This window comes from Ancylomarina sp. 16SWW S1-10-2 (assembly GCF_009669305.1).
Taxonomy (GTDB): domain Bacteria; phylum Bacteroidota; class Bacteroidia; order Bacteroidales; family Marinifilaceae; genus Ancylomarina.
Window position 1 is genome coordinate 1 of record NZ_SADB01000001.1, and the last position, 57,671, is coordinate 57,671.

Consider the following 57,671-nt stretch of genomic DNA (forward strand, 5'->3'; position numbering starts at 1 on the left):
TTGAGTTTGGCGATTTTTGTGGTAAAAAAAAGACTTTTATTCCACATAGACAATGGGTGAGACTAATTCTCCTCATTGTCTTGAAAAAATATATCTCCTTTTTTCATCTAAAATTCCATCAGTTGCATTTGTGACTTGAATCTAAGTTAAAAATATCTTTTGATTTCATATTTCCCTTTCAATAAGAATTTTAAACAGCGGTTTCTAAATAATGGCTAAGAACCTTACTAAATTTCATGAGTTTATCACGCCATAAAACTCAGCTTAGTTTAAGCCACATTTTCTCTCATTTTCTTCAGAATTTTAGGCACTTCTTTCCAATCGTCAATCCAAATGGTTTGTACGCCAAACGATGCTGAATCGTTCTCTTCGAACCTTTCATATATTCCCTTCAAGAGTTCAATTGTTTCATCAAAATTTAATCCATAATGATTTTTATTACTTAGATTTTCATAAGTTAAGGCTAAATTTAATTTTTCCTTTAGCGTGCTAATTTTAATTCTCTCTTTAAAGATATAATGATGCTTTCGTCTATTCCCCTTTTGCTTTAAGGCAATATCCAACAGTCTTCTAATATTAGGATCTGTCAATGAACTACCTATTAATAAACAGGTGTTTTCTCTAAATTTATTTATTTGAACAATATTATTCCAACTATAGATATCAGAGTATTGTTGATGATAATTATTTTCGCCAAAAATGATTTTATTTGCCAAATCTAGTTTCCTTTTCTCTGGGAGATAACCATGAACATGGTAAATAGGTAATTCACCATTCTTGGTCTCCATTCCCAATCCAAAAATGGGTTTAAACGGAATATTAACCTCTGCTTTTTCCAACTTGCATTCCAAAATATCGTCGAAATTATACGAAATTATAGAATCCAAATTGTGATGAATATCAGGCTTAACACAAAGTCTAACTATTTCGTCTAATAGCCTAGAGTTAACACTCTTATCTACATTTGAATACAAAACATCTCTAACCATAGATTCGAAGGAGGAATTATCTTTAGCAAAATAGTCCTGTAGATACCTTCCTGCAATTAATGGGTTAGGTCTAAAGATTTCGTTATAGAATTTTGATAAAACACTTGAAACCTTATGTTCCTTTTCGATACTATACACCATCAAATTTTGAAGCAATTCATTCCAAGTTGGCACACCAAATTCAAGTGAAATACCAGCACCCAAAACAAGAACCAATTTATCATTCTGATATGCCTTGTTTATATTATTTAAAGCCTGTTTTCTACTAATAGTAGACGATTTGGGTAACTTATCGGTTATTACTGAAGAATTCACTTTATTGAACAACTCTTCATAATCGATATCTGTTTTCTCTAACTCTTCGATATGTGTATCAAAATCTGCAAAATTCGCCATCTGTTTAAATCTGCTTAAAATTTATCCTTTGTCTTAAATGTTGCCTAAGGAAAAAATGTTCTATCCTTTCGTTTCTCGAAGTTAACAAAAAAAGAGAATTGTGATTTTTTTACATTAACTTTTCTAATGAAGAAAGTGACAAATAAAACATAGCTGGGAAAACTCATCAAGCTATGAGTACCAAAGTAAAATAGGATATTATTCAACATATACTCATCGCAGAGTCTTGCCGATCACCCAAAGTTCTATTCATTATAATGCGTTAATTTTTCTTGTTTATTAGATTCACAATCACTTTCGTCATTTGTCAAAGCTTTATATTTTAATACTTTACCAAGTATTTTCACCGATTCTTGTAGTTCTTTTAACTGTTCGGAATTATGTTCTAATCTTCTCTCATTCAAAGAGTAACCTTTAACCAAATAATCTTTCAATATTTTATTAGCCCAAATTCTAAATTGAGTTCCACGCTTAGATTTTATTCGGTATCCTACTGAAATAATAACATCAAGATTAAAATAATCTACCTGATAAGATTTTCCATCGGCGGCAGTTGTTGCATTTTTTGCAACAACTGAATTCTTGTCTAATTCATCTTCTTTAAAAATATTGGTTATATGTCTTGAAATGACAGATTTGTCGCGTTCAAATAGACCAACCATTTGATTTAAATTTAACCAAACAGTTTCTTTATCAAGTTGAACATTAATATCTGTCTTACCGTCTTCTAATTGATAAATTTCGATATTAGAATCATTCATTATTTCCAATTTATTTTAAACCCAAATTCCGCGTAATTAATGAGAATAGAAATGATATTATCCACATAACTCTTTCTTTAACATCTAGTAAAATGTAAAACATTTTATCTTTTCGCGTATTGAAGTTAATGAAAAAAAATAATTGAGCATAATTAAACAACACCCTTGAAACAATGAGTATTCTAATCTCTCTATGGAATTATCATCTACAAGCTCGTTTAAATTAATATTCTTGGCTAAGCAAATTTAAGGGAAAGCTTTTGTGATGCAGAAAAAGAACCACCTCGTCTTCGTTCCTCAGCCACTCCTCCTCTTATCCCGATAAGTATCCGGGAAAGGAGAAGAAACAAATGAAGTCTCTCGCTTTTAAAAGCTGTTTTAGAGTCCGCGAAAGCTCGGTGTAGAACAAAAAGAAAAGGGCAACCCCTACGGATTGCCCTTTAACTCTGATAGAATAGTGTTTATTGTTGTTTATTGTTTAATGCTTTTTTATAAAGATATAACGGTTTCAACATTCTCAATTCCTTTTTGAATTGCTTCAATATTTAAAGGAATCAATTTATGGTGACGTTCTGGTAATGATTTTTCAAGACCTTTTTTAACATTCTCAAGTTTTACGATAGGCTTCACTTTAAGGAAACCACCCATAATAATCATGTTAAAAGTCTTAGGATTACCCATTTCAGTAGCTAATGCTGCACCAGGAATTCTAAAAATGTTGATATCTTTTCTTTTTGGATGATGTGTAATACCGTTTGGATCATATAATAAAGTTCCACCTGGTTTAATATCTTCCTCAAACTTATCCATTGATTGTTGGTTAAGAATGATAGCAGTATCAAATTTCTTTAATACGGGTGAACTAATACGATCGTCGCTAAGAATTACAGTTACGTTAGCTGTACCTCCACGCATTTCAGGTCCGTATGATGGCATCCACGACACTTCCTGATTTTGCATAATACCTGAGTAAGCAAGAATTTTACCCATAGAAAGTACACCTTGACCACCAAATCCTGCAATTATAATTTCTTCAGTCATTTTTTTACAGTTTTAATCGATTAAGGGATAGCTCAATTGATTTTTCTAAATAATCTAGCATAAAGAAAATCTACATCTAACCCTAATGAAATTTACTCGTCTTTTAATGTACCAAGTGGGTAATAAGGGAACATATGTTCTTTCATCCACTCGTTAGCTTGTACAGGAGTTTGTTTCCATCCTGAACTACAAGTAGCAACAACCTCGATGAATGAAATTCCTTTATTCTCTCTGGTATTTTCAAAACCTTTACGAATTGCTTTCTTCAATTTACGTACTGCAGCTGGAGTTTCTGCTGACTGACGAGTTACATATCGAGTTCCTGGTAATAAAGACACAATTTCAGAAATCTTCATTGGGAAACCAGTCACTTCACAATCACGTCCGTAAGGAGATGTTGCAGTAACTTGTCCTTCAAGAGTTGTTGGAGCCATTTGTCCACCAGTCATACCGTAAATAGCATTGTTCACAAAGATAACAACGATATTTTCGCCACGATTACAAGCGTGCATAATTTCAGCAATACCTATAGATGCTAAATCACCATCACCTTGATAAGTAAATACATATTTCTCAGGCATCAAACGAATAGTTGCTGTAGCCAATGCAGGAGCACGACCGTGAGCAGCTTGTTGCCAATCGATATCTAAATAATTGTATGCTAATACCGAACATCCTACTGGAGAAACACCAATTGTTTCTTCCTGAATTCCCATATCATCAATAACTTCAGCAAGTACTTTGTGAATTACACCGTGAGTACAGCCTGGGCAGTAGTGCATTTCGTTATCCAAAAGAACAGAAGTCTTACTATAGACCAAGTTCTCTTCGCTAATTATGTTTTTAAGTTCTGTCTCTGTCATAGCTTACTCTCCTAAAAAAATTTGTTCTAATGCTTCAACTACTTCATCAGGGGTAGGAATGATTCCACCATAACGTCCAAAATGCTCAACTGGCACTTTACCGTTAACTGCCAAACGAACATCTTCGACCATTTGACCAGCACTCATTTCTACTGATAATATTCCTTTTACTTGACCAAGCATTGCTTGAATAGCTTTGGTTGGGTAAGGGAAAAGAGTTATTGGACGTAACAAACCAACTTTAATGCCTTTTGCACGTGCAATTTCGATAGCTTTTTGACAAATACGAGCACTTGATCCATAAGCTACAAATAAATAATCTGCATCGTCACATTCAATCTTTTCAAAACGAACTTCGTTTTCTTCCATTGCGCGATATTTCGCTTGCAATTTGTGATTAAAGATTTCTTGTTTAGCTGAATCTAATTCTAGAGATGTAGAAATTCTACGCTTAGCGCCTTTTTTCTTTCCAGTGGTTGCCCATGATCCAGAAATTTTCTCAATTTCTTCAGCAGTCCAACGTGGTTTGAATTCTGATAATTCAACTTTTTCCATCATTTGGCCAATAACACCATCAGAAAGAATCATTGCTGGATTTAAATACTTAAATGCAAGATCAAAACTTAGAGCTACAAAATCATTCATTTCCTGAACTGAAGCAGGAGCTAAAACGATTAGTTTGTAATCACCATGTCCGCCACCTTTTACAGCTTGAAAATAGTCAGATTGAGCAGGTTGAATAGTACCTAAACCTGGTCCTCCTCGTACAACATTAACAACTAAGGCTGGCAATTCAGCACCAGCTAAATAGGTAATACCTTCTTGTTTTAAACTTACTCCAGGACTTGATGAAGAAGTCATTACTTTTTTACCGCATGACGCACCACCGTACACCATATTAATTGCAGCAACTTCGCTTTCCGCTTGAACAACAACCATTCCAGTTGATTGCTCAGGTCGACGAACCATAAGGGTTTCCATAACTTCGGACTGAGGTGTAATTGGGTAACCAAAATACCCATCACATCCACAACGAATAGCTGCTTCTGCGATCACTTCATTTCCCTTCATTAATCGAATATCTCCCATTATAAAAATATTTTTAAGATTTTCAGATTTGATTAAATTGAAATTTAGCTTGCTTTCATTCTGTAAACAGTAATAACCGTATCAGGACAAACTAAGCCACAACTTGAGCAACCAATACATGCATCAGGATTGGCTAGACAAGCATAATGGTAACCTTTACCATTAACATCGCGTGCCAATTCGATAGCGTTTGTAGGGCAAGCGACTACACATAAGCCACAACCTTTACATTTTTCGGTATCAACTACAATAGCACCTTTGAATTTTGCCATAGCATTTATATATTTAAAAGATAAATTTTTAATTACCACATAAAGGTAACAATTCAAAAGCTAATTTCACAATTCTCCTTACAATTAACCCTAAATACATCAAGTTTACAATCAGTCTAAATAAATTATGCCATTTAAATAACAAATATGTTACTTAAATGGCATAAAATATCTATAAATCGTAACGACTCTTTCCCGCATCGAAATACGTATTCTGAGATAATCCGATTAAACTAATCCTTGTTGATGCTTATGAAACGCTTTTAAACGATACTCTAAATCACCGAATTGGCTTCTTGAAATTTGTGAAACACATGCTCTAAGCCCTTCTCTCAAACTACCTGTTTCGTTCAAACAAATAGCCGAAATACCATAATATAATAATTTTTTATTCAATTCGGGTCCCGTAAGACCTGGATACGAAATTGTAAAATAAAATCCGTCAGCTAATGGAAGATCAACATCGGTATCGTATACCAAATCGAAACCATTATCAATAAACATCTTCTTCATAATTTTAGCCCGTTCGCCATACTCTCTTACATTTTCAACAAAATTAAATTTGCCTTCGTTGGCAGCTTTTAGCATACCATGCAATCCATATTGTGCTGAATGAGAAACACCTGAAGAAAGTGTATAGATAATTCTAAACACAACGGTAAAACCAAACCCATCCGTTCCGAAACGCTTCTTCAAACCACTGTATCTTCTTTTATATAGCTTATCTGAAATACATAACAAACCTATTCTTTGTCCGGCATACGAGAATGCCTTAGAACTAGAAATCATTAATGCATAATTATCGGTATATCTTGCAACTGTAGGTTGGTATGGTCCAACGCCTGGCTGACTTAAATCTGTTCTAAAATCCATAGCAAAATAAGCAAGGTCTTCCAATACAATTGCATCGTACTTATTTGCCATTTCGCCAATCGTTTTTAACTCAAGATCATTCATACATATCCAAGCTGGGTTATTGGGATTTGAATAAACGATACCCGCAATATTTCCTTTCGACATGATTTTCTCAAGCTTATCGTGAAGTTTATCTCCTCGATAATCGTAAATGTCGAATGTTTCGTATTTCATCCCCAAAACATCCATCTGAGTTTTCTGTACGGGGAAACCTGGATCAACAAAAAGGATGGTATCTTTTCCTTTGGTAGCCGAACAAACAGCCATAAAAGCTGCATAAGCACCTTGCATAGAACCAACGGTTGGAATAACACCTTCTGCATCCAAATCTATATTCATAAAGTTCTTAATAAACTTAGAACCTTCTTCCTTCAAAACCTTCACGCCTTCGAGCATTGGGTAGGCTGCTGCAACACCACGATCAAGAGCTGCTTTCTCTGCTTCAATACCATATTTAGAAGCTGCTAAACCAGGCACACCCATTTCCATACGAATGAATTTATCTCCGCTCTCTTCTTCAATCATATTAACCACACGCACCACGTCGCGAATAGTTGCATCTTCCATTCTATCTATTTCACATATAGCTAATTTACTGTCTACTATTTGGGAATTTATGGGCGTTTTCATACTTGAACAATTAAGTCTTGTTGATAAAATCTAATTTACTGCAATTTTACTAATTTTCCTTTCAATTTAAAACAAATAAAGCATATATAATTATAATTAAACCTAAGTAATCGTTATAAAATTACCAAACTGATAGTTTCAATACACAAAAAGCTCACTTTTTATAAAAGTGAGCTTTCATCAACAAGAATATGGCTTGTTTTATTTCATTTCTGGTTGGATAATCTTTAACCAATTATCTACTCTTTCTTCTGTTAAATCATCTTCAAAATCTTCGTCAATTGGCAAACCAACGAATTTACCTTCTACAATGGCACGAGATTCATTAAACTGATAACCTTCATCACTTACACTTCCAATTACGGTAGCACCGGTTTTTTTAACAACGTCATATAACTCACCCATAGCATCTACAAAAAAATCAGCATAAGCAAGATGATCTCCTAGACCAAAAATGGCTACTTTTTTCCCTTTTAAATCTACACCAGTTAAATTTGGAAGAAATTGATCCCAATCATTTCCTGCGTTATCCGAAGACCAAGTATGTTTTCCAAGTGTTGAAATACCCAAAATAATATGATCATACTTATCAAAAGCATTTGAATCGGCGTCTTTAACTTTTACTAGATCTACATTTCCAATTTTGCTAGCAATAAGCTTTGCTACTTTTTCTACATTCCCTTTTGTAGGGCCATAAAATAATCCAATATTTGTCATACTGTCAGTATAAAAGAGTTGAAACTTCAAATGAAGCACAAAATTAAATTCTACTAATAAAATAAATAGTTAAGGCTTTCTGTAAAAATTAAGGATTTAAAAAATCTAATTTCCAAGCCTTTACAAAGTAATCATTATTTAGCAGTTTTCAAACTTGCAATGGCAAGCAATAAACCCAAAATTACGCCTAATGCAGCGGCACAAAGAACTTGATAATCTGGAGGTAATAAAAAAGTGAAAGTATGCGCTGGTATCCAGAAAAATGGGATTGTTTTTTTGTACACAAAATTCCACTGAACATCCCAATCTATTCTTTTAAAAATAGTTGCGAATTGAATAGGTTTCAACAATCCACCTATTGTTCCGCCATTATCTAGAATATGAATATCCGTAATTTTATGAAAAGTCATCATAACTGGAGCATAAATTAAATTCATGCATGCTGATATAGAAAAAGCAACCAATAGCTTCTCTGCACTAAAAGCCCCCTTCAGAATTTCAGAAGCTCCTTCGAGTCCTAAATAATTAAGAAACATTGGAGTTCCGGTGTAAAATATGACCATAGCTAACTTCAGAGTTAAACCTATCCCACCCCATACAATTGCTCTTGGTAAAATACCAAAACCCTTTTGATTGTATACGCCTGTTTTTAGTCTTAAACCAATAACCTCGCCCAAGGTTGCTAAACATGCAAACTTGATAAAACTGGTAATCATACCGTGAGCTTTATTATACCCCACATAGAAATTAAATATATCATCCGACAAGAAAAATGGCATAAAGCACGCCACAACACAAAGGATAAATATAAAATCTTGTTTTTTCATTTATATTAATTTAGAATCAAGTAATGAGATTTTAATCGCAGATAATTTACAGCTTAAAAACGTGTTGTTTTAATCAAACCAATGCAAAATTGCCTTGATTATGAACTGTAAAATAAATACCCGAGACCAAAGTCTCGGGTACTAACCAGCTTATTTTACTGGCTGTTCTGTATGAATATCGAAGCCTTTTTGTATGCCTTTATAGATATTGCTCCAATTTAAAGCAGTAGCTATTAAAAGAACAACTATAAAACTGATCATCAGTTTTTCGTTAAGGCTTAGATCTTTGAATTTGCGCATAATATTGTGAGTTTGTGAGTTAGTAATTGAGTGAATTAGGTCATAAACAAACCCCAATATTACAAAATAACAAATTCAATACATTACATATCTTTTTCAATTCTAATACGAGCATCAACAGCTACAACGGCGTCTTTAGAGCCTAGAAGTGGATTCAAGTCCATTTCGAAAATCTCTGGAGCAACAGTCATTAATGCAGCAACACGAGAAATAGCATCAGCAAACTTATCTTCGTTCACCGGCTCTTGTCCTCTAATACCTTTAATAATGCCATATGATTGTAATCCTCGAATCATACGATGAGCTTCGTTGTTTGAAATTGGAGCTAAGGCTGCTTTCACATCCTTAAATACTTCGATAAAAATGCCACCTAATCCACAAAGAACCATGTGACCAAATTTATCTTCGCGCTTAGCACCAATAAACACTTCAGTTCCGCTAATCTGAGAACACATCATTACAGCATACGTATCTTTTATCTTAATTAAACGTTCGAATTCAGCAACAACCGTTTCTTCATTCATCACATTTAATACAACCCCACCAACATCTGATTTATGAACAGGACCAACAACTTTCATTACCATTGGATAACCTATTTCTTTAGCCATTTCTTTGGCAGCTTCAACGGTATCAATTACGCCTTCTTTCGAACGTTCGACACCTGCAGCATCCAATAAAGCGTGAATTTTTTCAGGAGCTAAATAACCATTCTCAGCCTCATCGATAATAGCACGAATTGCTTTTTTATCAACTTCAGGCATAGCAACATTTTCTGCTTCTGGCTTAGGCGTGTTATAAACCTTTGAAAGTGCATCACCGAATATTACCTCATCAGGAAAATTGATTCTTCCCTTAGCTAGGAAGTGCTCAATCTCGTCTTTAACGTTAACTACTGATGGAAGAATTGGATAAATCGGCTTTTTACACTGCTTCATTTTTTCGTCCAACAAATCGTAAACATCATATACAGGACATAATCCAGGACTACCAAATACAACAGCCATTGCATCTATATTATCGAAATCATTATCACAAGCATCAATAATATCTCCCAACTGCTGCGCTGTACCTGTTGCCAAAAAATCGATTGGATTTGCAACTGAAGAACCACCGTAAAGTTTCTCTAGAAGCGCATCGGCCTTAGGACCTTCGATATGTGGAACATCTAAGCCATTATTTGAAAGTGAATCGGTCAACATAACTGCTGGTCCACCTGCATGTGTAATAATAGCAATATTTTTACCTGTCAACTCAGGATGCATAAAGATAGAAGCTACAGTAACTAACTCATCTCTACCCGAACAGCGAACAATACCTGCTTTTTTAAACAAAGCATCAACCGCAACATCAGGACTAGCTAAAGCACCAGTATGAGAAGATGCTGCACGAGAACCTGCCTCAGAACTACCTGCCTTAATAGCAGCAATTTTACATCCCTTACGTATTAACGAAGAAGCATGCTTCAATAGCATCTTGGGTTTATCGATGTTCTCGATATATAATAATTTTACTGAGCTTGAAGTTTCAGGATCGTAACTCTCATCCATATATTTAAGAATCTCCTCAACACCCATTTGTGCAGAGTTTCCAACTGAATATACATTTGAAAAAGATAGTCCTTTAGGTACAGCTGCTTCCAAAATAAAAACAGCAGTTGCTCCTGAACCCGTAATAAAATCACAACCTTTAGGATCTAAAGCAGGAATTGGAGTTGTGAAAACCCCATTGTAGTTAGGATTTAATACACCAACACAATTGGGTCCAATTAAAGCACCACCTACCGAGTTTATAGTCTCAACAATTTGTCTTTCCAACTCAGCACCTTCTTCATTTTCCTCGCTAAATCCTGCTGAAATAATAATGAAAGCACGTGTGTTTTTCTCTTTTGCCAACAGCTTAATAGTTGGTAAGCAATATTTAGCAGCAATTGCTAGAATAGCGCAATCTACATCAGGTAAATCTTGAGGGTTTTTATATGATCTAACGCCTTGAACTTCGTCTAACTTTGGATTAGAAACATATAGATTTCCTTTAAAATTACCATCGATAAGATTCTTCAAAACTTTACCACCTGGCTTTTGTACATCGTCAGAACCTCCAACAACAACAATACTTTTAGGATTTAATAATTGCTCGTTTATCATTGTATGTATTTTAATATTTTTTTGTTTCTAGAATTTTCAAGAATCAAGCGTTATAAAGGAATAGCTTCTCTTAGTAGACCCCTTAATAACTAAATTGGGTGAACAAGAAAACAACTATTTTTAAACAAGACTAAAATATTGATTCTTCTTATTTTTCACAAATATAGTAATAATCAGTACTCTAAAAAGCCGAATTAGTACTAATCTATAAGCACAAGCCTGTTTGTTGGATAAAAATCAACTATTTATAATCGGTCTAAAACAATCGTTTGCGTATAATTTTCAAATTGATAAATTTCACAGCATAAATCAGAAAGATATTGCTTACCACTTTCATTATAAATTTTTCCCTTAAGCGTATTTAAACAAAACAAATAAAGAGTTTAGAGTATGAAACTCCAGATACTAATTACATGAGACATATACTTAAGAATTAATCACTATTTTGTGGACCACTAACATTTGAAAAACGTAGATTATAACAATACCCAGTTTAATAGCCTAAGTCGACAAACATGAATATTAATTTCGATACACTATTGCAAAAAGACAGCTTTACAAAAGATGAAATTGTTCAACTGCTAAAAGCTAGCGGTGAACAAGAAAAAGCTTTATTTGAGAAGTCTCGCGAAGTTAAACTTAAGCATGTAGGCAATAAAGTCTATTTTAGAGGCTTAATTGAATTCTCGAATATTTGCAAAAAGGATTGTTTGTACTGTGGTATTCGTGCGTCAAATAAAATGGTAAACCGCTACGATATTGCTGATGATCAAATTCTAAAAGCTGCCAAGTTCGCACATGAACACAAATATGGCTCTTTGGTACTACAAAGCGGCGAACGTACTGATACTGCCTTTATCGATCGAATTACCAATTTGCTTCAGGAAATTAAGAAACTTAGCGATAATGAACTTGGTATAACAATCTCGATGGGAGAGCAAACTAAAGAAACCTATCAAAAATGGTTCGTTGCTGGTGCTCACCGCTACCTACTTCGTATAGAGTCGAGCAATCCCGAATTATACAAAAAAATTCATCCCAACAACGAAAACCACTCTCACGCGACTCGCCTAAAATGTCTGAAAGATTTACAAGATATAGGCTACCAAACAGGAACTGGCATTATGATTGGGCTCCCTTTTCAAACCTATGAAGACTTGGCAAACGATATCCTTTTCATGAAGGAATTTGACATTGACATGGTTGGAATGGGGCCTTATATAGAACATAATCAAACTCCTCTTTACGAATATAAAGATAGCTTAATGAGTTTGAAAGATAGATTTAGACTTTCGCTTAGAATGATTGCTATTTTACGTATTATCATGAAAGATATTAATATAGCTTCGGCTACAGCTCTTCAAGCTATCGATCCTCTTGGCAGGGAAAAAGCTTTAAAAATTGGAGCTAATATTATCATGCCTAATATCACCCCAACTCAAGAAAGAGCAAACTATCTATTGTATCAAAACAAACCTTGTATTGATGAAGGTGCTGATGACTGTACAAACTGCATGGAAGCTAGAATTAATATGGCTGATGGAGAAATTGGATATGATCAATGGGGCGATTCTTTACATTACAAATCGAGACATTAATAAAAATATATAAAGTACTTAGAGCATTTATAAGCGCCTAAAGTAAATAAGATATCTTGTTTAAAACAGCGAAGAATTTACGATTCGAACAGAAAACTAAGACACAACAATAAAGGAAACAATGACTTATACACAATAACGAAGCGATCTCAGAAAACATCTGAGATCGCTTTTCCATTTCTTACTAATTCATTCTAATTAGCCATTTGTTTATCACGAATAGCTTTAAATTCGGAGCCCTCTTTCCATTTTGGGAAAGTATCTTCGTTGGCAAGCTTCCACCCAATTCGGAACATGAGCTTAGCATCTTCTTCAACGCCCGACAAATCCCACCAATCTTGATATTCATCAGCAGGTTTGTGATAATTGTTTGCTAACCAATTCTTCTCCATCTTAGACATATATTCTTTTCCCTTTTCGATATGATCGCAATTTCCTCTAGCAAAAAGTGCGGGAACTCCAGCTTTCGCAAAGCTAAAATGATCTGCTCTAAAATACATGCCTGTATGAGGGTTTGGATCTGGCAGTATATAACGACCTTGTTTCTTAACTGCTTCAGCTGCATAATCGTCAAGCTCCGATTGACCAAAACCAGTAACCATAAGGTCTTTCATTCTACCATAAGGCAACATTAAATCGTTATTAATATTCGCAGCAGTTTTATTGAGTGGAAATATAGGATGACTCACATAGTAAGCTGAACCATTTAAGCCTGACTCTTCGGCCGATGGTGCTAAAAATACAATAGAACGTCGAGGAGTTGGCATAGCCTTAAAAGCACGAGCAATTTCAAACATCCATGCCAATGAAGTCCCATTATCAACCGCTCCATTGTATATACTATCACCATTCATTTTTCGTCCAATACCCAAATGGTCCCAATGAGCAGAATAAATGATACACTCGTCTGACAAATCACTTCCCTTAATCATTCCGATAACATTATTGGTTTTATCTACTCGAAACGAATTATGAATAGTCATATTCATTTTTGAGCTTAAAGGAACTCCTTTATACCCTTTCACCTTTGCGGCAGTAATCTCCTTATCTAAATCGAGATTACTTTTTGCAAAAATACGATCGGCTATATCGTGAGTTAACCAGCCTTCAATAGCAGATCTATCGGCATACTTATTTTTAGATTGCTGATACAATTTAGGTACCAAAGCAGAATTTAACACAACTGACCATGGATAACCTGCACCCTTATTATCGTGAATAATTAATAAAGCAGCTGCTCCTTGTCTTGCAGCTTCTTCATATTTATAACTCCAACGGCCATAATAGGTCATTTCATTTCCCTTAAACAATTCATCGTTCCCTGAATCAAGTCCTGGATCATTCACTAGTACAAGAACCGTTTTCCCCTTCACATCAATATTTTCGTAATCATTCCATCCATATTCTGGAGCTACTATTCCATATCCGGCAAATACCATTTCGGAATCCTTTACTTCAATCTTATCTTCTAATCGACGAGAAAAGACGACAAAATCGTCTTTATAACGAATTGCCATTTCTTCCCCATCCGTATCAATAGTCATAGGTTTATCAACACCAACAGTAACTTCAACCAAAGGAAATTCTTGCAAATAGCTTCCATTTACAGCTGGTTTTAAGCCCAAATCAGCATATACATTTGATATATATTCTATCGTTTTATCTTCTCCTTCAGAAAATGGTTTTCTTCCTTGAAACTCATCTGAGGCTAAAACTTGAATATGTTCTTTCATCTTTTCCTGCGACATTAAAGCTTCCGCTTTTTCTAACGAAGCCTTAGGTTGAGGTTGGCAGGCAAAAAAGAGACAAGATACACCAACTAGTAAAGCACTTGAAAACAATTTAGTTATCATTATTTAAGGTTTTAAATTTAACTAGGAGCTTATTCCCAGATCATAGGGTTAGTATTTCAGGAGCAAACATAAATTTGATATTTAAGTTCAATTTTAAACATCTATATTATAAATTAATTCGCTTTGTACAGAACAAATTTATCATTTTTATATCCTAAAAAAAATTGTACCTTTTAGTGTTTTTTAAAGTCATGTTTTTCAATAAAAAAGAACGAGTAATTAAAGTCGATTTCTCTTTATAGATTAAAGAAATTTTATCATAAAACTAACCAATAAACACATCTTACATACTAATATTTCAGTCATAAGATAAGTACTACTTATATGAACAACCCATTCATTAAAATAACACTAAGTCTAACTTTATTACTTTTTACTGTTGCAAGCTTTGCCCAACATTATAGTTTCACAAATTATTCTTTAGAAGAAGGTCTTCCTCAATCTGAGGTTTCAGCATTGATACAAGATACAAAAGGCAATTTATGGTTAGGTACAAACGGAGGAGGGCTCTCTCGTTTTAATGGCAAAAAGTTCATTTCTTACAATAATATTGATGGCTTAGCTGACAACAATATTCGATCATTATTTCAAGATAAAGAAGGAAATATATGGATCGGAACTAGTATTGGAATTAGCTATTTTAATGGCATAAAATTTATTAATTACGGTAAAAATGACAGTTTACCTATAGCACAATATAGAGAAATACAAGAAGGTAATGATGGTAAACTATGGGCATTAGGCGTAAATGGTAAGCAAAATACGCTTGTATACATTGAAAATGGATATCTATACAATACAAGTAAATTATATCCTGAGCTTACAACCAACAATAGAATCATATCAATACTAAGCGATCCTTCAGGCAAAATTCTAGTATCTACCAAAAATGCTTTATATGAGATTAATAAAGGCAAATTATCACTATCTAAATTAAACAATAATCCAAATTTTAATGGTCAAATTATTATCCCATCCTTTTTTGATTCAGAACAAGAATGTTGGTATCGAAACTTTATACCAGGATATGGATTTAAGCTATTTAAAACTGAAAACAAGATAATAACACAAATTGATCTTCCCGATTCTATCAAGCCTAATAACATCACAAACATTAGCTTAGACTCCAAGAAACAACTTTGGATTTGTATTCGAGATGTTGGATTAGCAATAATTTCTAAAGATAAAACAACAATTATTGATGAAAAAAGAGGCTTAATATCTCCATATATTAACAGTGTTCTAGAAGATGCAGAAGGTAATATCTGGCTCACAACCAATGGGAATGGTCTTATTAAATATGGCTCAAACAAATTTCTTTCTTTAAATTTCTCAAATACAATTGGAGGTAATATTGTATTAGCCACAACACAAGATTCAAAAGGCTATTATTGGTTTAGTATCTCTGGCAAAGGAATCGTTCGATTCAAAAATGGAAAGGTTGAAATATTCGATTCAAGAACCCAACCTGCCTTAAAAAGAGTGAGCGATTTTCATGAGTTAAAAAATGGAAATATGCTCATAGCCACAGAAGCAGGCTTACTGGAATTCAGTAAGGGAAAAATTAAGAATGTTTCAAAAAGTTACGGATTCCCCTCAAAAGTCATAATTACTGACATGTGTTCTAATAAAGATGGAATTTGGTTTGCAATAGTAGGCAAAGGACTTGTTTATATCGCAAATAATGGTGAAAGACGAATTATTAATAACAAAACTCATAATCTGACTACTGAAACGATCACTAACCTATTTATAGATTCCAAAAATAGGCTTTGGCTATCACACATGAAAGGCGTATCAGTTCTCGATGGCGATAATATTATAACCTATAATAAAAAAGATGGTATTAGCCACAACTGGATTTCACAAACTTGTGAAGATAAACTAGGACGTATTTGGGTAGCTACTTTTAGTGGCGGTGTTTCTTATTGGGACGATCAAAGATGGATTAACATCGATACTAAAGATGGCTTAAGTTCGAAAATCACTTATTCAATACTTACAGATCAGGAAGGTAATATTTGGGTAGGTACACAAAATGGTGTTGATCGTATTTCATTCGATTTATCGGGAAAAATTGATAAAATTAGAAACTACAATAAACACGATGGTTTTACGGGGATTGAAAACAATAGTGCTAGTAATTACATTGATTCAAATCAAAATCTCTGGTTTGGAACTATAAATGGTGCAATGGTATTTAATCCTACTAACGATAAAATTAACCTAACACCTCCTATCATTCAGCTAACAGATATTTATCTGTTCTTCAAAAAAGTTAATTGGAGAAGTAAAAGATTTATAAATAAATCGAGCAGTGTTAGCCCTTGGTTCTCTATTCCACATGATTTAAATCTTACTCATGACTTAAATCATCTCACGTTTAACTTTGAGGCCTTGAGTTATAAATCACCCGAGAAAGTTCAATACAAATGGATTCTTCAAGGACTTGATAAAGATTGGTCACCAGTTACCACCAAATCAGAAGCAGTATATTCTAGAATTCCACATGGAACATACACATTTAAAATAAAAGCATCCAACAGTGATGGCGTGTGGACACCTACCCCTTACGAGTACACATTTACCATACTTCCGCCATGGTGGCTAACTTGGTGGTTTTTATCTTTACTCGTTATCTTCTTTGCTGTTATCGTATTTTTAACCATTAAAATAAGATTGATTAATATTCGTAATAAGCAAAAAGTACTTGAAATAATGGTATTCGATAAAACGAAGGAAATCAGGTCTCAAAAAGCTGAAATTGAGAAGAAGAATGACGCCCTTGAAGAACAAAAAGAAGAAATTCTTCAACAATCGCAATTCCTTCAGAAATCATATATGAACCTAATTCACTTAAATGATATTGGAAAAATAATAACAGCAAATCTTTCATTTGAACGTATTATTGATTCAGCATATCAATCGGTAAAAGAGCTAATGGATGCTCCGATATTTGGAATTGGAGTATATGACAAGAACAAAAAAGATCTTTATTTCCCTCGATTTAAAGCGGGAAAGAATGACATTGATGACATTAGATTAAACCTAAATGATCCCAACAGACTTGCCGTTTATTGCTATAATAACGCAGCAGAAATCGTCATAAATGATATTGACAAAGAAGCCTCAAAATACATCAAGAAGGTTATTGCTATAAAAAATTCTCACCCAGCTAAATCAATTATTTATATACCTCTAAAAGTAAGAGGTCATATTATTGGTGTTATTACAGTTCAAAGCTTTCTAAAAAATGCCTTTAAGGATTATCATCTTAGCTTATTACAAAATATAGCTGTGTACACTAGTATTGCAATAGAAAATGCACAGGTCTTTCAGAAAATTGAATTACAAGCTAAGTGGCTTCAAAAAGCAAATAATAATATCAACCTTCAAAAAGAAGAGATTCTCAACAAGAATTCTGAATTAACCGAATTAAATAATGAAAAAAATCATCTGATAGGCATTATTGCTCACGACCTAAAGAATCCTTTAACTTCGACGCTCACTATTGCAGAATACCTAAAATCTCAAATAAAAGATAGTAATCATCCTGAGGATATTGAGAATATAGACTATATGCTCAACGCCCTTAATCGGATGAACAAGATGATTACTAAAATTCTTGATGTTAAAATGATAGAATCTAAAATTACGAACCTAAAATTAGAAAAAGTTAATCTATCGAAACTACTAAGTGCTGTAAACAACAACTTTAAAGAAACACTCGAAAATAAACAAATCACATTAAATTTCGATCCAGCAGACTCTTATGTAGATATTGATCCCGAATACATGACTCAGGTCTATGAAAACCTAATCTCGAATGCTATCAAATTCTCACCTTCGAATAAGGAAATTTGGGTAAAGGTTTGGGAAGATGGAGATAAAGTAAAAACTATGATTAGGGATGAAGGTCCTGGAATATCTGATGAAGACCAGCAAAGAATGTTTGGTAAATTCCAGATTCTAAGTGCTAAGCCAACTGCTGGAGAGCGCTCAACCGGACTTGGTCTTTCTATTGTTAAAAAGTACGTTGAAGCTATGAAAGGTAAAGTTTGGTGCGAAAGTAAACTCGGCCAAGGAAGTAACTTCTTTATAGAAATGGATAAAGCGATCATTTAGCAGTCAAACTTAACACATATAAAAAAAAGCCCGATTTAAATCGGGCTTTTTAGTATTCTTTTTTAATCAGAATTCTAGAAATATAAATCTCTCTCTCCTTGTTTAACTTTTTCTAAACGCTCTAATAGTGGACCAACTTTCAAGCTATCTTTCTGAGTCAATTCTTCAATTTTAACATCAATCAACTTATAGCCTTTTTCTTTCTGCTCTGGCGTTCCATAATCTTCTAAGTATTCTGCCAAAGTTAAGATGGCATTCTGAGTACAGAAACGCTTTATAAAGCCAGGCACAGAGAATTCCATAAAGTGTTCTCCTGTTCTTCCTTTACGATAACAAGCTGTACAAAACGATGGTAAATACTGCTTATCTAACAATTCATCAATCACCTCGCCAAGACTTCTTGTGTCTCCAATTTCGAACTGCTCATGATCTAACTCTTGCTCCTCACGATTATCATCAGAATAACCTCCCAATTGAATATTAGTACCTGCATCAATTTGAGATACGCCCAACTTAATTACCTCTTCACGAAGCTCTTTAGTTTCACGTGCAGTAAGTATCAAACCTGTGTAAGGAACGGCTAAACGAAGAATAGCAACTAAACGAATAAAATCTTCGTCACTAACTTCAAATTTAGGATCTACATTTGAATCAGACGCTGCTTTTACTCTTGGGAACGAAATAGTATGCGGACCAACATTATAGCAAGCCTCAAAATGATTCACATGACGAAGGAGTCCTAAAACCTCGTATTTCCAATCGTACAAGCCAAATAAGGCTCCAATACCTACATCATCTATTAAAGCCTCCTGAGCACGATCTAAACCCGTTAAACGCCAGTCAAAATTACTCTTCTGACCACTTATATGGTATTTAGCGTAAGCCTCTCTATGATAAGTCTCTTGAAAAATTTGATACGTTCCTATAGCCGAAGCTTTAACTATTTTAAAACCTTCAACATCGAGAGGTGCTGCATTAATATTGACACGACGAATCTCTCCTGGTCCAGATTTAACAGCATACACAGAACGAACAGAATCAGCAATGAAATCAGCATCATACGATGGATGCTCACCATACACCAAAATTAATCGCTTCTGACCGCTATCCTCTAAAGACTTAACTTCAGCTTTTAACTGAGTTTCATTTAATGTCGTCCGTTTCTGCTTTTTATTGGAAGCACGAAAGCCACAATAGGTACAATTATTTACACATTTGTTACCAACATATAAGGGCGCAAAAATTACAATTCGGTCACCATAAACATTCTCTTTAAGAGTACGAGCTCCCTTCTTTATTTCTTCAATTAATTCAGGATCTTCCGTTTTCAAAAGCAAAGCAGTCTCCTGCATGCTTAAACGATTTTTAGCTAATGATTTTTGAATAACAGCTCTTACATTTTCTTTTGTAGGTTCTGCTGCATCCAAAATTCCCCAAATTTCTGATTCATCAATAAAAGGTTTCATCCTTTCATCTTTAATTCTATACTCTTGGGGTTTATAAAACATTTTCATTTTATATTCTTTTAATCAGCATACTTACTTAAACACACCAAAATTTGGTGTCTGATATATTAAATAAGATCAACCTGAATTAGTTTATATTGTCTTAGTATCCGAAAGAAAACAAACACATTGTTTTAATCCTCTACTAAATTAATCATTATTAATCTTACTTGACTTTAAATTTGAGTAAGGGACTTAAAATAGTAGACAAAAAAACACCCAAAAACAAAAGCTTTCGGGTGTAAATATTTTAAGTATAATTGACTAGTCATATTTTCTCTTAAAAAACCATGTTTCAAAAAGATTTATATCAACTGTAATTCGAGTAAAATCTTCACGTACTAAACTATTACTTTTTGTACCTGCAGATCCATATTCAATAGCGATATTAATCATTCCAGCATCCTTAGCCATTGGAATACCAAGACCTAAACTAAGTCCCATAGTACTAATTTTTTCATCGTCAATTGTAATATATCCTGTATCATAGAATCCGCCCATACGATATGTCATCTTCTTAAAGAATTTTCTAGCATACCCATCATCAGCCTTATATTCCAAACCAAGACTAAATTTATCTCGATCCCTTAGATCATTTCCCTTATCAAAAACTTTCGTATCACTCCACTTCTCATGAAAATAATCAGCACCTAACCAAAGATGTTTTCCCTGACTCAAACCAAAACCAATACCATAATTCTCAGGAACATCAAAAGTACCTCTGTTCGTATTATCATATGGAGAATTACCAACACCGTTACTACTATAATTTGTTACTTCAATAATTTGCTTAGCACTTACACTTAATTTAGGTTGGTATTTAGCACCTAAAGTCAGGTCATATTTACCTAAATCCATTTGATATTGAGCTCCTAAATTTAAGTATATACCTCTCGAGATAAGTTTTGAATTATTATAGTAAGTATAAGATGAACCTGATTCAAGGCTAATAATTTCATCTCTTGTATTATTTCCAAACAAATAAGAAATATTCAAACCTAAAGAAAGAGCCTTAGTCACTTTAACCCCATTTGACCAAGTTAATTGATTCAATCCTCCGGTTCCTGTCAATGTACGATCCAAGTATCTATCTGAACCAATAACCTTCTCTCTTTCTGTAATTTCATAACCTAAATTAGAATATGGAGAAATAGAAACAGCAGTAGAATATCGAGGTGAAACTTTAAATCCGAAAGCAAGTCTTGTTAAATTAAAATCACTGAAGCTATCACTCTTATCTCTCTGATTAAGATTGGTAAACTTCACACCCATGCCAACATTAAATATAAATTTTAAACTATCAACAGAAGCTAAAGCTGCAGGGTTTTGAAAATTCAATACACGACCTCCTCTATAAGCAAGACTCGTACCTCCCATTGAAATACTATTTCCAGTATTATTTGAGCTTAGCTCACCAAGTCCATAATATGAATAAGGAGAACTTGTACTATTTTGAGCAATAGCAGAACCTGTTAAAAACACCAAACCTATGGCTATTAGTGCAATAGTTTTTTTTGCTGAATAAAAAGGTTTAACAATCATTCTAATGTTACACATATATATTGGTAATTAAATTATTCAAGTATTAATTATTTTGAACCGCGTAAGTAACCTCTAATTTTATCCTAGTATCGGACTTTCTATCATTATCAATTACCAAACGTTCAACACTGTTACCTATCGTACTAAGAGGTAGTGTTATTAACAACGCATTTTCATATTCCTGACCATTTATAAGAATATTATTCACATAGCTTGTTACATCAAATGTATAATAAGACTCATCAGGATATCTATAATCATAAATAAAAGATGAAGATAATTGACTGTTGGTATTAGGATTTAAAACACTACTTACAAATCCATTAAACTCATTGGTATAATAAAGCTCAAAATTAGAATAAGGCAATGGATATAAATCATCGTCATAACTATCTTCCTCTGGACTAAAAACGAGTTCTGCCTTTAAAATTCCACCAGTAAGTCCCATCCTATTTAAAAGTCCAATATAAGGAATTCTAATTTTTGCCATTAAACCCGTTCCTCCTTGAAGAAAGCATAAATCATCAGTTTCTTCAGAACTTAAATCATCTTCAAGATCTACAATATCATTTATTTTCTGAATATATGAGTATTCATCCGATATAAAATCAGAACTGTGATTTGTGAAATTTAAATTATTAGCCGATACAGGAAGGTCATAATAACGTGGCATACCAGATTCAGATGAATTTGTATCATGATAATACAATCTCATTTTCATACCAGATGCTGTTTGAAAAGAGAAAATAGCTGAATTATTATCACCAGCCTTTAAAACAATCCCCTCAAAGTAATTTAACCATTTCACATTATCTTCCAGAATCTCATTCAAACTATCAACGGTACTGTTAACCTTCTCAATAATATCAAGACCTAAAGCATCATCTAGCCTAATTCTTATTCCACCTCTATCAGAATAAGGATCTTCATCATCTGTAGGATTAATAACACTATTAAGAGTTAATTCAGGAATAAACGTTTTAGTTCCAAGCACTTCATCATCATACGCTAATTCATCATGCGCCTTATAGCTGTATTTATTATCGGGTAATTTAAATTCTTCCGTGACTCTATGTACAGATAGTGTTTGTTCCGCTAATGTATCTCCAACAAAACGCAGTTTGTTAGCTTCGTGATACATGATAAATACCAAAGAGTCAAATTCTACAAACACCTTTTCACCATTAACCATTCTTGAACTAAGAGAACTAGCTAAGTTAACTTGTCCAAAAAAGTCAGATTTCACATTTCCAAAATAGGGATCATTATACTTTCCTAGTAAAAAAGTACTAAACCCAGAGGTCGTTACAGAATCCAACTTAACCGTCGAACTTTCAACGGTAAACGTATCAAGCATAACGACATCAATAGACTGATCGATAAGATTACTTCCAATTTCGTGCTCTTCAAAATCACTTGAATTACAAGCTGTTAACAAAGCAAGAATAGAACTAAACACGATGTACTTTACTTTCTTCATTCTAAACATAAACTTACTACTAATCATATATATAAAGAGTAAACATGATAGAGATACCATGTAATGATTTATTAGAAATACCGTATAACGCACAAATGTAAATAAAATATCGAGATTTTCTAACGGAGATTTTTAATTGTTAAATTTTACAAAAGCTTCTTTATTTTTATGCAGAGAAAAAACAATCTTATTGTTTTTTATTTATATTTGTCGTCATAAGAAAAATCGAAATCAGATTCTTATAAACTTTATAAGGAATAATCGAATTAATTATTATAAAATCATAACACATGAGACAAGGATTATTATTGGCTTTTTTTGCATTATCTCTTCTTATCACAAGCTGTGGTAGTGATAATGACAAAGATGGTAACTGGGCAAAAAGAGCAGATTACAGTGGAGCCGGTCGTGGTGGAGCTGTAAGCTTTACTATTGGAGAAGAAGTATATGTAGGTTTAGGATATTCAGAAGGAGATTATTACGCAAGTTTCTACAAATACACCAACTCTGATATGAACTGGGGTAAAGCGACTACTTTTCCTGGAACTGAGGCTGAACTAAGACGTAATGCTGTCGCTTTTTCAGTTAATGGTAAAGGATATATCGGATTAGGAGTTAATGAAGATAATGATAGATTAAGTGATTTTTGGGAATTTGATCCTATAGCTAAAACCTGGACTAAAATGGAAGGTGATAAAATGTTCCCTGGAACAGCTAGACAAGGTGCTGTAGCTTTTTCATTTGACAAAGATGGTGATGGTATTAACGATGTTGCTTATGTTGGAACAGGTTATGGATTTCTAGATGGTGATGACCGTAATTATTTGAAAGATTTCTATAAATTCGAAAATGGCGTATGGTCTGAAAATAAAACATATGGTGGTAGTAAAACATCTGAAGCAACGGTATTTGTAATCGGAACTAAAGCATACATGATTTCTGGAACAAACAACCTTGACAACGTTTGGGAGTTTGATGCCGTGACTGAAGATTGGACTCAAAAGAAAGATATTGACAAAGATGAACATGCAGAAAATGTTCAAAGAACAAATGCTGTAGCCTTCGTAATTAATGGTTTAGGCTACATAACAACAGGTAGTGGTACAGATGCTAGAGAAGTATGGGAATACAAGCCTAGCAAAGATGATTGGAAAGAAAGAAATGATCTAGAAAATGAAGTGTACTCTCGAGTTGATGCTATTGGATTTAGTATTGGTGGCAAAGGTTTCATTGTAACAGGTTCTAATGGAACATTAGGATTAAGTGACATGTGGGAATTCCAACCAGGTGTAAAAGAAGATGATGATGATAATGATTAATTAATCATTCTATAATATTGAAAAGCGTTGCAGTTACTTGCAGCGCTTTTTTTTATAATTATACAATACGGGGTGTATTTCTCCATTAAATATTAAATAAGCCATTTCCCTTTTATATATATTTAACATCTACTTGTAAAGATATGTTAACAGAATATTCACGAAATGTGGCAAAAACTTCTAAATTGGCTCGAAACACATAGATTAAGCTGTCAATTCTATCAGCAATATCATATAAAATGTCCTGGCTGTGGATTCCAATCTGCCTTTATTTCTTTATTAAAGGGGAATTTTCAGGAAAGTATTCAAACTTATCCTGCAATTTTACCTCTGTGTCTACTCGCTATAAGTGTAGGGCTTCATTTTAAATTTAAAGCAAAATGGACCTATAAGTCCAATCAAATTCTAGCAAGCTTATCAATCCTCTTCATCCTAATCAATTTTATAATCAAATTATTTTAGGATAGTACATTAATCAGTAATTATGACTTTAGAGATTATCAATTTCTTTAATATATTTGCAAATTCATTAAAGCTCCATACCTAGCTTACAATCACATAAACATAATATGAACTTATCAGAACGTATAGAAGCTTTTGCTAATCTTGGACAATTTCTTGAGCAATTTCAGGACACTGAAAATGAACAGAACAATCATCCTCTTAATGAGCAATTCTATACTGATTTTGCCTATATAATCGATAATCCACATATTGATAATGCTTGGTTTACACCTGCATTCGTCAAAAAAGCTATTGAAGGGATTTGTTCTCTTTTAAATTCAGAAAAACTTACCAATTGGTGTAACCAATACAAGGTTTCTAATAGCAACACCAATAAACGTGTTGCAGTTGTCATATCAGGAAACATGCCTATGCTAGGCTTCCAAGATATACTTTGTGTACTTATATCGGGACATCAATTTATTGGAAAACTATCTACCAAAAATAACCGTTTACTCAATTTCATTTCACAACTCTTAGTAGAGATTAATAAGGAATTTAAGGATCTCATTACATTTACAAGTGAGCGCCTAAATGGCAAAAAAGATTTTGATGCAATTATAGCGACCGAAACAAACAACTCAGCTCGATATTTTGAAGCTTATTTCGCAAAATACCCACATATTATTCGTCGTAATAGAAATTCAGTTGCCATAATTACGGGTAATGAAACTAAGGAAGAACTTAAAAATCTAGGTTTAGACGTCTTTCAATATTTTGGTTTAGGATGTAGAAACGTATCTAAATTATATGTTCCAGAAAATTACGACGTAACCAAAATATTAGATGAATGGCAAGTTTATGAACCAACAATGGATCACAATAAATACGCAAACAATCACGACTATCAACGTTCTTTATATTTAATGAATGCCATTAAACATTACGATAATGGCTTTTTATTGATGAAAGAAGATAAATCAATTTCATCTCCCATATCCGTTTTGTATTACGAATACTATAAGGATTTAGAGCAAGTAAATAAACATCTCGAAAAAGACAGCGAAAACATAGAATGTATTGTAAGTCAAACTAGAGAAAACACAATTTCATTTGGGAAAACCCAAATGCCACAGCTAAATGATTATGCAGACCATATTGACACAATGGCATTTTTATGCCAGTTAAATTCATAAAACATATATCTTTTCTACCTTTATAAAAAAAACAACGACCATGAATATATACAAACTAAAAATTACCTCTCCAGAAAAAGACGATTTTCTGATGGAAATTGAAATTGATAGCGAAAGCACATACTTAGAATTGCACAACACAATTCAACAAGCATTAGTGTACGACAATACTCAGATGGCTTCTTTTTTCCAAATCGATACCATGGGAGAAAGAAGTAAGGAAATTGCTCTTTTTGAAATGAGCAGCGAAGAAGATGACAATGTAAATATTGTAGCAATGGATGTTGCCATGATGAGAGAATTCATTTCGAAAAAAACGCCTCAATTAATTTACGTATTCGACTTTTTCTCTGATCGTTATTTCAATATTGAATTAACAGCAGTAGAAAGAAGACGTGTAGCTGTTGAAACACCAAAAATTTGTGATTTTAAAGGGGAAGCTCCAGAACAAATCGTTATGGATCTTGATAATATGGATGATTTAGATCTTAATGGTATAGATTTAAAATCACCTTCAAAAAAAGATCCTGATTTTGATTTTATGGATGAATTTGATGATGATTCTGATGAAGGTCCAAAATTTGAAAGCCTTGACGATTATGAGGATATTCTTTAAAACAAACTCTTATCCAAATATAAAATTAAAGCTCCAAATTGGAGCTTTATTTATAATAAGCCTACAATGACTAAAACTCTGATTGTTTTACTTGGACCTACAGGAGTAGGGAAAACTGATTTAAGCATACGCATAGCTCGTCATTACAATACGGAGATTACCTCTTCGGATAGTAGACAAGTATATCGTGAAATGCGGATAGGAACAGCTGTACCCGAAAAGGAACAGCTCGAAGCAGTGAAACATCACTTTATACATACGCATTCAATCCACGATTATTTTAGCTCATGGGAATGTGAACAAAAAACATTGGCTCTTCTTAAAAATCAGTTTAAAGATAAAGACCAGATGCTAATGGTTGGTGGATCGATGATGTATATCGATGCCGTATGCAATGGCATAGATTTAATTCCTACTATTTCTCCTGAAATAAGAAAAGAGGTCTGCGATCGATACGAGGAAAAAGGATTAGAAGCAATACAAGCAGAATTAAAAGAACTCGATCCTGTTTTTTACGAACAAGTCGATTTACATAATGCCAAACGTGTGGTTCATGCTGTGGAAGTTTGTTTGATGTCTGGTAAACCCTATTCTTCTCTAAGAACCAACAAGGCGAAGGAACGTGATTTCAAGATCATCAAAATTGGTTTGAATAGAGACAGAGCCGAACTCTACGATAGAATAAACCAGCGTGTTGATATCATGATGAAAGAAGGTCAAGAAGAAGAAGCAAAATCGCTTTTCGAATTCTGTGATCTTAATTCTATGAACACCGTTGGCTACAAAGAGTTATTCGAATATTTTAGAGGCAATATAAGCCTTGATAAAGCCATTGAATTGATCAAACGTAATTCTCGACATTATGCCAAGCGACAACTATCTTGGTTTCGTAGAGATGAGAAAATACAATGGTTTCATCCTGATCAGGAAGATGAAATTATCGCTTATTTGGATGAGCAGATCAAAGGATGAAAATAAAGAGGGTATCCGAAAATTGATTTTAAAATTTCACGCAGAGAACGTAGACGAATCGCAAAAAGCGCAAAGGTTTTGCAATCAATCCAAAGCTCTTTGCGAGCTTCGCGAAAAACTTTGCGAACTTTGCGTGAGTTTTTTTTTCAAGACGTCTTCTCAGTTTTACTCAAGCTTTATTCATTTTTTTCATCTAATTCAGCAGGCTGAAATTCAAAAAGGTCTCCTGGTTGGCAATTTAACTCTTGACAAATAGCAGCGAGTGTGGTAAAACGAACCGCTTTGGCCTTCCCCGATTTTAAAATGGAAAGATTGGCCATCGTAATACCAATACGTTCCGCCAGTTCTTTGGAGCTCATCTTGCGCTTGGCGAGCATCACATCTAAATTTGTTATAATAGGCATAAATTATATAGTATTAAATAGTCAATTCTGATTCTTCTTGCATGACAACTCCTGATCGATAAACTTCTGCAAATACAAAAATAACTAAAACAACAATCAAGCCCGAGAGTTCTGACAACTCAGGACTAAATTGAAGCTTCATTCCTTGTATAACAGTATCTTTAAGTAAAAACCACGAAAATAGAATTCCGTTAAGTATTTTGTAAACCCAGAGTCCAAGTAGAAAGAAACCTATGTTTCTGATATTTTTATAACTTTCTAAACTAAAATTACTTCCCGACTTAAAACTAGCTGTCAAATTACAAAACAGTTGATGTGCATTTTTAAATAAGAAGAAAAAGAATAGCTTAATACAACTTGCATCCACAAAACTAATTAACCTATACGTAAAACCTTCGGAATATAGACGTCTTATACGAATAGAAATATCAGTTACGCCATTGAAAGTATCTCCTCCCAATAAACTATATGCAGAATCAGCTCTAAAATTAGCTTCACTAAAAAAATGTATGTTTCCAATCTCTCCCATAGAGAAGTCGGGAAATATTAAGCCCATAACATTCAACAAAGTTCCTATAATAAGATTTGCAACCACAAGCCAATAAAGAACATAAAAAACCTTTCTTAAGGAATTGATTATTCTAAAATTATTTTTCATTCTAATATGATTAAAATTCTTTGATTATAGATTAGATGGTAAACTCTGACTCTTCTTTCATTTTTATCCCTGTACGGTATATTTCTGCGAACACGAAAATTACAAGAACCTTAACAATTGAAAGAAGATAAATATAGTCAGGTTGAAAATTAACATCATGATCCATAATTGAAAAATTATCAAGTACAAACCAAGAAATGATCGCTCCATTTATAAACAAATACAATCTAGAGGCTAGTAAAAGAAATCCAATCTTTCTCAATCGCTGATAAATCTCTATCGAAAAGTAATTACTATCCTTGTCTCGTTTCTGTAGATCATCAAAAATCTGATAGGCATATCTAAAGACAAAGAAGCTGGGATTATCCAATTTAACAAAGCTAAAACACGATATAATAATCCTGCTGATCTTATATAATTTAAACTCACATCAAAATTGGCAAGTCCTGTAAAACTATTTCCCGCAACTAAATCGTATCCAGATGCTAGTTGTAAATGTGACGTACCGAAAAAGGGAACTTTGGAAACTTTGGCAACGTCAAATAAACATACGATATGACCTATACCAAATAAAACAATACTAACGAAACCAACTTTATACAATATTTTAAAGAAGATTCTTAAAAAATTTATAATTCTATTATTATTTTTCATTTCGATATAATTAAAATTCTTTGATTACTGATTAGATCGTATACTCCGACTCTTCTTTCATTTCGATAGCTGCTTTAAAAATTCTAGCCGCTGCAAATAAAATAAGCACTGTTATGAAAGCTGATAAATTAGATCTATCGGGATGAAATTGTATTGACTTACCCAAAAGCATGGTATCATGAAGTAGTACCCATGAAAAAATCATTTGTCTCAAAAGGCCATAAATAGTTCCAATCAATAATAAAACTGCAGATTTTTTTATCAAGCTATAATTCTCTCTTATAAAAAAACCAGTCCACTCTTTAGCCTCACTTAGATTACCAAATAAACTGACTAAATATTTTAAAGACAAAACCAATAGTGTTGCAAGAATAGAAAAGTCAATAAGGGCAACTAATTTATACGAAAAAGTATTTGGAATAAGCTCTTTTATCGTAATACTAGCATCTACTGTTCCAGTAAAACTATCTCCTCCCATTAAACTATACGCTGCATTTGTTTTTAGATGAGCCACACCCGAAAATGGTATTTGAAATATCGAATCTATATCAAAAAATAAATTGATTAAATAACCAATACCACCAACGACAAAACTTAATATTGATATGAAATAAAGAATAGAAAAAAATAAACGTAAAAAATTAATGCTTTTCATTTTGGGTGTATTTTTAATTATTAGCTGCAACAAACCTAAACATTAATTTCATGCAAAACAATACTTATTTATCGTTTTACGATAATTATTTTTCGATTACTAATAAACACACTGAAATTTCAAACATGAAAAAAGCCATAAACTATGCAGTTTTATTGCATGTTTATGGCTTATAAATATGTTTATAAGAAATCTACTTTTGATTAAAATAAAAAATCTCTTTTAAGGGTAAGGAATACCGTTTTGCTGTTTCGATTGGAAAACTGTTCGCATAAATATCTGCAGTTACTTTAAAACCAACAGCGCTTAAACGCTCAGCATAATCCAATCCATACAAACGCACATGGTCCTTTTGTAAAAAATGTTTCTCTCTTTCTAAGGGATCGGTAATTGTTGAATCTTCATAAGTTTTTTCAGCATCGGTATCCTGAGGCACTTGCAATATGGCATAACCACCTGGCTTAAGAATTCGGTATATTTCAGACATAGCCTTCAAATCATCATCAACATGTTCGAGCACATGGTTACAAATCACCACATCGTAGCTTCCCTCTGAAAAAGGAATTTCTTGAACATCGAAATGTACATCGGCAATTGGAGACTCCAAATCACCCGTTGTATAATCTAGATTCTCTAGAGCTTTAAAACGTTTAAAAAAACATTGTTCTGGCGCAATGTGTAATACTTTTAAATTCTCGGTGAAAAAATTAGTCTTCTTTTGCAAGTACAAGTACATCAACCTATGTCGTTCCAAGGACAAACAACGTGGACATAGAGCATTATCCCTTCCTGTTTTCTTGGTGTATCCATAAGGGAGAAACTTACGAAACGTGTTATGACAAACAGGACATTCAACTTTATTCCCCATATAAAATAGAGCAACAATTCTGTTGATTAATAAGCTCAATCGAATTAAAACAGGACGAGGAAAAATTTTTAGCAATAATCTTATTATACTCTTAATCATATAATTCAGTTAATAATATGGTTCAAGCGTTGAACCCAGATGGGGTTCTATATTAAAGTAACTCAATGACCTTGAGTCATAAAAGCGCTTATTTAAATTGAACTATTCAATAAGTCCTCAATCAAACTTATTGAATCTAATATAATCATGAAAGGATAAGATCTATATAATTATTAAATCTGACTCATAAAATACCTTTTCAAATCCCTAAAAAAGATGAATTTTCGGGATCATAACTCATAACAATATCTTAAATTTCTTTATCAATTTGATATAAATTACGATCGGATGAACTACGACTCACCAATTCGGCAACAAAACCTGTTAGCAGCATTTGCGTACCAATTACCATAGTCGTTAGGGCAATATAAAAATAAGGACTATCTGTCACTAAGGGCGCCTTAACTCCTTGACTCAAGCTCATGATTTTTTGAACACCTATCCATGCAGATGAGAAAAAACCAATCATAAACATAAGACTACCTAAAAGACCAAAAAAGTGCATGGGTTTTTTACCAAAGCGCGTCATAAATGAGATTGAAATCAAATCTAAAAATCCATTTACAAATCGACTCAATCCAAATTTAGTTACCCCATATTTACGTTCTTGGTGCTGAACAACTTTCTCACCAATACTTGTAAAACCAGCCTCCTTAGCTAATATTGGAATATATCGATGCATTTCACCATACACCTCAATACTTTTTACCACCTTACAATTATAAGCTTTCAAGCCACAATTAAAGTCGTGCAAATGAATTCCCGAAACAGCACGAGCCGTTCTATTAAAAAACTTACTCGGTATGGTTTTAGTTATGGGATCGTAACGTTTCTGCTTCCATCCCGAAACAATATCGTAATTCTCCTCTTTTATCATTCTAAACAACTCAGGAATTTCATCGGGTGAATCCTGAAGATCGGCATCCATCGTGATAACAACATCGCCTTGAGCGGCTTCGAAGCCACAAAACAAGGCTGCAGATTTCCCATAATTACGACGGAACTTTATGCCTCTAATCGATGAATATAAGACCTTAAGTTCGTTGATAACTTCCCAAGAATTATCCTTACTCCCATCATCAACTAGTATGGCTTCATAAGAGAAACTATGCTCTTTCATAACACGATCAATCCATGCTAACAATTCTGGCAAAGATTCATCTTCATTATACAAAGGTACTACTACTGAAACATCCATAGCTTAGTCTTTATCTTTATTGATAGGGTTATTACTCATTGTTCCGTAATTTCGACTAAAGAAGAAAGCCAAAATTAAAGAGAAAAATAAACCAGCACCTAATTTACTAAACCATTGTGCAAAGGCAAAAGCTCCAGGGGTGATTTTTTCATATAATGACATAAATAACTTAACCTGTTCATCGCTATACTGTGCTTCAACTAGACTTCTCTCAGTAATAGTTATAAATTCTGTTAATATAGATGTATCAAAATATTTAACAAGAATAAAAATATAAATAGCATAGAAAGCACCTGCCACACCAATCATAAGTACTCCAGCCCCCAAAGCTCTTCCATAACTTATAATGCCACCAAGAATATCATTACGATAAATTCTTAAACCAAAATAAATCCCTGTCATTATCAAAAAATAGTTGATCGAAGTAATTTGAGGATTTACTGAAATTGGAACACCTCTAAAATAAAACATGAGAGAAGTTAAAATTAAAACGCCACCAACTAGAGCTCCAAATTTAAAACTGTGGCGGAATAATGGACTTGACATGACTTGCATATGAATTTTTATAAGCTTTAAAATTGTTACTATTGGGATCTTTTATATTAGAAATTTAAATTTCCCAATTTAAATATGGAAAACAAAGATATCCATTTTGATAGATTTTGACTGAAAGTTTGGAATAAATAAACAATCTTTCACATTCGAAATCATAAATCAAGAAAAAGATTAAAAAAATATTTATTTTTTTTGAAAATTATCAGCTTGAAAATAAAACGCTTGCGAATAAAGCTTAAAAAAATACAGAAAGAAGTTCTCAAAAGGTTTGGAGCGTAACAAGTTTTTTCTACTTTTGTCACCGGATAAGCAACTATGCGATCAGCTCCTAGTGAACTCCCCCAGGGTCGGAAGGCAGCAAGGGTAAGTAGTTGTAGCGATGCGACGTGGCTTGCTTATCCACCTGCCAGTGTAGCTCAGTTGGTCAGAGCAGCTGATTTGTAATCAGCAGGTCATCGGTTCGACTCCGGTCACCGGCTCAAATGAGAAAAAAGAAAGCTGAAAAGCTTTCTTTTCTTCTTTAACATGTAGGTCGTTGAAACTCAAAAACAGAAAATTTTCCTGACCCGGAAGACTTCTTGAGTTCAATTATCATTATTGACTAGAATAAATTAAATTGCCAGTGTAGCTCAGTTGGTCAGAGCAGCTGATTTGTAATCAGCAGGTCATCGGTTCGACTCCGGTCACCGGCTCCATTTTTAAGCTAAGATTGAAAGCTATAATTCAATCAAACAAGTTGCCAGTGTAGCTCAGTTGGTCAGAGCAGCTGATTTGTAATCAGCAGGTCGTCGGTTCGACTCCGGCCACCGGCTCAAATGAAAAAAAGAAAGTCAATTGGCTTTCTTTTTTTCGTTTCTACAAAAATCTTCCAATCCCCTCTTTAAAAGAAGCATCCTTTCACCTTTGATCATCAAAAAAAATAACGTATTTTCGATCATTATTAATTAATCCTAAATACAAAACAACATGAAGTTTTTTATCGACACAGCAAATCTTGATCAGATTAAAGAAGCCCAAGATCTAGGCATTCTTGACGGTGTAACCACCAATCCTTCTCTTATGGCTAAAGAAGGTATTAAAGGTGTTGATAAAATTAAGCAACACTATGTAGACATTTGCAATATCGTTGACGGTGATGTAAGTGCAGAGGTAATTGCAACCGATTTTGAAGGTATGATTAAAGAAGGCGAAGAATTAGCTGCCTTACACCCACAAATTGTTGTCAAAATACCATGTATTAAAGCAGGTATTAAAGCGATAAAGTATTTAAGTAGTAAAGACATCAGAACAAACTGCACGCTTATCTTTTCTGCAGGTCAAGCGTTACTTGCTGCCAAAGCAGGTGCAACTTACGTTTCTCCATTTATTGGTCGTTTAGACGATATAGGAACCGATGGAATCGACTTGATTGCACAAATTGCAGACATGTTTAATCGATACGGTTTTGAAACTGAAGTTTTAGCTGCTTCTATCCGCCACACAATGCATATTTTACAATGTATCGAAGCTGGTGCTGATGTTGCAACTTGTCCATTAAAAGCTATTACAGGATTATTAAACCACCCTTTAACCGATAAGGGACTAGAACAATTCCTAGCAGATTACAATAAACTAAACGGTTAAGCTTAATAATACATTCTATTAAAAAGGAGCTTTGTGCTCCTTTTTTTTATGTCTGAAAAAAAATATCAGTCCTATAAAAATAGATATCTATATCTAAATACTTGGGTTATGGGAGATAAAAAAAAATGACAATTATTAAATCCATAACTGTCTGAAGTTGAAGGAAACTTATATCTTTATGCCAAATTACCCAAACTATTTAAAATGTTACTCAAACTTTATCCTGACAATCCTAATTACAAGGAATTTCAAAAGATCGCAGATATACTACGGTCCGGAGGAGTCATTATCTATCCAACTGATACTGTCTACGCAATTGGCTGTGATATAAACAACAACAAGGCTATTCAAAGAATTGCAAAATTAAAAGGCACCTCTGCTGATAAAGCCAATTTTTCAATCATCTGCAACAATCTAAGTAACCTGTCGGAATACGCAAAAGTAGACAACAGTACTTTTAAGATGATGAAGAAAAATTTACCTGGAGCTTTCACTTTCATTCTTCATGCGAGCAGTAATCTGCCTAAACTATTTAAGAGTAAAAAGAAAACTGTTGGAATTAGAGTTCCCGATCATTTTATTCCATTAGGAATTGTCGAAGAGTTAGGCAATCCTATAATGACAACTTCAATTCACGACCCTGATGAAGTTGTTGAATACACTACCGATCCGGAATTAATTCACGAAAAATATAACAAAGACGTTGATTTAGTTATCGATGGTGATTTTGGACGCAATGTTGCATCAACAATAGTAGATTGCACCGCAGGAAATATTGAGGTTATACGAGAAGGAATAGGAGAACTTATTTTTTAGATAAACCCATATAAAACAAGAAGAGGAAAAAGTGCTAGCTTTTTCCTCTTCTTATTTTAAAATACATCAATACTTATTTCTGCTTTGAAATACTTTTAATGGCTCCCGTATTTGGATAAAATTCAATTTTATATCCTTCATGCAATAAAACTTGAGAAGGCATTGTCATTACCTTACCAAACTGTGCAATTAGATGATTCTTTTTATAAATAACATCTTTTCCAAAAACAATCTTCACCTCTGCTTGTCCTGGTATTCTATAATGGATTAATGAATTAGGTGATAGATTTGGGTCTTGAGGCAAGACTGGAAGCTCCGAAGTGAGTCCTAAGTTTTTAAACTCTACACGAACAGGTATCGCTTTCAGGTCACTTACATCCACAAGTCCTTTATTAGGTGAAATACGAAAAAGAACGCCTCCTTTATCATTTGATGAAGGTTTATAAGTAAACTGACCTCTCTCAATTACACTCACCTCTTTACCCAAGAATAAAGACAAATACTCTTTTTCAAGCTTATCTAATTCTCTAATTATAATTTCGTAGGCTTTACCATCGGGAGGTAAAACTTCATAATTGGCAGTTAATATTTTAAATCGACGTTTTCTCAACTTAAACAACTGATGTGCTGCCTCCTTTGCTTTATCTTCAAGAGATTTCACAACGCCTTGTTCAATAACTGTTGGCACTTTTAAAAAAGCCGTATCTGTTTCAACAACCTTATAAACGGTATCTTTCTTAATCAATAAATTTGGATCAATAGAGAATTTTCCATATTCAATTTCAACTTCTGCATCTTCTTTTAATGCAGAATAATGAACCTCCTTCTCTAAATTTAATGAATTCATATTAAAGCCTTCAATTAAACCTTCAGGACTTAATTGAATTAAATTAGGCTCATAATCCTCAACACTACTTAGCTTATAATAATGCTGAGGATCGACCTCTCCATTTTCTGTAAGCTCTATTGATTTAATATTCCACTCAACGCCATTCGAACTTATCTTTGGCGTAACACCAATATATTTTTCTGAAAATCGAGCAAAAGGTCCAACTTTTCTTATTTTCTTTTCAGCTACAACATCCACATTAAAAACCGTTTTTGGCAAAGCATAAACAACTGTTGATGGCACATCTAAATCGGCTTTCCTTTTTTGAGCATTAACCGCAACAAACTGCATATAAAATACAGCGAACAAGGTCATTCTTACTACTAGTTTAAACATTATTTCTATATATTAAATATGATACAAAATATTCTTGCTAAGATCGCAATTTTCTCCAAGCACAAGGCAAATAATTCACAATGTCACTTGCAATTAAAGCATCTTGCCCAAGTTCCTCAGCTGCCAAATCGCCAGCTAGTCCATGAATATAAACACCAATAAGAGCTGCGTGTATAGAGGAGTATCCTTGCGCCAACAAAGATAATATTATTCCTGTTAGTACATCACCACTTCCCGCAGTTGCCATACCTGGATTTCCTGTTGGATTAAAATAACAACGTCCATTCTCATCTGTTATTGTAGTAAAAGCACCTTTTAATACCATAACTAGAGATTGATCTCTAGAAAAAGCTCTTTGTTTCTCATTTCTATCAAAAGCTCCCTTACTCTTCCCGAGCATTCTTTCAAACTCTTTCATATGAGGCGTAAGAACAGTGCCTTGCGGTAAATTTTTCTTCATTTCGGCATGAGCGCCTAAAATATTAAGTGCATCAGCATCCAAAACCAAAGGTTTATCACATTCTTTTAGTAACTCTTCCATGGCTTTAACCGAATTACATTTTGTGTCGAGCCCTGGTCCAATGCCTATTGCTTCAAAATTTGCCAAATCTGGATATTCCGTAAAAATAAGATCTGACCGATCCATATTCACCATCGCTTCAGGAACAGCGGTTTGCATAATATCATATCCCAAACGAGGAATATGCGTACTCAATAAACCAACACCTGAGCGCAAGCAAGCTTTCGATGCCAAAATTGCAGCACCCATTTTCCCATAACTGCCACTAATTAACAAAGCATGACCATAACTTCCCTTATGACTAAAGCGAGAACGAGTCTTAAGTAATCCTCTAATATATGATTCTTCAATAAATTGATAAGGGCTTTCTGTTTTATCAATCACTTCGGGATGTAAACCAATAGGCAAAACCTCCCAATCACCAACGCACTCGGCATTTTCTGGAAAAAGAAAAGATAACTTGGGAAACTGAAAACTTAAAGTGAAATCGGCATGAATACAATTAGAAATATCATTTGCTGAATTATCTTCACCAAATAAACCAGACGGTATATCAATGGCAATCAATTTAGCCTTTGAATCATTAATCAATTTCACCAAATCTTTCACTAAACCACCTAGAGGTCTTGATAAACCTGAACCAAACAGAGCATCGATCACAAGACAATTTTCCGAAATAGTAGGAAAATCATCTCCATTAGTAATTTCAGAAATAGAAACGCCATCTAAACTTTTTAATCGATTAAGGTTTATCTGACAATCAGGAGATAATTCTTTACTAATCTTAATAAGGTAAACATCGACTTTAAACTTTGCCTCAACAAGCATTCGTGCTAATGTTAAACCATCACCACCGTTATTTCCTGGACCAACAAAAATTTTGAAATTTTGCTGACGCGAATAGTGCTCACATATCCACCTAAAAAGTTTAGAAGCGGCTCTTTCCATTAAATCAATGGAAGCAATCGGCTCTTTTTGAATCGTATAAGCATCTATTTGGGTAATTTGTTTTGAACAGAAGATTTTCATATCAAAAAAAAGATTTACAGTATTATAAAAGAAGATTTTTAGAAATCATCATCCCTCTTTCAAAGATAATAACTTTAAGCCTTACACCTTACGGAAACGATTTAAATAATATCATAAAAATATAAATACAGCTTTACAACGCAATAATTTTATATATTTGTCAATCGCAAAAAATGAATAAAAACTATTAATAATTAAAACACACAACTTATGTTTAAAGGACACCCTAAAGGTCTGATTCCTGCCGCCTTAGCTAATATGGGCGAGAGATTCGGATTCTATACCATGATGGCTATTTTGGTATTATTCTTACAAGCAAAATTTGGTCTTGATGAAACTACGTCAGGTATTATCTATGCTACATTTTACTCTTCTATTTATTTTCTTGCTATTGTAGGTGGTGTTATTGCTGATAAAACCAAGAACTACAAAGGAACTATCTTAGCTGGTTTGCTAATGATGGCATTTGGTTATTTACTAATTGCTATCCCAACTCCAACTCCAGTTCCTAACATGACACTATACCTAGGAGCAACTTGTTTCGGTCTTGCAGTTATTGCTTTTGGTAATGGTCTTTTCAAAGGAAACTTACAGGCTTTAGTAGGTCAAATGTATGATAATCCTAAGTACGATAAAGTAAGAGATTCTGGTTTCTCTTTATTCTATATGTTTATCAACGTTGGTGGTATTTTTGCTCCAATGATTGCTCCAACAATCAGAAGCTGGTGGTTAGAAAAAGCTGGTTTTAACTATGATGCCGCTCTACCTGAGCTTTGTCACGGACAATTAGCTGGTACTTTATCTGATACTGCTGCAGAGCGTTTTACTACTCTTGCAAACAATGCAACGATTAGTCCTGATGCTATAACAGATCTTACTGGATTTAGTAACAACTATTTAAATGTATTTAACGAAGGTTTCCATTTTGCTTTCGGTGTAGCAATTATTGCCATGTTGATTTCATTAGTTGTTTACCTTAAGAATAAAGTTAACTTTCCTGATCCTGCTGCAGCAGCTGAAGCTGCTAAGAATAACCCTGATGCAATTAAGATGGATCCTAAAGAGGTTAAACAAAGAATTTATGCTTTATTAGCTGTATTCGGTGTTGTAATTTTCTTCTGGTTCTCTTTCCACCAAAATGGATTAACATTGACATATTTCGCAAGAGATTACACCCTTTTACATATTGGAAGTTTTGAGTTATATCCTGAGATTTTCCAATCTATGAATCCATTCTTTGTAGTTTTCTTAACTCCTGTTGTAGTGGGTATTTTCGGTTGGTTACGTAACCGTGGAATTGAGCCTTCAACTCCAAAAAAGATTGCAATCGGTATGTTTATCGCTGCATTAGCTTATGTATTAATGACTCTTGGTTCTTTAAATGTTCCAATGTTATCATCTGTTAAAGAAATGGGTGGTCTTCCTGATATCGACAAAGTAACTCCATTCTTATTGATTGGTGCTTACTTCATCTTAACTGTAGCTGAATTATTCATTAGTCCTCTTGGAATTTCTTTCGTATCAAAAGTAGCTCCTCCTCAGTACCAAGGTCTAATGCAAGGTCTTTGGTTAGGAGCAACAGGTGCTGGTAACCAACTTCTTTTCTTAGGTGCTATGCTTTATGCTGGTGTACCTATCTGGCTAACTTGGACAGTATTTATTGTAGCTTGTTCAATCTCAATGTTTATCATGATTTTCATGCTTAAGTGGTTAGAAAGAATTTCTGAATAAGAAATTCACCTATCATATATAATTAAAGGATGTCCCATGGGGCATCCTTTTTTTATGCTCTATATTCTTATAAAGAATAACAATAATATTCGAAACAATATTTAAAGACAAAAAGGTATTTTATTATACCTTTGCGTGAATTTAAACCTGAAATTTATTAACAAGCGAAAAAATGTTTCAAAAACTTAAAAACAGATGGCAGATCGAAAATAACTTTCAGCTATTCCTTATACTTCTTACTTTTTCACTAACAGGATCTCTTTCGGTAATGATACGTCGTCCTGTTTTTGAATATTTAGGAATTGATGCAACAACCAGCCTTTGGGTAAAAATTCCAATGAGTATTTTAATTATTACACCAACCTACCAAGTTCTACTCGTTATTGTAGGTTCAATTCTTGGCCAATTTAAATTCTTTTGGGCTTTTGAAAAGAAAATGCTGAGTCGATTTCGCTTCAGCAGAAAAAAATAATTAAAGGCAACTGGAAAGAAGACTAAACACCTTAACAACTCTCTCTAATGACAAAAGAAGAAATAGCCGATCATTTTAGATCACTACAAGATACAATTACTAAAACCATAGAAAACACCGATGATTTTGCCAAATTCAAGGAGGATAATTGGGCCCGTAAGGAAGGCGGTGGAGGTCGCTCTAGAGTGCTCGTAAATGGAAGAATTATAGAAAAAGGTGGTGTAAATTTCTCAGCAGTTTTTGGAACTTTGCCAGATAAAATTAAAAAAAAGCTTGCTGTAAATAGTGATGATTTTTTTGCAACAGGCGTATCTCTTATTATGCATCCTGAAAATCCTCATGTACCTATTGTTCATATGAATGTAAGATACTTTGAGCTAAATGATGGAACATATTGGTTTGGAGGAGGCATAGATTTAACACCTATATATATTGACAAAAAAGAAGCTGCCAATTTTCATCAAGCACTTCAGGTAATTTGTGACAAATACAATCCAGATTTCTATACAAAATTTAAGGTGTGGGCCGATGATTATTTTTACTTAAGACATCGAAATGAAACAAGAGGAATAGGAGGTATTTTCTTCGATCACCTTAATGAATCTGAAAACTTATCAAAAGATGAACTATTTAATTTTGTAATAGAAATGGGTCAACTCTTTGCTCCTCTTTATTCAGAAATAATGAAGAAAAAAGCTAATAATCCCTACTCTGAACAAGAAAAAGATTGGCAATTGCATCGTAGAGGACGCTACGTAGAATTTAATCTTTTACAAGATAAAGGAACTCGATTTGGAATTGACACTAATGGACGTACAGAACCCATATTAGTGAGTATGCCCCCTGAAGTTAAATGGACCTATCAATACGAAATTGAGTCTAATTCTCCAGAAGCTAATACCCTAAACCAACTAAAAAAAGGAACAGATTGGCTTCAATACATATAGAGAATATTCTTGATTGTTGCGCGTTGTAGCATTTTTAAATACCTTCACGATAGATCAACCTATATTAAGATAATGAATAAAAAAACAACTGTTCTTCTCATCAATCTTGGAACACCCAAAAGTCCAAGTGTAAAAGATGTACGGTCATATTTAAAAGAGTTTTTGAACGATAAGCGAGTTATTGATATACCATGGCTCATACGCAAAATATTAGTTAACCTTATTATTATTCCTTTTAGAACAAAAAATTCTTCTAAAATTTACAAAAAGCTTTGGACTCCAGAAGGATCTCCCTTATTGATATATGGAGAAAGTGTTAAGAAAATGCTACAAGAGGAGTTGGGTAATGACTATAAGGTGGAGTTGGCCATGCGATATAACGAACCTTCACTACCTAGCGTTCTAAGCAAAATTAAAGCCGAAATGCCTGAACGCTTAATCGTGTTCCCTATGTATCCACAATATGCTTCATCTTCTACAGGATCGACAATTGAAAGAGTGATGGAACTAATGAAATCGTGGGAAGTTATTCCTGAAGTTAATATCATCAATCAATTTTTTGAAGATCCAGATTACATCAATATTATTGCAAATAATGCACGAAAGCATAAGTTAGAAGAATTTGAACATTTTGTGTTTTCATTTCACGGTTTACCTATCAGACAAATAAACAAAGTACACCCTCAGCGAAATTGCAAAACCTGCGATTGTGATAAAAAATTCAATAGAGAAACAGACTATTATTGCTACAAAGCCACTTGTTACGAAAATGCACGTTTAATTGCTGAAAAGCTTAATATCCCAAAAGAAAAATACACTGTTGGATTTCAATCTCGATTAGATAAAAATTGGCTAGAGCCATTTGCCGATAAACTGATCGTTAAATTAGCAAAAGAAGGTAAGAAAAATATTATGGTATTCAGTCCAGCTTTTGTTGCTGACTGCCTAGAAACAACTGTTGAAATTGGTGGTGAGTTCACCGATTTGTTCAAAGAAAATAACGGAGAAAAACTCGTATTGGTTGAAAGTTTAAACAACAATCCTGCTTGGATTAAAACAATCAAAAAACTAGTCCTCAATCAGTAAAAGACAAATAAGTTTTCAAAAAAAAGGAGCTAATTATATAATCAGCTCCTTTACATATATTCAAATCAAAATCTTTACTCAAAATCAGATGTAGCTGATTCAAACTCAGACATCGGTTTTAAATTAGCAGGAATTTCTTCGTTCACATCATCTTTAAAAAATGGAAAAACATCTAAAATTGGACTTTCGGTAACTGAAGGTATTTCAAAAGGAACAAGCATATCACTTAATCCCTCTGTAAGAAACTCATACGCTTCTTTTACATTATTAGCCTCAACCAACATATAATTATTAGATTTTTTCTCCTTTCCTGATTCCTCATCAAGATTTACAAAAGATGTTTTTGCCTTAAACCATCTATCTCCATTTTCATTTGGAAACAATTCACTAATATTCGATTTACTAATGTTAGTTAAGATGAAATCACCATGAATCATTTTCTCTAACTCAGTATGAATACGAGCCTCTGCTTCTGTAAATGAAACAGCATCAACCAAATAAGGTTCACTTACTTTTTTCTCTTTTCCACTTTCATCAACCTTAACGTACTTTACTTTACATTCAAACCAGTTGTTAGTCATAGCATTGTATTTTTATATCGTTAGAAATTCTATATCATTTTTTTTAATAAACAGACAAAGATAGTGATTATCACAAGAAATATTGGAAATTTTAAACGCATTAATTATTGTCCAAAAGTCACTTTAATTTTTGATTTATAACTATTCCATTCATCTTTATTACTAGTTTAAATCTTCCAACGAATCATGCCACAACCCTTTAAAGAAGGTATTATGCCCGATTTTTACATGAATAAAAGCAAACGAATAATTTTTTTATAAATAAATTTACAAACGTAACTCTCTAATAAAAAAGACACTAATTCGCCGAAAGAAATATTTCTAAATAAAATTCTCAATCATCCTTTTTTTTAAAAAGAAATGCTTCTATATTTGCAGCTCGATAAGAAAAACGGCGAGGTAGCTCAGTTGGTTAGAGCGCATGATTCATAATCATGAGGTCGGCGGTTCAACCCCGCCTCTCGCTACTAAAAAAGGCTTAGATTTTCTAAGCCTTTTTTTTATTTATTTTCCCCAAAGAAATTAATATAAAGTTATAGAAGTCTATATTTCAGTGGGTTCAGAAAAGCTTATCATCTAATTTTCAAAAAATCAAAAAAAATATTTTTATAATTGAAAATAGACACTATATTTGCATCGCAATTGAGAAACGGCGAGGTAGCTCAGTTGGTTAGAGCGCATGATTCATAATCATGAGGTCGGCGGTTCAACCCCGCCTCTCGCTACTAAAAAAGGCTTAGATTTTCTAAGCCTTTTTTTTATGCCTTTTTCTCAGAATCTTTTCAAATTACACTTAAAAGAAGTATAAGCTGCTGATTATAATTATTTTTTATATATCTTATACAAAATAAAGCTAGTAATGAGGCTATTCCCAAAGTTTTACACTCAAAACTAGAATAAATAATAAAATATAATTTAGTTAAGTATTATTTACTATTTTTGAGCTCGAACCCAAAAATGGCATAATAGAACCATTATATTACAAACTAGTCAGCTATAGATTATAGAACTAGAAATATTTCACCCTTCAAAAGAAAAGAAAATATGACAAAATACGATTTAGAATATGTCTTTCATGCCTCTCAAAAGGTATTATTTGAACGTTTAAGTACTTCAAGTGGATTGTCTGAATGGTTTGCTGATGATGTAAATCAAAAAAATAACATCTTCACTTTCGAATGGGACGGTTCTAAGCAAGAAGCAAAAATGATTTACAAAAAAGATAATCAAGTTGTGAGATTCCATTGGCTAGATAGTGAAGATGAAAATAGCTATTTTGAATTTCGATTTGAAGTTGATGCTTTAACAAACGATTTATCTTTGATTATTACCGATTTTGCGGATGAAGACGAGATTGATGAAAATATAGAACTTTGGGATTCTCAAATCTCTGAATTAAAACACCTATTGGGTGCATAATTTTTAACATTCAAAAATACATATTCCTGATAAAATACTTTATTTTTGTAAGTAACAAGACCAGATTCATTTTAACTGGTCTTGTTTTTGCATTATAAAATAAGCTTGTAATAAGTGAATCAAACTTGTTGGGCACTTATTCTTGAATACCATATCCATGAAACGACTACACTCATTCATCCTAAAAAGCTTTTTAGGTCCTCTAGCATTTACCTTCTTTATTGTCATGTTTGTGCTGCTCATGCAATTCTTATGGCGGTATATAGAAGATTTTGTAGGAAAAGGCTTAGAATGGACTGTAATTACGGAATTCATGTTCTACATTTCCGCAACTCTTGTTCCAATGGCACTTCCCTTAGCTATTCTTTTGGCATCCATCATGTCATTTGGAAATATGGGTGAAAATTACGAGTTAATTGCCATGAAAGCAGCTGGTATTTCGCTACAAAGAATCATGCGTCCCTTAGTCATTTTGGTCATATTTATTGGTTTGGGTGCCTTCTTTTTTTCCAATTATGTAATGCCTATTGCTTCTCTTAAAGCAAGTGCCCTACTCTACGACATAAAACACCAAAGCCCTGAATTAGTGCTTAAAGAAGGTGTTTTCACAAGTGACTTACCTGGTTTTGGAATTAAGGTCGACAAAATCAATAAGGAAACAGGTATGATTTACAATCTAATGATTTATGATCATAGAAAAAGACAAGGAAATACTCAAGTTATTGTAGCCGACTCAGGAATAATGGCAACTAGTGATAATAAATTGTTTATGGACCTTACTCTCCATAGTGGTGAAATGTACGAAGATGTTAAGGCAACAAAACGAAAAGATCGTGACAAATATCCATTTCGAAGAATCAAATTTGACCTATATAAAACCACAATAAACTTACCTGGTAACGAGCTAAAAAGAAGCGATGAAGATCGATTTAGAAATTCATATCGAATGCTGAATCTAAGTCAGCTATCGAACACAAGAGATACGCTTGAACATGAATTACAAGACGAAAAAACAAGATTAGCTAAACAACTATCAAATTACCAATATTTCAAAAAAGAAAACAAAACATCACGTAGGGATACTTTACGTCAAGTTCTTTTAAATGCTAAAACTTGGAATGCCGACTCTCTATATAAACAACTTAACTTAAGTGATAAATTAACATCAGTTGGAAACGCACTAAGTTATAGCCGTAAGGCAAAAGATCGTATTTCTAGAAATATGAATATCCAAAGTTCAAAAAAGAAATGGATACAAAAGCATATAAACGAATGGCATCGTAAGTTTACCCTATCATTTGCCTGCATTATATTTTTCTTTATTGGAGCACCACTTGGAGCTATCATCCGAAAAGGTGGTTTAGGCATGCCAGTTATTGTTTCTGTTCTGTTCTTTATCATCTACTATATTATTTCAATGACAGGTGAAAGAGCAGCAAGAGAACTTGTTATATCACCATTTTTAGGGATGTGGATCTCTTCAATTGTCATTCTACCATTGGGTGTTATTCTAACTTATAAAGCGACAACTGATTCTGGAATTTTAAATATTGACTCTTATATCAAATTCTTTAAAAAGATAAATCCAGTCAATTTTTTCAAAAAAAAAGATGCTTAAACGATTCGTAGTCTTTATTGCATTAACATGTTCTTTGGGAGCTTGTCAGAGCAAGGTAAATACTGAACCTCAAGAAATAAACGCACTACTTGATAATTGGCATTTGGCAGCAACTAATGCTAATTTAGAGGCATATTTCTCCGTTTTAGATGATAAAGCAATCTATATAGGAACCGATGCATCTGAAATTTGGACTAAATCGGAATTCTACAACTTTTGTAAACCTCACTTTATAAAAGGTAAAGCTTGGGATTTTAAAGCCTATGATAGAAATATATATTTCTCAGAAGATAGAAAAACAGCATGGTTCAACGAACTACTAAATACGTGAATGGGTGTTTGTAGAGCATCTGGTGTTTTGGTGTCCAAAAATAATAGTTGGAAAATATCGCACTATCAACTTTCAGTTACTGTTAAAAACGAAAAAATGAAACAGTTTATAGAAATGAAGTAAATATCAACGCCTAAAAAATCATTTTTTTTCAAACAACTTAACACCATGTTCGACGATTTAAAACCAGATATAGATTATTATATGAGCCCTGATGGTTATCGTATATTAACCCATAAATACCTAAGCGAAAGAGGATATTGTTGTGGAAATGGATGCAAACACTGTCCCTATTTCCCCAAACATACCAAAGGAAATCAAACATTAAAAGAATAAACTTCAAGATGGATCAAAATAGCTTACGAATTGTTTACATGGGAACTCCTGAGTTTGCAGTAGCTCCTTTAAATGCACTAATTGAATCAGGCTGCAATGTTGTCGGAGTCGTTACAAATCCTGATAAACCTGCTGGCCGTGGACAAAAGATTCAAGAGTCTGCTGTCAAAAAATATGCTCTGGAAAAAGGACTACCTATTCTACAACCAGATAAATTTAGGAATGAGACATTTCTTTCTGAGCTAAAAGCTTTAAATGCAGACCTACAAGTAGTCGTTGCTTTTAAAATGCTACCCGAAATGGTTTGGGATATGCCTAAATTTGGCACTTTAAATCTACATGCTTCTTTACTACCTCATTATCGTGGTGCCGCTCCTATCAATTGGGCTATTATGAATGGCGACAAAGAAACAGGTGTTTCAACCTTCCTCCTTCAGCATAAAATTGATACGGGCAACATCCTTTTTCAAGAAAAAATAAGCATAGCTGAAAATGATAATCTCGAAACGGTTCACGATAGTTTAATGGAAATTGGATCAAACTTAGTTGTTAAAACAGTAAGAGCTATCGAAGCTAATGATTATCCTCAAATTCCTCAAAATGAATTAGTAGCTGATGGTGAAGAATTAAAAAATGCTCCTAAGATCTTTAAAAATGATTGCAAAATTAATTGGGCTTCACCAATTAATAATATCCACAATCATATTAGAGGTTTAAGTCCTTATCCTGCTGCTTGGACTGAACTTATTGATTCAAACGATAAGAAAGTAATGGTTAAAGTTTACGCAGCAAATAAAGAAATTGAATCACATTCACACCCTGTTGGCACTTTATTAAGTGATAAAAAAACATATTTAAAGGTTGCTGTGGAAGGTGGATTCATAAACCTAACTACTATTCAGATGGCTGGAAAAAAGAGAATGCAAATAGCAGATTTTCTAAGAGGCTTTCAACAAATCGACAATTATAAGCTAATCATTGACTAATCAATAATCACGTTTAACACATAGGGTTTATCCTTTTGTGATAAGTCAATATAATCATTTAAATAAAAGGGATAATCCAATTCGTTGGATTATCCCTTTTATATATGAACTTAATTTCAAATCATTATTCTACTTTATAAGTAGGTACTCTTCCTGGAGTCCAAGCTGCACCCTGTTTTTCCAATTCAGTCTCTACTGATTTCAAATCAGAAGCAATCTGCTGTAATTTCGTCAAAGCAGCAGGGAATTCTTCTTTAAGAATTTCAAATTGATCTTTCTCTGTTTGAGTCACCCCTGAAGTGCTAGCCCAATGTGCCCAAACAATAGAATTAATTCTATTAGAAATAGGAAGCTGTGCAGGTGGAATCTCTTCCGAACTTGCTCGAGCTTGAACACCATTAAATAAGAAATCAAGCTCTGCCAACTCTTCAACAAGTTTTTCAACTTTCGTTGCCATAACAGATTGTGTTGGAGCTTGTATTAATACCGTTCTAATGGCTGCTAATTTTGCTTTATAAGCCTCTGTTAGCTGCAAACTTCCTTGAATAGCCTTAGACATACGTGACACTTCCTGTTGAAAGGCTACCAACTCAGATCTATTCTCAGCAGGAAGCGTAGTATTATTCAACTGCACCGTATTAAATTTTACAGGTCCGGCCAATACCTTATAGTCTCCCTTAGAAACTATTCCCATTTCAACCTGATATGATCCTGGCATGGTAAACATACCAGATCTAGATCTTCCTGTAGGCTTAAATTCTTTACTTTTAACCGGATTTAAAGATGGAAATTTTAAATCCCAATTCAACCTATTAATACCTTTCTTCGCTTTCGACGTTATCTTTCTAATTTGAGATCCGTCAGCATCTTTGATTGTAAAAACCAAATACGGCGCAATTTCTCTAGCCTCATCCTCTATCGCTTTCCAACTCGCTTGTGGAACAAAATCACCCGATTTAAGTAACTTCTTCTCTTTCTCTTGACGTACCTGTTTAGTGGTTTTTGGAACATCTTTCAAATAATAAGTAAAAGTAGCTCCAAACTTAGGATTAGGTGCTGTAAAATAAGTTGCCCCCATACTACTCTTACCTCCATTTTCGATATACATCAAAGCATCTTTAACTGGGAAAAGATGAGCATCCTTTTTAATAAGATCAAGATTCACGCTTCTTAATGCAGCATAATCATCGAAAATAAAGAAACCACGACCAAAACTAGCCGCAACTAAATCTCCTTCACGCTTCTGAATAGTCAAGTCTCTAACTGCAATGGTTGGAATACCCGCTTTTAATTGGATCCAATTTTCACCCTCGTCATTAGTAAAAAAGATACCAAACTCAGTTCCTACAAATAATAAGTTGGGATCAATAAAATCTTGCTCAATGGTATGAACCGTTCCATTTTTAGGCAAGTTAGATGCAATATTAACCCAGGTTTTTCCTTTATCAGAGCTTTTTAGGATATAAGGTTTAAAATCATCTCGCTTACGATTATCGAAGGATGCATAAACAACATTTTCATCAAATTTTGAAGGCAAAATATCGCTAATATAAGTCATTGAAGGAACACCTGTAAATGCGGAGTTTTTTTCCCAAAGTTCACCGCCATTCTGAGTCACTTGAACTAAACCATCATCAGTACCAACATATAATAAATCTTCATTTTTTGGCGATTCTGCCAATGAAACAATTGTTCCATACTGAGAAGTCGAAACATGTTTTTTCACAGCATCGGATCCCCAATATTTTCCCATTACTTTAAAAGAATCTCTATCTTTTCCAGTACACAAATCTTCGCTTATCACCTGCCATGAATTTCCTCTATCATCACTTCTAAATAGTTTATTGGCTGCAGCATATAAGCGTGTATTTTTATGAGAAGAAATAATTAAAGGTGCATTCCAGTTCCATTTGTAAGATAATTCACCTTTCCTTTCTTGAGGCTTAATACTAATTTTCTCACCACTCTTTTTATCGTAACGTGCCGAATTTCCATATTGAGATTCGCAATACACAATATTAGGATCTAAAGGATCTATTTGAGCCCAAAAACCATCGCCGCCTAAAATAGGAGCCCATTCTGCATTCGTAACTCCTTTTCTACTTGTATTTCTCGATGGTCCGCCTAGCGTATTATTATCCTGAGTTCCTCCATAAATGTTGTAAAAAGGTAATGCATTGTCAACCTGCACATGATAAAACTGAGTAACCGAAAGATTAGATTTGAAAATATAATTTAGTCCAGCATCGAAAGATTCATAAAGACCGCCGTCTCCACCTATCATAAAATGATTCGTATCCGTAGGATCAATCCAAATTGCATGATCATCAACGTGACGATCTTTCAATCCCAATCGAGTCCAGGTTTTCCCACCATCGGTTGTTACGTGAGAATACGTTTCTACAGAATACACTTTATCGGCATCAATGGGGTCACAATAAATTTCATTGTAATATTGACCACTACTGGCATGAGAACTCATCTTAGTCCATGACTCACCTCTGTCGGTAGATCTAAAAAAACCACTTTTATCGCCTGCAGCCTCAATAATAGCATACACGTAGTTGTGATTTACAGGTGAAACTGCAATTCCCATTCCTCCCTTATCAACACTTGGCAATCCAGACTTCAGTATTCTCCAGGTCTCCCCAGCATCAGTAGATTTATAAATAGCTGATTCAGGTCCTCCATTAATTTTAGCATAAACATGTCGACGTCTTTGTTCCGAAGTTGCATACATGATATCTGGATCAACAGGATCGATAATAACATTATTTACACCTGTATTTTCACTAATTGTGATAACTTTTTTCCAAGTATTTCCACCATCAACAGTTTTATACAAGCCACGATCTCCACCTGGTCCCCAAGCTGATCCTTCAGCTGCTACAAAAACGATATCGGAATTTCTAGGATCAATAACCACTCCACCAATATGACGAGACTCTTTTAATCCCATATTCTTCCAGCTTTTTCCGCCATCCATGGTTTTGTACACACCATCTCCATATCCTAAAGCTCGCTGATGGTTATTCTCTCCAGTTCCAGCCCAAACAACATTGCTATTATTCGGATCCATTGTAACAACACCTATAGAATAAGAGCCGTACTTATCGAAAACAGGTTTCCAAGTTGTTCCATTATTGGTTGTTTTAAAAATATTACCACTTGCAACTGCAACATAGTACTCGCTATGGTTATTGGGATTTACAGCAAAATCGGCAATTCTACCTGAAGTTGTTGCAGGACCAATACCTCTAAATTTAAGCCCACTCAATAATTGAGAGTTGATAAGCGTATCCTTCTTTTTCTCAACTTGCTTTTTTTTAGCATTTGAGATATTAGGCGAAAAGATAAAGCCTCCAATTAAAAAAAGAAGACTAAAAAGCCTCAACTGACGTTTTAGGGTATTCATGATTAGAATTTTTAGGTAAGTAATATTTTTTTAGAAATTTGGTTGTTTTTTCTAATGTTCAATTTACCCCTTATCAAATAAAAATCCTAATCATATAACTCACAAATAACCTATTACAAATTACAACCAAAACAAAAAAAGAGAAAGACGACGAATCATCTTTCTCTTTCCATAAAAAATATTTTTAAACTCACCTTTTTCTCAAATAAACTCGATCGCCTACGGACACTTCATGTCTGGTCGAAAAAGCATTGAATTTTCTAATCTTTTTAATTTTGACACAATACTTCTGAGCAATGTCGTAAAGCGTTTCTCCAGCTTTAACCAAGTGAAAATTATAACCACGTGCAGCCTTGCCTTTCTTCTTATGGAGATATAAAATTTGATCGATACTTAATACATAATTTCTAGGCAGCTCATTATACTTAAGAAGCTTTGCACGACTTACGCCCATTTTCTTTTCCAAATTGTAAAAAGTATCTCCTTTTATAACTTTTATAAAATGAACACCATTAGCAACCTCTAACCGTAAATCTAAATCGCCATTCCCCTTTTCAGACTTAGATGTCTCTGAGTAGGCGTAATTTCTTCTTCTTGAATTCGTATCAAACAAAAACAGTTCCTCTTCCTCAATAATATCAATCAGCATATGAGCATATCTAGGATGCGTTGCATAACCAGCTCTTTTCAAACCCTTTGCCCAACCCTTATAATCCGTTGATTTTAGTTTAAACAGAAAGGCATAACGTGAACGAGTTGTCAAAAAATCTGAATGGTCTTCATACGACTGATATGGATCTTTGTACTTTCTAAAACACTCATCCTTCCTATCGTCATCAATTTCAATTGAAGGTCCTGTCCAATCGTGACATTTTATTCCAAAATGATTATTAGCCTTAGTAGCTAATATCGATTCTCCATTACCCGACTCAAGTAGACCTTGAGCTAAAGTAATACTAGCAGGAATTCCTGTACGATTCATTTCGATAATAGCAATCTCTTTATATTTGTCAATATATCGTTCTCTAGGACTCTTTTCAGCATATACCAGTGTTGTAAATAAACAAAATGCAATAATTATAAGTAGAGATTTTTGTCGCTTCATGTACATTATTTTAAGATAAAAAATTCCAATTAGGTAAATATTATGCTAAGGTTAATATAATAATCTTACATATTACAAGTGATTTTAAGTAAATCAGAATTAACTTTTATAAGATATTAATAATAATTCTATATCTTTATCACCACTTCTAGTAAACAACCATAAAAATAGGAATTCGAAAGATATTCCTACTATTCTCCGTTAATTTGTTCTAAATATTTATTTATCAGGAAATTTGTATGGTATGAAGAAAATCCAACACATAACAACTGTTCTAGAATATACTTCAATCGAAGAACTTGATTCTATTTATCAAAATCTAATTAATAAAGCCAAAGAGGCAACTCAATCATCTTACTCTCCCTATTCTAATTTTAAAGTTGGAGCTGCTATTTTGCTTGAAAATGGTGAAATTATACAAGGAAGTAATCAAGAAAATTCGGCCTATCCGTCTGGTTTATGCGCTGAGAGAGTCGCCATGTTTTATGCCAACTCAAAACACCCTGATATACCTGTAAAGTGTATTGCTATTGCTGGGTATAGTAATGACCAATTTCTTGAAAGACCACTTCCTCCATGTGGCAGCTGTCGCCAAGTTTTATTAGAAACACAAGAACGACATAATACACCAATGAAAGTCTTGCTTTACGGACAGAATCAGATATTAGAAATAGAGAATATTAAACAACTATTACCTCTTTATTTCGATAAGGATATGCTTGACGAATAATAAACTCACATAAAAATAAATGGCTAAATCCTCAACTAGTGTTGATGATTTAGCCATTTTTATATTATCAATAAACTCTGTTAAGATTTACCTATAACCAAATGATATAGTTCTTTCCAAAGATTATCATTCTTAGGTATTGGAGCTTTAATGGTAATTCGCTCTTGTTTAACAGGGTGAATAAAGCTGATTTCACGAGCATGAAGATCGATTCCTCCACCTTTATTTGAACGTGGGTAACCGTATTTCAAATCACCACGAATAGGACAACCAATTCTTGCCAACTGTGCACGAATTTGATGATGACGTCCAGTATGTAATTTAACTTCAAGTAAAAAATACTTTTGAGAGCGAGTCATTAGTTTATACTCCAAAACCGCTTCTTTAGCATTCTTCTTCTTTTTATCGAAGACATTACTTTTATTACGCTCCTCATTTTTCAACAAGTAATGAGTCAACACCTCTTCTTCAAGTCTTGGACACTTACTCACAATAGCCCAGTAGATTTTACTCATCTCAGCATCTTTTTGCTGAAACATCAAGTTCAAACGTGTAAGCGCCTTACTTGTTTTTGCAAAAACGACAACACCACTAACGGGTCTATCAAGTCTATGTGGTAATCCTAAATAGACATCACCAGGCTTGTTGTATTTTTCCTTAATATATGCCTTAACCATTTCACTCAAAGGCTCATCTCCAGTTTTATCTCCCTGAACAATATCACCTCTGCGTTTATTTACAGCGATTATATGATTATCCTCAAATAGGACCTCTATTTTTTTTTCTTTTGCCATCTATTTTTAAATAATAATTATGAATTTAGTATTGCTCTCTTTCACTTGGGAAATCTTTCGATTTAACGTCCTCAATATAATTTTCAACGGCACCTTTTATCTCAGCAAAAAGATTGTGGTATCTTCTTAAAAAACGAGGTGAAAATTCCTGAGTAATCCCTAACATATCATGTGCAACTAAAACTTGACCATCAACACTACCTCCAGCACCAATACCTATAACTGGAATAGTAAGCGTTTCAGCAACTTTTTTAGCAAGCTTAGCTGGTATTTTCTCTAGGACAAGAGCAAAACAACCTGCTTCTTCAAGCATTTTAGCATCTTCCAATAACTTATCAGCCTCTTCCTCATCTTTAGCTCTAACTGCGTAGGTTCCAAATTTATGAATTGACTGAGGTGTTAAACCTAAATGCCCCATAACAGGAATTCCTGCAGATAAAATACGATTTACCGATTCTAAAATTTCACGACCACCTTCTAATTTCACCGCATCAGCACTACATTCTTTCATGATACGAACAGAAGAACACAAGGCTTCCTTTGAATTTCCTTGATAGGTTCCAAAAGGTAAATCGACCACAACTAAAGCACGATTGACAGCACGAACCACAGAAGCTCCGTGATAAATCATTTGATCAAGAGTAATAGGAAGGGTTGTTTCATGCCCAGCCATCACATTCGAAGCTGAATCTCCGACTAGAATCACATCCACACCTGCGTTATCAACAATGCTTGCCATTGAAAAATCGTAAGATGTTAACATAGCGATTTTTTCACCTTTCAGTTTCATCTCTGAAAGAATATGAGTGGTTACTCGTTTTATTGATTCTTTATGAATTGACATTTTATTCTTGCTAATTTTTATTAGTTGAATTTGCAAAGTTACTTAAGTATTACAAATTTATTCTGCAAAGTTAAAAAAAGATTGAAATATGTTGAAACAGATACATATAATACCTAGCAAACACTCATATTAATAATGGTCAATATAATTATAGGTTATAAATTAAGAGTTATGAATTTCTCACGTCTCTCTTTTCAAAAAAAGAATGCGGTTAATCGCAGACAGAGTCTATTCACTTTTCCTCCGCATTCTTATTTTTCACCTCTCAACCGAAAAGGAACAACTCATATGTTATAGTAGTCGTATTTTGCAAAAGGGATAGGAGCATTTGTTTGAGCTCCTTTGTTTTTTTTACAAAGAGCGAGTGCGGATAGCCCGACCCGTAGGGTTTTGCCCAAAGAATTATTATTGATAAAAAATCTCATCTTTCTACTTACTATATTCCCAATTAATAATTCTTAATTGATAATTTATAATTCGATTCTCTGTCTTTTTGGCAGAAGTTCTGTCATGTGAATACTAGCTTTTGGCATTCATTGTGTCAAAAATGCATTGCTTTTGGCAAAAAAATAATTGGCATAGGCTTTGATTAAATCCAATCGAGTTAAAAAAACAACTCTAAACAAAATTGAATATTAAACACCTAAATAAATAGTAAAATGGGTAAGATTATTGGAATCGACTTAGGAACAACAAACTCTTGTGTTTCTGTAATGGAAGGAAATGAACCAGTTGTAATTCCTAACAGCGAAGGAAAAAGAACCACACCATCAATTGTGGCTTTTATTGAAAACGGAGAAAGAAAAGTTGGAGATCCTGCAAAACGTCAGGCAATTACCAACCCTACTAAGACGATCTCTTCTATCAAACGTTTCATGGGTGAATCTTTTGATAAAGTATCTAAAGAAGTTGGACGTGTAAGTTATGAAGTAGTAAAAGGCGATAATAATACACCTCGTGTTTTAATCGACGATCGTAAATATTCTCCACAAGAAATTTCGGCAATGGTTCTTCAAAAAATGAAGAAAACTGCTGAAGATTACTTAGGACAAGAAGTAACTGAAGCTGTTATTACAGTTCCTGCTTACTTTAACGATGCACAACGTCAAGCAACAAAAGAAGCTGGTGAAATTGCTGGTTTAGCTGTTAAACGTATTATCAATGAGCCTACGGCTGCAGCTTTAGCTTACGGTCTTGAGAAAAAGGACAAAGACATGCAAATTGCAGTATTTGACCTTGGTGGTGGTACTTTTGATATCTCTATCCTAGAATTAGGTGACGGTGTATTCGAAGTAAAATCAACTAACGGTGATACTCACTTAGGTGGTGATGACTTTGACCATGTTATTATTGACTGGTTGGCTGAAGAATTCTTGAAAGATGAGAATCTTGACCTACGTAAAGATCCAATGGCTCTTCAACGTTTGAAAGAAGCTGCTGAAAAAGCTAAAGTTGAGCTTTCTAGTTCTACTAGTACTGAAATCAACTTGCCATATATCATGCCAGTTAACGGTATACCTAAACACCTTGTTAGAACATTATCTCGTTCTCAATTCGAGCAATTGTCTGACAAATTGATTCAAGCTGTACTTGAACCATGTAAAGCAGCAATGAAAGACGCTGGAATTTCTAATTCTGATGTTGATGAAGTTATTTTAGTAGGTGGATCAACTCGTATTCCTGCTATTCAAAATATCGTAGAAAAATTCTTCGGAAAAACACCTTCAAAAGGAGTTAATCCTGACGAAGTTGTAGCTGTAGGAGCTGCTATTCAAGGTGGTGTATTAACAGGAGAAGTAAAAGATGTACTTCTTTTGGATGTAACTCCACTTTCTATGGGTATTGAAACTATGGGTTCTGTGATGACTAAATTAATTGAAGCCAACACAACTATTCCTACTAAGAAAACTGAGACTTTTACTACTGCTGCCGACAACCAACCTGCTGTAAATATTCACGTACTACAGGGAGAACGTCCAATGGCTGCTGGTAACAAATCTATCGGTCGTTTCGATTTAGATAATATTCCTCCAGCACAACGTGGTGTACCACAAATTGAAGTAACTTTCGATATTGATGCTAATGGTATCTTAAACGTATCTGCTAAGGATAAAGGAACAGGAAAAGAGCAATCAATTCGTATCGAAGCATCTTCTGGATTATCTGAAGAAGAAATCACTCGTATGAGAGACGAAGCTAAAGCTAACGAAGATGCTGATAAAAAAGCTAAGGAGACAGTTGACACTTTGAACAAAGCTGACAGTACTATCTTCCAAACTGAAAAGCAACTAAAAGAGATTGGTGATAAATTGCCAGCTGATAAGAAACAACCTATCGAGGCTGCTCTTAACAAGTTGAAAGAAGCTCACAAAGCTCAAGATCTTGATACTATCAATACAGCAATTGAAGAATTGAACACTGTATTCCAAGCTGCTTCTCAAGAAATCTATAATGCTCAAGCACAAGAACAAGGTGCACAAGCAGGACCGGATGCAGGAGCAAATGCTCAAGGCGGAAAACAAGCTAAAGCTGATGATGAAGTAACTGATGTTGACTTCGAAGAAGTAAAATAATTCTAAATTAGAAATGCTGATTTATGTTTAAATCACATGACTAATACCTAATAGAAACGCCAAGCAATTTATTTTGCTTGGCGTTTTTTTTATTTCATTACCTTTTAATCTTAAGCAATAACTTCAGAACTAAAGTAAGATTCTACATCTTTCAAAGTATCTTCTGAGGTATGAATATCATTTATGACTTTTCCTTTCTCAAGCACAACGATTCTTTCAATCACTTCGGTAAACATGATTCAGATCGTGCAAAGAAATAAGCATACAACACTTCTAAAAATTTAAAATCAATTTAAGATTTCTCTCTCTTTTTCTAGAAAATCATAATAAGGTAATTCTTCCGATTTAACCTTATTAAAGTATTTTTGAGCAGAAATTTTATCTTCCAATTCTAAGTACGATTTAACTAACATGGCATTTTTCAACATGAAATTAGTTTTCTCTTGGGGAGCAATTTTATTCAAAAACTTCAAACTTTTTTTAGCTGACTTATTCATACAACTCAAAATTCCGACCCGTTCTAACATGGGTTTATTCTTCTCCTTTTTTAGTTGTTTTTCAGCTTTTTTAAAGTAAAAGTTACTCTGATTTTGCATTGAGATTCTAGCATCTCGCTCAAGATTTACACTTGTTTTTTGGTACGATACGGCTAATTTCACTATACTTTCAATATCTACATTCTCTTTCTTGACCTCTTTCTTTCCATTATACAGAGGAGCTAAGTCAAAACAAAATGAGTTTAATACTGTATTCATTTTACTTTTACTTTGATAACCAGTAAAATTCTTCATTTGAGTATTCC

At 33.7% G+C, this 57,671-nt stretch carries 52 protein-coding genes, 5 tRNA genes, 1 other RNA gene and 1 pseudogene (1 of these 59 running past the window's edge); 27 read left to right on the top strand and 32 right to left on the bottom strand.

From position 1 onward, the window contains the following. Positions 1 to 269: 269 nt before the first annotated feature. The 11 genes from EMN46_RS00005 to EMN46_RS00055 form a co-directional block, all read right to left on the bottom strand. Complete coding sequence (locus EMN46_RS00005) at positions 270 to 1,385, bottom strand: SIR2 family protein (protein WP_154198633.1); 1,116 nt, start codon at positions 1,383 to 1,385, stop codon at positions 270 to 272. A 245-nt stretch (positions 1,386 to 1,630) separates the two neighbouring features. Continuing rightward, complete coding sequence (locus EMN46_RS00010; RefSeq protein ID WP_154198634.1) at positions 1,631 to 2,146, bottom strand: virulence RhuM family protein; 516 nt, start codon at positions 2,144 to 2,146, stop codon at positions 1,631 to 1,633. Positions 2,147 to 2,635: 489 nt separating this feature from the next. Then, entirely contained in the window at positions 2,636 to 3,187 is a 552-nt protein-coding gene (locus tag EMN46_RS00015) for a 2-oxoacid:acceptor oxidoreductase family protein (RefSeq protein ID WP_154198635.1), read from the bottom strand. A 92-nt stretch (positions 3,188 to 3,279) separates the two neighbouring features. Next, a complete protein-coding gene (locus EMN46_RS00020; RefSeq protein WP_154198636.1) occupies positions 3,280 to 4,050 on the bottom strand; it encodes a thiamine pyrophosphate-dependent enzyme in 771 nt (256 codons plus the stop codon). 3 nt (positions 4,051 to 4,053) lie between these two features. Further along, entirely contained in the window at positions 4,054 to 5,139 is a 1,086-nt protein-coding gene (locus EMN46_RS00025; protein ID WP_154198637.1) for a 3-methyl-2-oxobutanoate dehydrogenase subunit VorB, read from the bottom strand. Between the two features lie 44 nt (positions 5,140 to 5,183). Then, positions 5,184 to 5,411, bottom strand: coding sequence for a ferredoxin family protein (locus EMN46_RS00030; RefSeq protein WP_154198638.1), 228 nt, complete (start codon positions 5,409 to 5,411; stop codon positions 5,184 to 5,186). Between the two features lie 228 nt (positions 5,412 to 5,639). Next, positions 5,640 to 6,956 carry a pyridoxal phosphate-dependent aminotransferase gene (locus EMN46_RS00035; RefSeq protein WP_154198639.1) on the bottom strand — a complete coding sequence of 439 codons (1,317 nt, stop codon included), beginning with the start codon at positions 6,954 to 6,956 and terminating at the stop codon, positions 5,640 to 5,642. A 201-nt stretch (positions 6,957 to 7,157) separates the two neighbouring features. Continuing rightward, positions 7,158 to 7,673 carry a flavodoxin gene (locus tag EMN46_RS00040; protein WP_154198640.1) on the bottom strand — a complete coding sequence of 172 codons (516 nt, stop codon included), beginning with the start codon at positions 7,671 to 7,673 and terminating at the stop codon, positions 7,158 to 7,160. Between the two features lie 134 nt (positions 7,674 to 7,807). Then, positions 7,808 to 8,500 (bottom strand): hypothetical protein, encoded by a 693-nt coding sequence (locus EMN46_RS00045; RefSeq protein WP_154198641.1) that lies wholly within the window; start codon positions 8,498 to 8,500, stop codon positions 7,808 to 7,810. A gap of 150 nt (positions 8,501 to 8,650) precedes the next feature. Next, the gene (locus EMN46_RS00050; RefSeq protein WP_154198642.1) at positions 8,651 to 8,800 is read right to left on the bottom strand and encodes a hypothetical protein; all 150 of its coding nucleotides are present in this window, start codon (positions 8,798 to 8,800) and stop codon (positions 8,651 to 8,653) included. A gap of 83 nt (positions 8,801 to 8,883) precedes the next feature. After that, positions 8,884 to 10,947 carry an acetate--CoA ligase family protein gene (locus EMN46_RS00055; RefSeq protein ID WP_154198643.1) on the bottom strand — a complete coding sequence of 688 codons (2,064 nt, stop codon included), beginning with the start codon at positions 10,945 to 10,947 and terminating at the stop codon, positions 8,884 to 8,886. Positions 10,948 to 11,462: 515 nt separating this feature from the next. Between EMN46_RS00055 and hydE the strand changes: the two genes are divergently transcribed. Continuing rightward, positions 11,463 to 12,545 carry a [FeFe] hydrogenase H-cluster radical SAM maturase HydE gene (gene hydE / locus EMN46_RS00060; protein WP_154198644.1) on the top strand — a complete coding sequence of 361 codons (1,083 nt, stop codon included), beginning with the start codon at positions 11,463 to 11,465 and terminating at the stop codon, positions 12,543 to 12,545. Positions 12,546 to 12,739: 194 nt separating this feature from the next. Here the strand turns inward: hydE and EMN46_RS00065 are convergent, their stop codons facing one another. Beyond that, positions 12,740 to 14,398: a M28 family metallopeptidase gene (locus EMN46_RS00065; RefSeq protein WP_154198645.1), complete on the bottom strand. Its 1,659-nt coding sequence runs from the start codon at positions 14,396 to 14,398 to the stop codon at positions 12,740 to 12,742. A 324-nt stretch (positions 14,399 to 14,722) separates the two neighbouring features. On the opposite strand from EMN46_RS00065, the gene EMN46_RS00070 reads away from it, so the two are divergent. Further along, positions 14,723 to 18,523, top strand: coding sequence for a two-component regulator propeller domain-containing protein (locus EMN46_RS00070; RefSeq protein WP_154198646.1), 3,801 nt, complete (start codon positions 14,723 to 14,725; stop codon positions 18,521 to 18,523). 74 nt (positions 18,524 to 18,597) lie between these two features. Here the strand turns inward: EMN46_RS00070 and hydG are convergent, their stop codons facing one another. From hydG to EMN46_RS00085, 3 genes are all read right to left on the bottom strand, one after another. Beyond that, entirely contained in the window at positions 18,598 to 20,037 is a 1,440-nt protein-coding gene (gene hydG, locus EMN46_RS00075) for a [FeFe] hydrogenase H-cluster radical SAM maturase HydG (RefSeq protein WP_154198647.1), read from the bottom strand. Between the two features lie 255 nt (positions 20,038 to 20,292). Then, complete coding sequence (locus tag EMN46_RS00080; RefSeq protein WP_154198648.1) at positions 20,293 to 21,585, bottom strand: OmpP1/FadL family transporter; 1,293 nt, start codon at positions 21,583 to 21,585, stop codon at positions 20,293 to 20,295. A 28-nt stretch (positions 21,586 to 21,613) separates the two neighbouring features. After that, positions 21,614 to 23,050: a DUF4270 family protein gene (locus EMN46_RS00085; RefSeq protein ID WP_195715146.1), complete on the bottom strand. Its 1,437-nt coding sequence runs from the start codon at positions 23,048 to 23,050 to the stop codon at positions 21,614 to 21,616. Positions 23,051 to 23,340: 290 nt separating this feature from the next. Between EMN46_RS00085 and EMN46_RS00090 the strand changes: the two genes are divergently transcribed. The 5 genes from EMN46_RS00090 to miaA all read left to right on the top strand — a co-directional run bounded on the left by EMN46_RS00090 (position 23,341) and on the right by miaA (position 27,597). Beyond that, positions 23,341 to 24,369, top strand: a complete 1,029-nt coding sequence (locus EMN46_RS00090; RefSeq protein ID WP_154198650.1) for a galactose oxidase — start codon at positions 23,341 to 23,343, stop codon at positions 24,367 to 24,369. Positions 24,370 to 24,534: 165 nt separating this feature from the next. Further along, a complete protein-coding gene (locus EMN46_RS20330; protein WP_154198651.1) occupies positions 24,535 to 24,831 on the top strand; it encodes a DUF2752 domain-containing protein in 297 nt (98 codons plus the stop codon). Positions 24,832 to 24,938: 107 nt separating this feature from the next. After that, on the top strand, positions 24,939 to 26,009 hold the full coding sequence (locus tag EMN46_RS00100; protein ID WP_154198652.1) for an acyl-CoA reductase: 1,071 nt from the start codon (positions 24,939 to 24,941) through the stop codon (positions 26,007 to 26,009). A gap of 40 nt (positions 26,010 to 26,049) precedes the next feature. Next, complete coding sequence (locus EMN46_RS00105) at positions 26,050 to 26,625, top strand: hypothetical protein (RefSeq protein WP_154198653.1); 576 nt, start codon at positions 26,050 to 26,052, stop codon at positions 26,623 to 26,625. Between the two features lie 66 nt (positions 26,626 to 26,691). Beyond that, positions 26,692 to 27,597 carry a tRNA (adenosine(37)-N6)-dimethylallyltransferase MiaA gene (gene miaA, locus EMN46_RS00110; protein WP_154198654.1) on the top strand — a complete coding sequence of 302 codons (906 nt, stop codon included), beginning with the start codon at positions 26,692 to 26,694 and terminating at the stop codon, positions 27,595 to 27,597. Positions 27,598 to 27,773: 176 nt separating this feature from the next. On the opposite strand, the gene EMN46_RS00115 is transcribed toward miaA, so the two are convergent. From EMN46_RS00115 to EMN46_RS00130, 5 genes are read right to left on the bottom strand one after another with little or no spacing between them, the layout of a single operon-like run. Continuing rightward, on the bottom strand, positions 27,774 to 28,001 hold the full coding sequence (locus tag EMN46_RS00115; RefSeq protein WP_154198655.1) for a helix-turn-helix transcriptional regulator: 228 nt from the start codon (positions 27,999 to 28,001) through the stop codon (positions 27,774 to 27,776). A 13-nt stretch (positions 28,002 to 28,014) separates the two neighbouring features. Beyond that, complete coding sequence (locus EMN46_RS00120; RefSeq protein WP_154198656.1) at positions 28,015 to 28,659, bottom strand: DUF2975 domain-containing protein; 645 nt, start codon at positions 28,657 to 28,659, stop codon at positions 28,015 to 28,017. Between the two features lie 31 nt (positions 28,660 to 28,690). Then, positions 28,691 to 29,029: a DUF2975 domain-containing protein gene (locus EMN46_RS20335; RefSeq protein ID WP_154198657.1), complete on the bottom strand. Its 339-nt coding sequence runs from the start codon at positions 29,027 to 29,029 to the stop codon at positions 28,691 to 28,693. Further along, positions 28,936 to 29,313 (bottom strand): hypothetical protein, encoded by a 378-nt coding sequence (locus EMN46_RS19600; protein ID WP_195715160.1) that lies wholly within the window; start codon positions 29,311 to 29,313, stop codon positions 28,936 to 28,938. Before EMN46_RS19600 ends, EMN46_RS20335 begins: the two co-directional genes overlap by 94 nt. A 31-nt stretch (positions 29,314 to 29,344) precedes the next feature. Beyond that, positions 29,345 to 29,968, bottom strand: coding sequence for a hypothetical protein (locus EMN46_RS00130; RefSeq protein WP_154198658.1), 624 nt, complete (start codon positions 29,966 to 29,968; stop codon positions 29,345 to 29,347). A gap of 50 nt (positions 29,969 to 30,018) precedes the next feature. Between EMN46_RS00130 and EMN46_RS20155 the strand changes: the two genes are divergently transcribed. After that, entirely contained in the window at positions 30,019 to 30,144 is a 126-nt protein-coding gene (locus tag EMN46_RS20155; protein ID WP_255447611.1) for a hypothetical protein, read from the top strand. Between the two features lie 17 nt (positions 30,145 to 30,161). Here EMN46_RS20155 and EMN46_RS00135 read toward each other — a convergent pair whose 3' ends face one another. The 3 genes from EMN46_RS00135 to EMN46_RS00145 all read right to left on the bottom strand — a co-directional run bounded on the left by EMN46_RS00135 (position 30,162) and on the right by EMN46_RS00145 (position 32,679). Further along, positions 30,162 to 30,935, bottom strand: coding sequence for a class I SAM-dependent methyltransferase (locus EMN46_RS00135; RefSeq protein WP_154198659.1), 774 nt, complete (start codon positions 30,933 to 30,935; stop codon positions 30,162 to 30,164). 250 nt (positions 30,936 to 31,185) lie between these two features. Then, positions 31,186 to 32,133 (bottom strand): glycosyltransferase family 2 protein, encoded by a 948-nt coding sequence (locus tag EMN46_RS00140; protein WP_154198660.1) that lies wholly within the window; start codon positions 32,131 to 32,133, stop codon positions 31,186 to 31,188. Between the two features lie 3 nt (positions 32,134 to 32,136). Then, complete coding sequence (locus EMN46_RS00145) at positions 32,137 to 32,679, bottom strand: DUF4199 domain-containing protein (RefSeq protein ID WP_195715147.1); 543 nt, start codon at positions 32,677 to 32,679, stop codon at positions 32,137 to 32,139. A gap of 312 nt (positions 32,680 to 32,991) precedes the next feature. Here EMN46_RS00145 and ffs point away from each other — a divergent pair. The 6 genes from ffs (at position 32,992) to EMN46_RS00175 (ending at position 35,127) form a co-directional block, all read left to right on the top strand. After that, positions 32,992 to 33,092: signal recognition particle sRNA small type (ffs, locus tag EMN46_RS00150), an RNA gene on the top strand. A gap of 1 nt (position 33,093) precedes the next feature. Beyond that, positions 33,094 to 33,167, top strand: a tRNA-Thr gene (locus EMN46_RS00155). Positions 33,168 to 33,306: 139 nt separating this feature from the next. Beyond that, positions 33,307 to 33,383 (top strand) — tRNA-Thr (locus EMN46_RS00160). 43 nt (positions 33,384 to 33,426) lie between these two features. Then, a tRNA-Thr gene (locus tag EMN46_RS00165) sits at positions 33,427 to 33,500 on the top strand. Between the two features lie 154 nt (positions 33,501 to 33,654). Continuing rightward, a complete protein-coding gene (gene fsa, locus EMN46_RS00170) occupies positions 33,655 to 34,311 on the top strand; it encodes a fructose-6-phosphate aldolase (RefSeq protein WP_154198662.1) in 657 nt (218 codons plus the stop codon). A 204-nt stretch (positions 34,312 to 34,515) separates the two neighbouring features. After that, positions 34,516 to 35,127, top strand: coding sequence for an L-threonylcarbamoyladenylate synthase (locus tag EMN46_RS00175; RefSeq protein ID WP_154198663.1), 612 nt, complete (start codon positions 34,516 to 34,518; stop codon positions 35,125 to 35,127). A 73-nt stretch (positions 35,128 to 35,200) separates the two neighbouring features. Here the strand turns inward: EMN46_RS00175 and EMN46_RS00180 are convergent, their stop codons facing one another. Together EMN46_RS00180 and EMN46_RS00185 are read right to left on the bottom strand one after the other, a co-directional pair. Continuing rightward, the gene (locus EMN46_RS00180) at positions 35,201 to 36,352 is read right to left on the bottom strand and encodes a DUF4831 family protein (RefSeq protein WP_154198664.1); all 1,152 of its coding nucleotides are present in this window, start codon (positions 36,350 to 36,352) and stop codon (positions 35,201 to 35,203) included. 37 nt (positions 36,353 to 36,389) lie between these two features. Continuing rightward, on the bottom strand, positions 36,390 to 37,901 hold the full coding sequence (locus EMN46_RS00185; RefSeq protein WP_154198665.1) for an NAD(P)H-hydrate dehydratase: 1,512 nt from the start codon (positions 37,899 to 37,901) through the stop codon (positions 36,390 to 36,392). A 210-nt stretch (positions 37,902 to 38,111) separates the two neighbouring features. On the opposite strand from EMN46_RS00185, the gene EMN46_RS00190 reads away from it, so the two are divergent. From EMN46_RS00190 to hemH, 4 genes are all read left to right on the top strand, one after another. Further along, the gene (locus EMN46_RS00190) at positions 38,112 to 39,632 is read left to right on the top strand and encodes a peptide MFS transporter (protein ID WP_154198666.1); all 1,521 of its coding nucleotides are present in this window, start codon (positions 38,112 to 38,114) and stop codon (positions 39,630 to 39,632) included. A 172-nt stretch (positions 39,633 to 39,804) separates the two neighbouring features. Continuing rightward, on the top strand, positions 39,805 to 40,104 hold the full coding sequence (locus EMN46_RS00195) for a DUF6787 family protein (protein WP_154198667.1): 300 nt from the start codon (positions 39,805 to 39,807) through the stop codon (positions 40,102 to 40,104). A 47-nt stretch (positions 40,105 to 40,151) separates the two neighbouring features. Continuing rightward, positions 40,152 to 41,051, top strand: a complete 900-nt coding sequence (gene hemF / locus EMN46_RS00200; protein ID WP_154198668.1) for an oxygen-dependent coproporphyrinogen oxidase — start codon at positions 40,152 to 40,154, stop codon at positions 41,049 to 41,051. A gap of 72 nt (positions 41,052 to 41,123) precedes the next feature. Next, complete coding sequence (gene hemH, locus EMN46_RS00205) at positions 41,124 to 42,137, top strand: ferrochelatase (protein WP_154198669.1); 1,014 nt, start codon at positions 41,124 to 41,126, stop codon at positions 42,135 to 42,137. A gap of 74 nt (positions 42,138 to 42,211) precedes the next feature. Here the strand turns inward: hemH and EMN46_RS00210 are convergent, their stop codons facing one another. Then, a complete protein-coding gene (locus tag EMN46_RS00210) occupies positions 42,212 to 42,718 on the bottom strand; it encodes a DUF4494 domain-containing protein (protein ID WP_154198670.1) in 507 nt (168 codons plus the stop codon). A 393-nt stretch (positions 42,719 to 43,111) separates the two neighbouring features. Here EMN46_RS00210 and EMN46_RS00215 point away from each other — a divergent pair. From EMN46_RS00215 to fmt, 7 genes and pseudogenes are all read left to right on the top strand, one after another. Then, positions 43,112 to 43,185: transfer RNA gene (locus EMN46_RS00215), tRNA-Met, on the top strand. Positions 43,186 to 43,369: 184 nt separating this feature from the next. After that, positions 43,370 to 43,443 (top strand) — tRNA-Met (locus EMN46_RS00220). Positions 43,444 to 43,762: 319 nt separating this feature from the next. Then, a complete protein-coding gene (locus EMN46_RS00225; RefSeq protein WP_154198671.1) occupies positions 43,763 to 44,137 on the top strand; it encodes an START-like domain-containing protein in 375 nt (124 codons plus the stop codon). 157 nt (positions 44,138 to 44,294) lie between these two features. Further along, positions 44,295 to 45,755, top strand: coding sequence for an LptF/LptG family permease (locus EMN46_RS00230; RefSeq protein ID WP_154198672.1), 1,461 nt, complete (start codon positions 44,295 to 44,297; stop codon positions 45,753 to 45,755). After that, positions 45,748 to 46,209: pseudogene (locus EMN46_RS00235) on the top strand (nuclear transport factor 2 family protein). Before EMN46_RS00230 ends, EMN46_RS00235 begins: the two are co-directional and overlap by 8 nt. Positions 46,210 to 46,254: 45 nt before the next feature. Then, a complete protein-coding gene (locus EMN46_RS19605) occupies positions 46,255 to 46,422 on the top strand; it encodes a DUF5522 domain-containing protein (protein WP_195715148.1) in 168 nt (55 codons plus the stop codon). An 8-nt stretch (positions 46,423 to 46,430) separates the two neighbouring features. Beyond that, positions 46,431 to 47,408 carry a methionyl-tRNA formyltransferase gene (gene fmt, locus EMN46_RS00240; RefSeq protein WP_154198673.1) on the top strand — a complete coding sequence of 326 codons (978 nt, stop codon included), beginning with the start codon at positions 46,431 to 46,433 and terminating at the stop codon, positions 47,406 to 47,408. A 124-nt stretch (positions 47,409 to 47,532) separates the two neighbouring features. Here the strand turns inward: fmt and EMN46_RS00245 are convergent, their stop codons facing one another. Further along, on the bottom strand, positions 47,533 to 50,823 hold the full coding sequence (locus EMN46_RS00245) for a glycosyl hydrolase (RefSeq protein ID WP_154198674.1): 3,291 nt from the start codon (positions 50,821 to 50,823) through the stop codon (positions 47,533 to 47,535). A 190-nt stretch (positions 50,824 to 51,013) separates the two neighbouring features. Continuing rightward, entirely contained in the window at positions 51,014 to 51,928 is a 915-nt protein-coding gene (locus EMN46_RS00250) for a glucosaminidase domain-containing protein (RefSeq protein ID WP_154198675.1), read from the bottom strand. Positions 51,929 to 52,172: 244 nt separating this feature from the next. On the opposite strand from EMN46_RS00250, the gene cdd reads away from it, so the two are divergent. Beyond that, positions 52,173 to 52,658 (top strand): cytidine deaminase, encoded by a 486-nt coding sequence (gene cdd, locus EMN46_RS00255; RefSeq protein WP_154198676.1) that lies wholly within the window; start codon positions 52,173 to 52,175, stop codon positions 52,656 to 52,658. Positions 52,659 to 52,738: 80 nt separating this feature from the next. Here the strand turns inward: cdd and EMN46_RS00260 are convergent, their stop codons facing one another. After that, positions 52,739 to 53,452 (bottom strand): RluA family pseudouridine synthase, encoded by a 714-nt coding sequence (locus tag EMN46_RS00260; protein ID WP_154198677.1) that lies wholly within the window; start codon positions 53,450 to 53,452, stop codon positions 52,739 to 52,741. A 25-nt stretch (positions 53,453 to 53,477) separates the two neighbouring features. Continuing rightward, entirely contained in the window at positions 53,478 to 54,296 is an 819-nt protein-coding gene (panB, locus tag EMN46_RS00265; protein ID WP_154198678.1) for a 3-methyl-2-oxobutanoate hydroxymethyltransferase, read from the bottom strand. A gap of 659 nt (positions 54,297 to 54,955) precedes the next feature. Between panB and dnaK the strand changes: the two genes are divergently transcribed. After that, positions 54,956 to 56,869: a molecular chaperone DnaK gene (gene dnaK / locus EMN46_RS00270; protein WP_154198679.1), complete on the top strand. Its 1,914-nt coding sequence runs from the start codon at positions 54,956 to 54,958 to the stop codon at positions 56,867 to 56,869. 110 nt (positions 56,870 to 56,979) lie between these two features. Here dnaK and EMN46_RS20160 read toward each other — a convergent pair whose 3' ends face one another. Next, positions 56,980 to 57,105, bottom strand: coding sequence for a hypothetical protein (locus tag EMN46_RS20160; RefSeq protein WP_255447615.1), 126 nt, complete (start codon positions 57,103 to 57,105; stop codon positions 56,980 to 56,982). 51 nt (positions 57,106 to 57,156) lie between these two features. Continuing rightward, positions 57,157 to 57,671, bottom strand: partial view of a thioredoxin family protein gene (locus EMN46_RS00280; RefSeq protein ID WP_154198680.1) — the 3' portion only. It continues 307 nt past the right edge of the window; the window shows 515 of its 822 coding nt (coding positions 308-822); the start codon falls outside the window, past its right edge; it ends in the stop codon at positions 57,157 to 57,159.

What these genes read in the sequence shown, in the direction of transcription:
- EMN46_RS00005 (WP_154198633.1), bottom strand. Translation starts at nt 1,385, where the DNA reads ATGGCGAATTTTGCAGATTTTGATACACATATCGAAGAGTTAGAGAAA.
- EMN46_RS00010 (WP_154198634.1), bottom strand. Translation starts at nt 2,146, where the DNA reads ATGAATGATTCTAATATCGAAATTTATCAATTAGAAGACGGTAAGACA.
- EMN46_RS00015 (WP_154198635.1), bottom strand. Translation starts at nt 3,187, where the DNA reads ATGACTGAAGAAATTATAATTGCAGGATTTGGTGGTCAAGGTGTACTT.
- EMN46_RS00020 (WP_154198636.1), bottom strand. Translation starts at nt 4,050, where the DNA reads ATGACAGAGACAGAACTTAAAAACATAATTAGCGAAGAGAACTTGGTC.
- EMN46_RS00025 (WP_154198637.1), bottom strand. Translation starts at nt 5,139, where the DNA reads ATGGGAGATATTCGATTAATGAAGGGAAATGAAGTGATCGCAGAAGCA.
- EMN46_RS00030 (WP_154198638.1), bottom strand. Translation starts at nt 5,411, where the DNA reads ATGGCAAAATTCAAAGGTGCTATTGTAGTTGATACCGAAAAATGTAAA.
- EMN46_RS00035 (WP_154198639.1), bottom strand. Translation starts at nt 6,956, where the DNA reads ATGAAAACGCCCATAAATTCCCAAATAGTAGACAGTAAATTAGCTATA.
- EMN46_RS00040 (WP_154198640.1), bottom strand. Translation starts at nt 7,673, where the DNA reads ATGACAAATATTGGATTATTTTATGGCCCTACAAAAGGGAATGTAGAA.
- EMN46_RS00045 (WP_154198641.1), bottom strand. Translation starts at nt 8,500, where the DNA reads ATGAAAAAACAAGATTTTATATTTATCCTTTGTGTTGTGGCGTGCTTT.
- EMN46_RS00050 (WP_154198642.1), bottom strand. Translation starts at nt 8,800, where the DNA reads ATGCGCAAATTCAAAGATCTAAGCCTTAACGAAAAACTGATGATCAGT.
- EMN46_RS00055 (WP_154198643.1), bottom strand. Translation starts at nt 10,947, where the DNA reads ATGATAAACGAGCAATTATTAAATCCTAAAAGTATTGTTGTTGTTGGA.
- hydE (WP_154198644.1), top strand. Translation starts at nt 11,463, where the DNA reads ATGAATATTAATTTCGATACACTATTGCAAAAAGACAGCTTTACAAAA.
- EMN46_RS00065 (WP_154198645.1), bottom strand. Translation starts at nt 14,398, where the DNA reads ATGATAACTAAATTGTTTTCAAGTGCTTTACTAGTTGGTGTATCTTGT.
- EMN46_RS00070 (WP_154198646.1), top strand. Translation starts at nt 14,723, where the DNA reads ATGAACAACCCATTCATTAAAATAACACTAAGTCTAACTTTATTACTT.
- hydG (WP_154198647.1), bottom strand. Translation starts at nt 20,037, where the DNA reads ATGAAAATGTTTTATAAACCCCAAGAGTATAGAATTAAAGATGAAAGG.
- EMN46_RS00080 (WP_154198648.1), bottom strand. Translation starts at nt 21,585, where the DNA reads ATGTGTAACATTAGAATGATTGTTAAACCTTTTTATTCAGCAAAAAAA.
- EMN46_RS00085 (WP_195715146.1), bottom strand. Translation starts at nt 23,050, where the DNA reads ATGAAGAAAGTAAAGTACATCGTGTTTAGTTCTATTCTTGCTTTGTTA.
- EMN46_RS00090 (WP_154198650.1), top strand. Translation starts at nt 23,341, where the DNA reads ATGAGACAAGGATTATTATTGGCTTTTTTTGCATTATCTCTTCTTATC.
- EMN46_RS20330 (WP_154198651.1), top strand. Translation starts at nt 24,535, where the DNA reads ATGTGGCAAAAACTTCTAAATTGGCTCGAAACACATAGATTAAGCTGT.
- EMN46_RS00100 (WP_154198652.1), top strand. Translation starts at nt 24,939, where the DNA reads ATGAACTTATCAGAACGTATAGAAGCTTTTGCTAATCTTGGACAATTT.
- EMN46_RS00105 (WP_154198653.1), top strand. Translation starts at nt 26,050, where the DNA reads ATGAATATATACAAACTAAAAATTACCTCTCCAGAAAAAGACGATTTT.
- miaA (WP_154198654.1), top strand. Translation starts at nt 26,692, where the DNA reads ATGACTAAAACTCTGATTGTTTTACTTGGACCTACAGGAGTAGGGAAA.
- EMN46_RS00115 (WP_154198655.1), bottom strand. Translation starts at nt 28,001, where the DNA reads ATGCCTATTATAACAAATTTAGATGTGATGCTCGCCAAGCGCAAGATG.
- EMN46_RS00120 (WP_154198656.1), bottom strand. Translation starts at nt 28,659, where the DNA reads ATGAAAAATAATTTTAGAATAATCAATTCCTTAAGAAAGGTTTTTTAT.
- EMN46_RS19600 (WP_195715160.1), bottom strand. Translation starts at nt 29,313, where the DNA reads ATGAAAAATAATAATAGAATTATAAATTTTTTAAGAATCTTCTTTAAA.
- EMN46_RS00130 (WP_154198658.1), bottom strand. Translation starts at nt 29,968, where the DNA reads ATGAAAAGCATTAATTTTTTACGTTTATTTTTTTCTATTCTTTATTTC.
- EMN46_RS20155 (WP_255447611.1), top strand. Translation starts at nt 30,019, where the DNA reads ATGCAAAACAATACTTATTTATCGTTTTACGATAATTATTTTTCGATT.
- EMN46_RS00135 (WP_154198659.1), bottom strand. Translation starts at nt 30,935, where the DNA reads ATGATTAAGAGTATAATAAGATTATTGCTAAAAATTTTTCCTCGTCCT.
- EMN46_RS00140 (WP_154198660.1), bottom strand. Translation starts at nt 32,133, where the DNA reads ATGGATGTTTCAGTAGTAGTACCTTTGTATAATGAAGATGAATCTTTG.
- EMN46_RS00145 (WP_195715147.1), bottom strand. Translation starts at nt 32,679, where the DNA reads ATGTCAAGTCCATTATTCCGCCACAGTTTTAAATTTGGAGCTCTAGTT.
- fsa (WP_154198662.1), top strand. Translation starts at nt 33,655, where the DNA reads ATGAAGTTTTTTATCGACACAGCAAATCTTGATCAGATTAAAGAAGCC.
- EMN46_RS00175 (WP_154198663.1), top strand. Translation starts at nt 34,516, where the DNA reads ATGTTACTCAAACTTTATCCTGACAATCCTAATTACAAGGAATTTCAA.
- EMN46_RS00180 (WP_154198664.1), bottom strand. Translation starts at nt 36,352, where the DNA reads ATGTTTAAACTAGTAGTAAGAATGACCTTGTTCGCTGTATTTTATATG.
- EMN46_RS00185 (WP_154198665.1), bottom strand. Translation starts at nt 37,901, where the DNA reads ATGAAAATCTTCTGTTCAAAACAAATTACCCAAATAGATGCTTATACG.
- EMN46_RS00190 (WP_154198666.1), top strand. Translation starts at nt 38,112, where the DNA reads ATGTTTAAAGGACACCCTAAAGGTCTGATTCCTGCCGCCTTAGCTAAT.
- EMN46_RS00195 (WP_154198667.1), top strand. Translation starts at nt 39,805, where the DNA reads ATGTTTCAAAAACTTAAAAACAGATGGCAGATCGAAAATAACTTTCAG.
- hemF (WP_154198668.1), top strand. Translation starts at nt 40,152, where the DNA reads ATGACAAAAGAAGAAATAGCCGATCATTTTAGATCACTACAAGATACA.
- hemH (WP_154198669.1), top strand. Translation starts at nt 41,124, where the DNA reads ATGAATAAAAAAACAACTGTTCTTCTCATCAATCTTGGAACACCCAAA.
- EMN46_RS00210 (WP_154198670.1), bottom strand. Translation starts at nt 42,718, where the DNA reads ATGACTAACAACTGGTTTGAATGTAAAGTAAAGTACGTTAAGGTTGAT.
- EMN46_RS00225 (WP_154198671.1), top strand. Translation starts at nt 43,763, where the DNA reads ATGACAAAATACGATTTAGAATATGTCTTTCATGCCTCTCAAAAGGTA.
- EMN46_RS00230 (WP_154198672.1), top strand. Translation starts at nt 44,295, where the DNA reads ATGAAACGACTACACTCATTCATCCTAAAAAGCTTTTTAGGTCCTCTA.
- EMN46_RS19605 (WP_195715148.1), top strand. Translation starts at nt 46,255, where the DNA reads ATGTTCGACGATTTAAAACCAGATATAGATTATTATATGAGCCCTGAT.
- fmt (WP_154198673.1), top strand. Translation starts at nt 46,431, where the DNA reads ATGGATCAAAATAGCTTACGAATTGTTTACATGGGAACTCCTGAGTTT.
- EMN46_RS00245 (WP_154198674.1), bottom strand. Translation starts at nt 50,823, where the DNA reads ATGAATACCCTAAAACGTCAGTTGAGGCTTTTTAGTCTTCTTTTTTTA.
- EMN46_RS00250 (WP_154198675.1), bottom strand. Translation starts at nt 51,928, where the DNA reads ATGAAGCGACAAAAATCTCTACTTATAATTATTGCATTTTGTTTATTT.
- cdd (WP_154198676.1), top strand. Translation starts at nt 52,173, where the DNA reads ATGAAGAAAATCCAACACATAACAACTGTTCTAGAATATACTTCAATC.
- EMN46_RS00260 (WP_154198677.1), bottom strand. Translation starts at nt 53,452, where the DNA reads ATGGCAAAAGAAAAAAAAATAGAGGTCCTATTTGAGGATAATCATATA.
- panB (WP_154198678.1), bottom strand. Translation starts at nt 54,296, where the DNA reads ATGTCAATTCATAAAGAATCAATAAAACGAGTAACCACTCATATTCTT.
- dnaK (WP_154198679.1), top strand. Translation starts at nt 54,956, where the DNA reads ATGGGTAAGATTATTGGAATCGACTTAGGAACAACAAACTCTTGTGTT.
- EMN46_RS20160 (WP_255447615.1), bottom strand. Translation starts at nt 57,105, where the DNA reads ATGTTTACCGAAGTGATTGAAAGAATCGTTGTGCTTGAGAAAGGAAAA.